This is a genomic window from Microcoleus sp. B5-D4, assembly GCF_036705145.1.
GTDB lineage: Bacteria > Cyanobacteriota > Cyanobacteriia > Cyanobacteriales > Microcoleaceae > Microcoleus.
This window is the reverse complement of sequence record NZ_JAUBTV010000005.1, coordinates 3,473-61,143: the sequence shown is the minus strand read 5'-3', so window position 1 is coordinate 61,143 and position 57,671 is coordinate 3,473. Positions and strand designations below refer to the sequence as shown.

At 46.2% G+C, this 57,671-nt stretch carries 42 protein-coding genes (1 of these 42 cut by a window edge); 17 read left to right on the top strand and 25 right to left on the bottom strand.

Annotated features, from left to right (window positions below):
• From rppA to QUB10_RS03895, 3 genes are all read right to left on the bottom strand, one after another.
• Positions 1-345, bottom strand: the 5' portion of a protein-coding gene (gene rppA, locus QUB10_RS03905; RefSeq protein ID WP_333199721.1) for a two-component system response regulator RppA. Its footprint begins 342 nt before the window's first position; 345 of the gene's 687 nt are visible here — the first part of the coding sequence; it begins with the start codon at positions 343-345; its stop codon lies off the left edge, out of view.
• A gap of 59 nt (positions 346-404) precedes the next feature.
• Positions 405-1,055 carry a glutathione S-transferase family protein gene (locus QUB10_RS03900; RefSeq protein WP_333199719.1) on the bottom strand — a complete coding sequence of 217 codons (651 nt, stop codon included), beginning with the start codon at positions 1,053-1,055 and terminating at the stop codon, positions 405-407.
• A gap of 503 nt (positions 1,056-1,558) precedes the next feature.
• Positions 1,559-1,816: a hypothetical protein gene (locus tag QUB10_RS03895; protein ID WP_333199717.1), complete on the bottom strand. Its 258-nt coding sequence runs from the start codon at positions 1,814-1,816 to the stop codon at positions 1,559-1,561.
• Between the two features lie 198 nt (positions 1,817-2,014).
• Here QUB10_RS03895 and hisG point away from each other — a divergent pair, with 198 nt between their 5' ends.
• On the top strand, positions 2,015-2,659 hold the full coding sequence (gene hisG / locus QUB10_RS03890; protein WP_333053122.1) for an ATP phosphoribosyltransferase: 645 nt from the start codon (positions 2,015-2,017) through the stop codon (positions 2,657-2,659).
• 224 nt (positions 2,660-2,883) lie between these two features.
• Here the strand turns inward: hisG and QUB10_RS03885 are convergent, their stop codons facing one another.
• From QUB10_RS03885 to QUB10_RS03875, 3 genes are all read right to left on the bottom strand, one after another.
• On the bottom strand, positions 2,884-4,350 hold the full coding sequence (locus QUB10_RS03885) for a response regulator (RefSeq protein WP_333199715.1): 1,467 nt from the start codon (positions 4,348-4,350) through the stop codon (positions 2,884-2,886).
• Between the two features lie 226 nt (positions 4,351-4,576).
• Positions 4,577-6,790 (bottom strand): ATP-binding protein, encoded by a 2,214-nt coding sequence (locus QUB10_RS03880; protein ID WP_333199712.1) that lies wholly within the window; start codon positions 6,788-6,790, stop codon positions 4,577-4,579.
• Between the two features lie 866 nt (positions 6,791-7,656).
• Complete coding sequence (locus tag QUB10_RS03875) at positions 7,657-8,370, bottom strand: DUF1997 domain-containing protein (protein WP_333199710.1); 714 nt, start codon at positions 8,368-8,370, stop codon at positions 7,657-7,659.
• 121 nt (positions 8,371-8,491) lie between these two features.
• Between QUB10_RS03875 and QUB10_RS03870 the strand changes: the two genes are divergently transcribed.
• Positions 8,492-9,151 (top strand): NAD(P)H-binding protein, encoded by a 660-nt coding sequence (locus tag QUB10_RS03870; RefSeq protein ID WP_333053110.1) that lies wholly within the window; start codon positions 8,492-8,494, stop codon positions 9,149-9,151.
• A 299-nt stretch (positions 9,152-9,450) separates the two neighbouring features.
• Entirely contained in the window at positions 9,451-10,737 is a 1,287-nt protein-coding gene (locus tag QUB10_RS03865) for a glycoside hydrolase family protein (protein WP_333199708.1), read from the top strand.
• A gap of 244 nt (positions 10,738-10,981) precedes the next feature.
• On the opposite strand, the gene QUB10_RS03860 is transcribed toward QUB10_RS03865, so the two are convergent.
• Positions 10,982-11,422, bottom strand: a complete 441-nt coding sequence (locus tag QUB10_RS03860; protein ID WP_333199706.1) for a hypothetical protein — start codon at positions 11,420-11,422, stop codon at positions 10,982-10,984.
• Between the two features lie 164 nt (positions 11,423-11,586).
• Between QUB10_RS03860 and QUB10_RS03855 the strand changes: the two genes are divergently transcribed.
• A complete protein-coding gene (locus QUB10_RS03855; RefSeq protein ID WP_333199704.1) occupies positions 11,587-12,795 on the top strand; it encodes a hypothetical protein in 1,209 nt (402 codons plus the stop codon).
• A 771-nt stretch (positions 12,796-13,566) separates the two neighbouring features.
• Here QUB10_RS03855 and QUB10_RS03850 read toward each other — a convergent pair.
• Complete coding sequence (locus tag QUB10_RS03850) at positions 13,567-13,815, bottom strand: hypothetical protein (RefSeq protein WP_333108562.1); 249 nt, start codon at positions 13,813-13,815, stop codon at positions 13,567-13,569.
• A 160-nt stretch (positions 13,816-13,975) separates the two neighbouring features.
• The gene (locus tag QUB10_RS03845; RefSeq protein WP_333170930.1) at positions 13,976-14,320 is read right to left on the bottom strand and encodes a Dethiobiotin synthetase; all 345 of its coding nucleotides are present in this window, start codon (positions 14,318-14,320) and stop codon (positions 13,976-13,978) included.
• 207 nt (positions 14,321-14,527) lie between these two features.
• Here QUB10_RS03845 and QUB10_RS03840 point away from each other — a divergent pair, with 207 nt between their 5' ends.
• The gene (locus QUB10_RS03840; RefSeq protein WP_333199702.1) at positions 14,528-16,036 is read left to right on the top strand and encodes an SGNH/GDSL hydrolase family protein; all 1,509 of its coding nucleotides are present in this window, start codon (positions 14,528-14,530) and stop codon (positions 16,034-16,036) included.
• 414 nt (positions 16,037-16,450) lie between these two features.
• On the opposite strand, the gene QUB10_RS03835 is transcribed toward QUB10_RS03840, so the two are convergent.
• From QUB10_RS03835 to QUB10_RS03815, 5 genes are all read right to left on the bottom strand, one after another.
• The gene (locus QUB10_RS03835) at positions 16,451-17,263 is read right to left on the bottom strand and encodes an MlaE family lipid ABC transporter permease subunit (protein ID WP_333199700.1); all 813 of its coding nucleotides are present in this window, start codon (positions 17,261-17,263) and stop codon (positions 16,451-16,453) included.
• Between the two features lie 217 nt (positions 17,264-17,480).
• Positions 17,481-18,515 (bottom strand): patatin-like phospholipase family protein, encoded by a 1,035-nt coding sequence (locus QUB10_RS03830; RefSeq protein ID WP_333199697.1) that lies wholly within the window; start codon positions 18,513-18,515, stop codon positions 17,481-17,483.
• Positions 18,516-18,608: 93 nt separating this feature from the next.
• A complete protein-coding gene (mtnB, locus tag QUB10_RS03825) occupies positions 18,609-19,229 on the bottom strand; it encodes a methylthioribulose 1-phosphate dehydratase (protein WP_333199696.1) in 621 nt (206 codons plus the stop codon).
• Between the two features lie 248 nt (positions 19,230-19,477).
• Entirely contained in the window at positions 19,478-20,146 is a 669-nt protein-coding gene (locus QUB10_RS03820; protein WP_333153956.1) for an HAD-IB family phosphatase, read from the bottom strand.
• A 124-nt stretch (positions 20,147-20,270) separates the two neighbouring features.
• Positions 20,271-21,098 carry a Crp/Fnr family transcriptional regulator gene (locus QUB10_RS03815; RefSeq protein ID WP_333199694.1) on the bottom strand — a complete coding sequence of 276 codons (828 nt, stop codon included), beginning with the start codon at positions 21,096-21,098 and terminating at the stop codon, positions 20,271-20,273.
• Positions 21,099-21,453: 355 nt separating this feature from the next.
• Between QUB10_RS03815 and QUB10_RS03810 the strand changes: the two genes are divergently transcribed.
• The 3 genes from QUB10_RS03810 (at position 21,454) to QUB10_RS03800 (ending at position 25,032) form a co-directional block, all read left to right on the top strand.
• On the top strand, positions 21,454-22,563 hold the full coding sequence (locus QUB10_RS03810) for a DALR anticodon-binding domain-containing protein (protein WP_333199692.1): 1,110 nt from the start codon (positions 21,454-21,456) through the stop codon (positions 22,561-22,563).
• Between the two features lie 658 nt (positions 22,564-23,221).
• On the top strand, positions 23,222-24,751 hold the full coding sequence (locus tag QUB10_RS03805; RefSeq protein WP_333199691.1) for an MFS transporter: 1,530 nt from the start codon (positions 23,222-23,224) through the stop codon (positions 24,749-24,751).
• 152 nt (positions 24,752-24,903) lie between these two features.
• Positions 24,904-25,032 carry a hypothetical protein gene (locus QUB10_RS03800; RefSeq protein WP_333199690.1) on the top strand — a complete coding sequence of 43 codons (129 nt, stop codon included), beginning with the start codon at positions 24,904-24,906 and terminating at the stop codon, positions 25,030-25,032.
• 159 nt (positions 25,033-25,191) lie between these two features.
• On the opposite strand, the gene QUB10_RS03795 is transcribed toward QUB10_RS03800, so the two are convergent.
• The 3 genes from QUB10_RS03795 to QUB10_RS03785 all read right to left on the bottom strand — a co-directional run bounded on the left by QUB10_RS03795 (position 25,192) and on the right by QUB10_RS03785 (position 28,727).
• Positions 25,192-26,352 (bottom strand): ATP-binding protein, encoded by a 1,161-nt coding sequence (locus tag QUB10_RS03795; protein WP_333199689.1) that lies wholly within the window; start codon positions 26,350-26,352, stop codon positions 25,192-25,194.
• Positions 26,349-26,720 carry a response regulator gene (locus QUB10_RS03790; protein WP_333199687.1) on the bottom strand — a complete coding sequence of 124 codons (372 nt, stop codon included), beginning with the start codon at positions 26,718-26,720 and terminating at the stop codon, positions 26,349-26,351. The genes QUB10_RS03795 and QUB10_RS03790 overlap by 4 nt, the downstream gene beginning before the upstream one ends.
• Positions 26,721-27,263: 543 nt before the next feature.
• On the bottom strand, positions 27,264-28,727 hold the full coding sequence (locus QUB10_RS03785) for an ATPase domain-containing protein (RefSeq protein WP_333199685.1): 1,464 nt from the start codon (positions 28,725-28,727) through the stop codon (positions 27,264-27,266).
• A gap of 97 nt (positions 28,728-28,824) precedes the next feature.
• On the opposite strand from QUB10_RS03785, the gene QUB10_RS03780 reads away from it, so the two are divergent.
• The 3 genes from QUB10_RS03780 (at position 28,825) to QUB10_RS03770 (ending at position 32,217) form a co-directional block, all read left to right on the top strand.
• On the top strand, positions 28,825-30,261 hold the full coding sequence (locus QUB10_RS03780) for an FAD-binding oxidoreductase (RefSeq protein ID WP_333199683.1): 1,437 nt from the start codon (positions 28,825-28,827) through the stop codon (positions 30,259-30,261).
• 282 nt (positions 30,262-30,543) lie between these two features.
• Complete coding sequence (locus QUB10_RS03775; RefSeq protein WP_333199681.1) at positions 30,544-31,953, top strand: heterodisulfide reductase-related iron-sulfur binding cluster; 1,410 nt, start codon at positions 30,544-30,546, stop codon at positions 31,951-31,953.
• Between the two features lie 66 nt (positions 31,954-32,019).
• Positions 32,020-32,217 (top strand): hypothetical protein, encoded by a 198-nt coding sequence (locus QUB10_RS03770; RefSeq protein ID WP_333199679.1) that lies wholly within the window; start codon positions 32,020-32,022, stop codon positions 32,215-32,217.
• A 183-nt stretch (positions 32,218-32,400) separates the two neighbouring features.
• Here the strand turns inward: QUB10_RS03770 and QUB10_RS03765 are convergent, their stop codons facing one another.
• Positions 32,401-34,632 carry a beta-propeller domain-containing protein gene (locus QUB10_RS03765; protein ID WP_333199677.1) on the bottom strand — a complete coding sequence of 744 codons (2,232 nt, stop codon included), beginning with the start codon at positions 34,630-34,632 and terminating at the stop codon, positions 32,401-32,403.
• A gap of 23 nt (positions 34,633-34,655) precedes the next feature.
• On the opposite strand from QUB10_RS03765, the gene QUB10_RS03760 reads away from it, so the two are divergent.
• Both QUB10_RS03760 and QUB10_RS03755 read left to right on the top strand, forming a co-directional pair.
• Complete coding sequence (locus QUB10_RS03760; protein ID WP_333199675.1) at positions 34,656-34,841, top strand: hypothetical protein; 186 nt, start codon at positions 34,656-34,658, stop codon at positions 34,839-34,841.
• Positions 34,842-35,480: 639 nt separating this feature from the next.
• Positions 35,481-35,996, top strand: coding sequence for a phycobiliprotein lyase (locus QUB10_RS03755; protein ID WP_333199673.1), 516 nt, complete (start codon positions 35,481-35,483; stop codon positions 35,994-35,996).
• A gap of 128 nt (positions 35,997-36,124) precedes the next feature.
• Here QUB10_RS03755 and QUB10_RS03750 read toward each other — a convergent pair whose 3' ends face one another.
• From QUB10_RS03750 to QUB10_RS03735, 4 genes are all read right to left on the bottom strand, one after another.
• On the bottom strand, positions 36,125-37,021 hold the full coding sequence (locus tag QUB10_RS03750; protein WP_333199671.1) for a hypothetical protein: 897 nt from the start codon (positions 37,019-37,021) through the stop codon (positions 36,125-36,127).
• Between the two features lie 5 nt (positions 37,022-37,026).
• Positions 37,027-39,558, bottom strand: coding sequence for a DUF3769 domain-containing protein (locus tag QUB10_RS03745; protein WP_333199669.1), 2,532 nt, complete (start codon positions 39,556-39,558; stop codon positions 37,027-37,029).
• Between the two features lie 458 nt (positions 39,559-40,016).
• The gene (locus QUB10_RS03740; protein WP_039887172.1) at positions 40,017-40,133 is read right to left on the bottom strand and encodes a photosystem II reaction center protein I; all 117 of its coding nucleotides are present in this window, start codon (positions 40,131-40,133) and stop codon (positions 40,017-40,019) included.
• 78 nt (positions 40,134-40,211) lie between these two features.
• Complete coding sequence (locus QUB10_RS03735; RefSeq protein WP_333199667.1) at positions 40,212-42,182, bottom strand: hypothetical protein; 1,971 nt, start codon at positions 42,180-42,182, stop codon at positions 40,212-40,214.
• Positions 42,183-42,370: 188 nt separating this feature from the next.
• Between QUB10_RS03735 and QUB10_RS03730 the strand changes: the two genes are divergently transcribed.
• Positions 42,371-46,378, top strand: coding sequence for an alpha-mannosidase (locus tag QUB10_RS03730; RefSeq protein ID WP_333199664.1), 4,008 nt, complete (start codon positions 42,371-42,373; stop codon positions 46,376-46,378).
• 15 nt (positions 46,379-46,393) lie between these two features.
• On the opposite strand, the gene QUB10_RS03725 is transcribed toward QUB10_RS03730, so the two are convergent.
• Both QUB10_RS03725 and QUB10_RS03720 read right to left on the bottom strand, forming a co-directional pair.
• The gene (locus QUB10_RS03725) at positions 46,394-46,981 is read right to left on the bottom strand and encodes a cytochrome b (RefSeq protein WP_333199662.1); all 588 of its coding nucleotides are present in this window, start codon (positions 46,979-46,981) and stop codon (positions 46,394-46,396) included.
• 289 nt (positions 46,982-47,270) lie between these two features.
• Positions 47,271-47,465 carry a hypothetical protein gene (locus QUB10_RS03720; RefSeq protein ID WP_333199660.1) on the bottom strand — a complete coding sequence of 65 codons (195 nt, stop codon included), beginning with the start codon at positions 47,463-47,465 and terminating at the stop codon, positions 47,271-47,273.
• 296 nt (positions 47,466-47,761) lie between these two features.
• Between QUB10_RS03720 and QUB10_RS03715 the strand changes: the two genes are divergently transcribed.
• Together QUB10_RS03715 and QUB10_RS03710 are read left to right on the top strand one after the other, a co-directional pair.
• Positions 47,762-51,715, top strand: a complete 3,954-nt coding sequence (locus QUB10_RS03715; RefSeq protein WP_333199658.1) for a PAS domain S-box protein — start codon at positions 47,762-47,764, stop codon at positions 51,713-51,715.
• Between the two features lie 43 nt (positions 51,716-51,758).
• On the top strand, positions 51,759-52,067 hold the full coding sequence (locus QUB10_RS03710) for a hypothetical protein (protein WP_333199656.1): 309 nt from the start codon (positions 51,759-51,761) through the stop codon (positions 52,065-52,067).
• 27 nt (positions 52,068-52,094) lie between these two features.
• Here QUB10_RS03710 and QUB10_RS03705 read toward each other — a convergent pair whose 3' ends face one another.
• Positions 52,095-56,546 (bottom strand): tetratricopeptide repeat protein, encoded by a 4,452-nt coding sequence (locus QUB10_RS03705; protein ID WP_333199654.1) that lies wholly within the window; start codon positions 56,544-56,546, stop codon positions 52,095-52,097.
• 214 nt (positions 56,547-56,760) lie between these two features.
• On the opposite strand from QUB10_RS03705, the gene rpiA reads away from it, so the two are divergent.
• The gene (gene rpiA, locus QUB10_RS03700) at positions 56,761-57,477 is read left to right on the top strand and encodes a ribose-5-phosphate isomerase RpiA (RefSeq protein ID WP_333061722.1); all 717 of its coding nucleotides are present in this window, start codon (positions 56,761-56,763) and stop codon (positions 57,475-57,477) included.
• Positions 57,478-57,671 lie beyond the last annotated feature (194 nt).

The window sequence follows — 57,671 nt, the reverse complement described above, 5'->3', positions numbered from 1 at the left end:
TAATGCGCGGACTCTCGCTAGCAGTTCTCGCAGTTCAAAAGGTTTGACTAAATAGTCGTCTGCACCGGCGTCAAGTCCTTGTACGCGATCGTCTACGGTATCTTTGGCGGTGAGAAATAGCACTGGCGTATTCCGTCCTTGCGATCGCAACTTCTGGCAAATTGCCAGTCCGGTTTGTCTCGGTAGCATCCAATCCAAAATTAGCAAATCGTAATTGCCCTGCATTGCTAAATTGCTGCCACTTGCTCCGTCAAATGCCACATCAACTGTATAACCTTCGCGCGTTAAGACTCGACTCAAAGGGTCAGTTAACTCAACTTCATCATCAACTAAAAGAATCCGCATCCTGATTTCATATTTGAGACTTGAAATTTGATATTTGAGGTTAAGTCAACTGATTTTTCCTAGATTTTAATGTGTGGAATACTTTCCGTTTCGCTGCAAGCTGCTGCTACCCATTCCTGGATGGCCGGCAAGGCAAAAATCGCATCCGCATACGCTTTTGTTACTGAATCTAATTTGACTCCGTAGGTGACAAAACGCATGACAACGGGGGCAAACATAGCGTCAACAATTGTGAATTTTCCGAATAGCATATTGCCACCTATTCCGAATTTTTGACGGCATTCGCGCCAAATGGCAAAGATGCGATCGATCTCTGCTTCTACACCGGCAGTCCTCCCTTCTCCCGGATAGCGGTTGCGGCAGTCCATCGGCATATTGTCGCGCAAATTTTGGAAACCCGCGTGCATTTCGGCGCAGATGGAACGGGCGATCGCCCGTTCCGCTACATCCGCCGGCCACAAATCATTTGCAAAGCGATCGGCAACGTATTCGCAAATTGCTAAAGATTCCCACACTTTCAGATCGCCGTCGATTAAAACTGGCACTTTTCCCGAAGGAGAATAGCGCCGAATTTCCTCATGGGTTGTCGGCCAGTCTAAGGGGATTCTCACCTCGGCAAATTCCAGTCCAGCTTGTTTCATCGCCAGCCAAGCGCGCAGCGACCAAGAGGAATAATTTTTGTTGCCGATTACCAGAGTCAATTTGGTCATAATGTAGCTGTCAGCTATTTCCGATCGCCCGTGCAATTTTAAGTTTTAGAGTTGAATATACAAAAGCGTGACACACAATGGCGATCAGGCGATCGGCCCGTTTTCTGCACCAGCCTCTGCAAGCATTTTACCAAAAAATTGGGTCTAAAGCCCCGTCTTTCTAGGACGAATTTTTATTCTTGGTCGTGATAATATTGTAATGTGGCTAGGGTATTCAACCACATTAAAAACCCAGTCGCCGGAAGGCAACGCACCTTGAAAACTGAAGTTATGGGCTTGAGCGCAGAAAAGCTTGCGCGGGTAAAAACTTCGAGCAACAAGTACGCCTAGAAACCAGTATTTTGGGTTTTGAATTGTACCGTGGGGCACAGGGGAACAAGACTCTGCAATGAGTCGAAAGCTTGAGGACAGAACCATCTTGCGGTAAGCACAGGAAGCTGTACTTATTAAGTGGACTGAATGATACAATAATCTCTGCCCTTCTAGGGCCCAGAGTTGTCAAATTAACAGCCTCCCAGCGTTCCGCGTTTTTCTGCAAACTGCGATCGGGGGGCGCGATCGAACACGCTGGATTTCACATGAGATGAGAAGCCTCCGTCCCTGGGAACCCTAGCCTGGTTAGCGCTAGGTAAAGCTACTGTATAGTCCATTTCCTCCCTCTCTACACCACCGCCTGAGAGGATTTCATCTACTGTAATCTTTTTCAGGGAATCCGGGTCTACACTGTGAAAATTTGCGTCAAATTCTTGATTGTTTTCCATACCGACCGCCCTTGAAAAACGTGACGAAATAAAAACTTACTAAATATAATATATACCCAAACAAAGGATCGAGCAATACCCGAAATTTATTTTTGCCTAGGAACTCTATGTGTTATTCTGAGTTGGGCAAAAGCTGTTTATGCTTGTGCCGCGATCGCCCCCTTGCCAAATTAAGCAATTTAGACTCTAAAAATTGACATGATTACTGTTGCACTTCCCAAAGGCGGACTGCTAGGAGATAGCATTCGACTGTTTAAATCTGTTGGATTAGACTTCAGTGCTTTTCTCGATTCATCTAACAGACAACTTCAAATATATGACCCTACCGGAACAGCAAAAGCTTTGCTAGTCAGGACGCACGACGTGCCGGTTTATGTGGAATACGGTCAAGCGGATTTGGGGATTGCTGGCTATGATGTTTTGCGGGAAAAAAAGCCGAAAGTTGCCAATTTAATTGATTTAAATTTTGGCAAGTGTCGGCTGTCTGTGGCGGTGAAGGAATCTAGTTCTTATCGACGAACTGTGGATTTGCCTCCTCACGGTAGAGTTGCTTCTAAGTTCGTACACTGTGCTAGGGAATATTTTCACAATTTGAATTTGCCGGTGGAAATTGTGCCGCTTTACGGTTCTGTTGAGTTAGGGCCGATTACGGGTATGTCGGAGGCAATTGTGGATTTGGTTTCGACTGGCAAAACTTTGCGAGAAAATGGTTTGGTGGAAATTGATGTTTTGTTTGAAAGTTCGGCTTATTTAATCGGTCATCCTCTGAGTTACCGTTTGAATGCGGGGGGGGTGAATGAGTTGATCGGGAAGTTGAGAGAGCAAGTTTTGACCGCTGTTTGATGGTATAAAATTAGAGTAGACTTATGGCATAAATCTTTCAGTGATAGGGAAAGCACAGACGCAACGCAGATACAATTCACGATAGTTAGCGACTTTTTCCAGAGTTCTAAACTCTTGTAGGAAGTAGGGGTTGGGCTTCTAGCCCGCCCTAAAAGTTAAATCTTTATGAGCTGGTATTTGCCGTAAGAAATAGGACTGAAATCCTCAGTACGAACTGGTTCTATTTAGTTGATTTCTGAGCGCTTACTTACAGGTATAAAACCTAGTTTTTCCTGGCAGCGATTGATATAAAAACTGACGACTGTATCAGCAGGGTTTTGTTCGATTAGTTGCTGAAAATATCCCAAGGCTGCGACAAATCTTTCGGATTGCCATCCTTGAATTCCTTTGTCAAATAAACCCTGGGTAAGCTGCTTTGCCTCCGAGTCGGGACATGAGGCTGCCCAGATTTCGTAGATTTCAATAGCTTCCTGCTTGCCGCGCGGGGTTACTCGATCGATCCAGCGATAGTAATAATTGTGGTGCCCCAAATGGCTGTCAGCAGCAGTCGCCCCAGAAGTACAAATAATACTCTCCTGTGTTTCCACTTCTAAGTCGCACTTTAATAATAGACTTTCTTTTGAGTGGGAGTTGGAACTTATGCCATTGAGAAATTCTCTCGCATGAACAATGGCATTTTCGCTAACAATAATTTGGCAACCGTATATTTTAGTTAAATTTTCTAACCGAGAAGCTGTATTTACCACATCACCAATGACTGTAGAGTCCATGCGGCGATCGGAACCTAAAGTGCCGATCATGCCGATACCTGTGTTAATTCCCGTACCAATATTGACGGGAGATTCTAAATTGTATTTGTGGCGACTGGCATTAAATTCTTGCAAAGTTTCTTGCATTGCTACTGCGGCTTCGATCGCATTCATGGCGTGAGAATTTGGCTTGTCAAATACTGCCATGATTGCATCGCCTAGGTATTTGTCAATAAACCCGCCGTGAGACGTTATGCACTCGTTCATTTTAGTAAAAAAAGCGTTCAACCATTCAAAAGTCTCGCGAGCTTGTTGAGATTCGGCGATCGTAGTAAACCCGCGAATGTCGCAAAATAAAATAGTCAACTCTTCTTCTGTGACATTGCCCAACTGAATAGATTCTATTCCTTGTGGCGCAATTCGTCCGAGAAGTTGCTCTGGCACAAATAGCTGAAATTTTTCTGAAAGATATTCGTTGGCTTCCCAAGCGGCAGCGATTTGGCGTTTGCTTTGCTCTTTTACCTGCTGGTTGAATTGGGAAGATACAGCTTGCGATCGCATTTGACTCAACTGCAAAATATTTTCAACTTTTGCCAGCAACAAACGACTGTTAAAAGGCTTTGTCAAATAATCATCTGCCATCATTTCTAACCCTTTGATGCGAGACATATCATCATCGAGGGCCGTTAAAAAAATTACCGGTACAGTCTGCAATGCCGTATCCTTCCGCAGGATCTCGCACACCTCAAAACCGTTCATCTCCGGCATCATAATATCTAGTAAAATTAAATCCGGTCGAGAGGCGCGGGCAAGCGAGAGCGCTTCATGGCCAGATAGCACTGATACTGTAGCGTATCCTTTGAGGTGCAATAACTCTTCCAGTAAAGTCAGATTAGCTGGCTCGTCATCAACCAACATGATGCAGGGCGACTTGTTTGACATGGAATATGATATAATATATCGAATTTAGCTCGGAAGTGGCGCGTGGGGAAGCTCGAAAACGGGTTAATTGATATATTTCTCCTTACTAAACTCGATATTTTTCCTAGGAACAGGCTTTCGGAGGCAAGTGCGGGCAAGTCATATAGATATTTATCTACTATTGAGTTTAACCTTTGTTGTTATCAATTTTCATAAATGGCAGTGCTGGAACTGCAAATAATTATTGTTAGCCGAGAAAATTACGGACTGTAGCGATCGTCAAATTCAAATCCAGTGGCTTGCTCAAATAAGCAGAAGCGCCAGCTTCCAAACATCGTTCACTGTCACCGGGCATCGCCATCGCCGTCACCGCAATCATCGGTACCGAATCCCAGACAGGATCTGCTTTAACTCGGCGCATCAACTCAAAGCCGTCAACATCCGGCAACTGAATGTCCATCAAAATCAAATCCGGCAGCAACTCCGGGGCAGCAGAGGCGGCGAGAATACGATCGACCATAGCCGAACCATCCGCGAGTATCTCTACCCCGTACCCCTCCAATTCCATCACCTCAGAAATTAACATTTGGTTAAAAGGCTGGTCTTCGACAACCAAAATCCGCTTCCTGGCAATTGGTAAAGCAATCGCAGAACCAGGGACTAACTTAGAATCTAAGGCACAAGAAGCAAAGTTCTCCAACTCTTGACGCATCTCTGTCAAAGGCAGCCAAACGCGGAAAAGACTTCCCCGATCGCAAACAGATTGAAAAGAAACTGTTCCCCCGTGCAATTCTGCCAATCGCTTAGTCAAAGCCAAACCCAAACCTGTACCTTCGTGCCGCCTAGTCAGGGAAGAATCCACCTGTTGAAAAGGTCGAAATAGCAAGTGCCAGCGGTCTTGAGGAATGCCGATGCCGGAGTCTTTCACCTCAAAACAAAAATAAGGAGTGCTGGCATTTACAGGAGAACAATCCGGTCGGTAGTCGCCGTCTATTTCACTGCCGTAGGCCAGACGCCCGCTGAGTTTAACTTGTCCCTGTTCGGGGGTAAATTTGATGGCATTGGAAAGTAAATTAATCACAATTTGTCGCACTCGCCTTTCGTCGAGGAAAACTTTAGTAATACGGTAGTCGAGTTCTAAAGACAAACCGATTCGCTTTTTGTCGGCCCGTGGCTGCATCATTTTCATACAGTCTGTCGCGAGTTCTTGAACGCGAACAGGCTGTAAGTTTAGTTCTACTTTCCCGGCTTCAATTTTAGAAAGATCGAGAATATCGTTGATTAGCTGCAACAAGTGCTGCCCACTTTTTTCGATCAGTTCTACATAGTTCATTTGTCGATCGCTCAACTGTCCGGCCGTTTGCCGCAGCAGCAAGTCAGAAAAGCCGAGAATGCTGTTGAGAGGCGTCCGCAATTCATGGGACATTGAGGCTAAAAACTCGGATTTCAACTGAGAAGAATACTCTAATTCTTCGTTAACTTGGCGCAGGTTCTCTTGTGTCTGAGCCCGCTCGATCGCCGCCCCCAGAGTCCGACAAGCAGCCTCCAGCACTTCTTGGTGGACGGCGGCTTGCAGTTTTTTGATGTTGCGGGACTCCAGCGTCAGCACTCCGATGATCGTGCCGTTGGTAGCTGCGATCGGAAAAATGCCGAGTTGTCCGATTCCCGGATGCCGAAATTCCGGCACGGCATTGGGATGTTGGGCATAATCCTCGACAAGCAAAGGTTTACCAGTTTTCACCACTTCCCACAGCAAACCGATGCCGTAGGGAATGCCTTGGTCGAGCAATTCTTGCATTCCTGCGACTACGGGTTCCCCGTAAGTAGCCAAAAATTGACTAGAAACTTGGTTGCAAATCCCCGACGCTTGCCGATCGTTTCCCTTGCCGTTAATCACCTTGACATCTCCGAAAGCTGCATTCATTGCCTCTACTAAATAGGTGAGGGCAAACTGACCTATTTCTTGCAAACTGTCAGATTTTTGCAGGCGTTCGGTTAAACCTAAAAGAAAGCTCAGCCGCCTTACTTCTGCGTTCAAGCTAGCTTGGGAGTTTCGGTATACCGTAACGTCTCTAAAGGTAAACAGCCGTCCGCCGCTGTTGGTAATCGTGGCGCACACCTCCAAACAAACCCCATTGGATTGCTCGAAATAAAATGATAAACTTTCATCCTGAGATTTTTCGAGTGCTTGCTGAAACTCTTGCCACTGCTGAAGGGACAAGTAACCCCGATCGACAATTTCCGCAAACAGCAAGTGGCACTTCGGTTTTGTTTCCAGCCATTCTGGGGACAGTTGCCAGATTCCGGCCAATTTTTTGTTAAACAAAACTAAGCAGTCAGACGAGTCGAACAGAGCGATCGCATTGTCTACTTGATTGAGAATCAGTTCTTGGTCTGCCCTCAACTGGTGCAAGTCTCTCTCCATTTTCTCTGTGTGTGTAGCTCTTAGTTTCGTTGTCATAACTTTCTAGGGATATGGCAAGAGTTATTTTATAACCCCTTACTTAAGGTGACATAACTTTACGTTTTTTGGCAGTGAGGGCGATCGATCTGCCTTGTGATCTGAGACACTTGCTGGTTTCGGAGGGCGATCGGAACCCGCTTTGAACTGCGTCGGCTACACTGCTTAATCATCAGGCAATAAGGAGGGAAAGCATTATAACAGAAGGAGAATATTTTAATAATAATGCTGTCGAACTTGATGGCATCTGACTTGAAACTATTGTCTCCAACCCTGTGCTAAATTGACCCATAATAAAAACTAATTCCGCTGATAAGAAATCAGCATATAGCAATCCTCGCATCATTTGTGAATTTCTTACGGACTCCCAGCGGGTTCGGAGAGGGTTGGGGGGGGTAAAAAATTTACGACTCCTGCAAGGATTCCTATATGTCAAATGCAATCATCACCTTACCCTTAAATTTTATTAGCAATAACTTGATGATTGGGATTAACTGGTCAAGCAAGTCTGGGATTCAAAAACATAGGCATAAGGCGCGCCCTAAGCACCAGGAGACAGTGATATTAGTTTCAAAAAAGCAACTGTAGGCTTGTGTTACCAACCCATACACAATCAGTTATTCCCAATAATTTAATCTAAAATTGTGCGACTGAGCGCTCACGCCGAAGTCTAAAATCTACAATAATATGAGTTATGACGATCGCACTTATGAGTCATGTGTGCAGCGCACACCCTACAAATGTGAGTTAAGCTAATCCGCATTTAAATTGCAGAGTCAAATAAATCTTTACTCTTGTGGGGCGGGGAGGAGGCCCCGCACTTAACATACAATTTAAATGCAGTGCAGCTTAGGGCGCAAGTCTCGTTAATGTTTCTTAGGATTTTTCGGAAAAGGAATGCCCAAACTTTCGTGAAAAACAACCTGAGTTTTATAAGTCAAGCGCCGGTTAACTTGTTTGATGATTTTTTCCAAAAGCGCATCGCCGGTTTTTTCTATTAAAGGTTGAGACATCGATCGAATAAACTTGGGAAAGCAAACCCCCACAGCCAAATCCAGCTTCCAGGTAGTAATGGTAATCACAGGTGGCAGCTTAGCACGTTCCGACGCAGGCCAATCGGCGGCCAACTCCTGAGACGGTATCTCCACTAGCTTCATTGCCGATCGAAAATCCACCTCATACCCAGGCGAGGTATAATTCGGAACCGGAATAGTCTTAATCAAATAGCAGCCTTCAGCGTCAGGGGGCAGCAACTCTAAACCAATTCTGGCTTCAACGCGGTAGCCGAAAGCCCCAAAACGCCCGATTAATAAATCATAGCCGTTTTCGCCGATCGGCTGGGCCTTCATCGGCGAAGCGCAGTGGCAAAACCAACTCTTGTGGTTGTTCAAATGGTTCCCCACCGTTTCCGCATCCGCGTACATCTCCATGCTGTCTTCAAAATGCGTGTGAAACCAAATCGGCTCAACTTCTTCTCCTGCATCCGCGCTTCCACTTTCGGGGTGTCGGAAACTCGCATCTGGGTAGTTATTTTCGTCAGAAGCTTCAACAGTTTGATATTCAGCGGAATCCTGCTTCATCGTATGCTCTCCTGTTATACACGCCAATCGATCTGGTTGGGGATGTGTTAAGGGAGTTTCCTCCCTACAATTGAGAAATTGATAGTAACAAAACTTACCCTAGTTCAGCATAACTCGACATATGAAAGCATTTGTAGCAGGAGCCACAGGTCAGACAGGTCGCCGCATCGTCGCAGAATTGGTCAAGCGAGGTATTCCCGTGCGCGCCTTAGTCCGAAATCTAGACACAGCTAGACAAATTTTACCACCGGAGGCTGAGTTAGTGACCGGGGATGTATTAAATGCGACTTCTCTGGGCGATGCCATCGGCGATAGTACGGTATTGCTGTGCGCGACAGGGGCGGCCCCTGGTTTTGACCCCACAGCGCCTTACAAGGTGGATTTTGAAGGTACTAAAAATTTGGTGGATGCAGCTAAGGCTAAGGGCATTGAGCATTTTGTGCTTGTGACTTCTCTGTGCGTCTCTCAGTTTTTTCACCCGCTGAATTTGTTCTGGCTGATTTTGGTTTGGAAGAAACAAGCCGAGGAGTATTTGCAAAAAAGCGGCTTGACTTATACGATCGTCCGTCCGGGCGGTCTCAAAAATGAGGATAATTCAGATGCGATCGTCATGACTGGTGCCGACAAAATGTTTGAAAGCAGCATTCCCCGCACTAAGGTAGCCCAAGTGTGCGTGGAGGCGCTGTTTCAGCCGACTTCTCGCAACAAGGTTGTGGAAATTGTGGCGAAGTCGGAGGCTCCGCAAAAGAGTTTTGAGGAGTTGTTTGCCAGTGTGATTTGATTGAATTAGGACGCACGGGTGCCCAGAAACCGGGTTTTTTCACGAAAATACCCGTTGCAGCCAGCAGCCAAGGTAAAAAACCCGGTTTCTTTAGTCCCAGGTAGCGAACAAAGAAACCGGGTTTTTTTACCGAGATTGAGGGTTTTAGGCAAGTTTTTGGTTAAAAAACCCGGTTTCTGGGCATCAGCGCGCAAGTCCCACCAGTACAAACCGCAGGGGAATTGCCAGTTTTCCGATCGCCAAATCTGGCAAAATCTTAATAGTTTTACGATTCGCCCTTAAAATTTCGTTTTCCCAGCATGAAAACTCTCAAGTGGCCAGCTTGGTTCCCCTATCCGATTTCGTGGTTAAGGGCATTTGCTCTCGCTCAGAGTTTTAGTTTTGTCCTTCGCAGGGGCATTCCTTTTGTCAGCGACGATATCGGCTTTCTGACTCTACTGCTGGCGGCTTGGCTGATTCAGTTGCCTGTGTTTTTTGTTTGTCACTTTTTAGCAGTCAAAATCTTAAATCCCTTACTAATTATGCTGCCGGGGCGCTTTCGCGTGGCGCGCAAGTTCAAGCGCCGGCATACGGGTATTCGATCGCACTTGCGAGAAGGCTTGAATGCTGTTGTAGTGATTTTTTTTGCATTTAATCTGTCGCTGTTGGTGCAACTTGCGATTTTTTATTGGCCAGCGCGATCGATCGATCCGGCCCAGTTACTAACAGGAATATCTACTCTGACAAATGTTGCCGTAGCCGGTGAATTAGATTTCTGGCTGATAAAATTGGCGGGGGTTTTATCGAGTCTAACGCTGGTAGCCGCGCCGCTATATCAATACGATTTTCGGGTGCGCCGGATGCGGGTGGCTCGCAAATGGGTCGAAATTTCGGAAATGGAAATGACTTTGCTGGAAGCTGAGAAATTTGGCCGTCGCAAAAGAGGTTTGCTGAGGCGAGCAGAGATTCAAATCCTCGGATTTATACTTTTAATCGGCGCTGTGATTGGCGGCGGTGTTTTTTTGGTTGACAGTTTGCGGGGAAATCAGCAGTTATCGCAGTCGGTAAGCGGGCGGGGAAAATTCCCACCGCTGGCTATGAAAACGGGCGATCCTTACATTCGGGCGCTGATGCGTACTATTTCTGCTAGCGAGTCGAATGTTTCTCGACCTTATCACGTTGTTTACGGTGGCAAATACATATTAGATTTGAGCCGCCATCCTGACTGGTGCGTGAAGATTGTTAATGGCCCGAATCGGGGCAAGTGTACTACGGCAGCGGGCAGGTATCAATTTCTGACTACGACTTGGAAGGAGAAGGCTAAGCGCTATCAGGCGCGTCGTGCTAATTTTTTATTCTGGGAAGATTACAGTTTTGAACCAGAAGATCAGGATGCTGTGGTTTATGCTTGGTTGAGCGATCGCAAGTTTTGGAAAGCGGATATTTCTGAGATGTTGCGGCAGGAAAGATTAACTGAGGTATTGCGGATGCTTTCGGGAACTTGGACGAGTTTGGGATATGGAATTGAGAACAATTCTATGAGTTCTCGTTTGCCGAAAGTCTACCGGGAAATGCTGCGGGAAGAATTGGAAAATGCTGGTTCTTAGGAAGTTAAATGTTGACTGTTGACTGTTGACTGTTGACTGTTAACTGTTAACGAATGTTATTGGTTATTAATAAGCCAAAGCGATTAAGAAATAACCACTAACAAATAACGAATAATTTCATGTCTGGTCGAGCGACCGCGATTTTTGTAGGGGCGGGTTCACCCACAATACCTGCCAATAATTGACAATCTCAAAAACCCGCCCCGACCGGGATATTATGGTTGATCGATCGGACATGATATGATTACTTCAATTTTGGTAAAAATGCTGTCAAACATTTGTACAATTCTAATCCCGGCCCAGCTTGCAGTGGATAAAGCTTGTCGAAATTAATCGGGTTTCCCGGTGCTAATTTCCACTCGGTTTGCTGTGCTGTTTTCGGCGAAATTTCGATCGCTACCGTGATGTTAATAATGTTGTTGTGCTGGGGGATGCCCCGGAAGCAGTAACTTTTGCCCGTGCGTTTGTCGGAATCGCTGCCGATGATGTATCTGTCTTGTTTGCGAAATTGAATTTCTCGAAAAGGTCGATCGAGCACAAAGGAGTCTCGGTAGCGGTAGTCTCCGTCGCGCAAGCTTTGGACAGTCGGTCTAATTTGAGCTATAACTGTTGGTGCTACAAGGGGATGTGGTACAAAAAACATAGCTAAAGAAGATAACTTGTAGCGGCGGGTTATACCAACCATCAGTGCCTAAGACCAATCATCTCATAAATCTGCCCCCGTGCAACCATAAATCGCCATTTACCTCTTTCAAAATACAAGGTACGGATTTCACCAGAGATATTTTAGGTAGCTAATAGTATAGATCAACCCGCCCCCTGGTGATCGCATAAAATATTGTCAAAAACATGAAAAAATCTCAATCTCAGTCTTTCATTCTGTGGCGACAAGTCGGGGGCGTGGCGGCTTTGCAAGGGGCAATTACTCTGAGTTGGATGCTTTACCGACTGTATTTGCCTCAGCTTTTAGCGGGATTTGGTTTTCCGGGACTCGACAGGGGAATCACCATTCTAGAGGATACTTTGGCAATTGCGATCGAACCTTTTTTTGGCTGGCTTTCTGACAAGCAGCGTCACTGGATGGGCACTCGTTTTCCGCTAATTGTTGTCGGCACTATTCTGTCGTCGGTGCTATTTATTGCGATTCCGGCTATTTTTATTTTCGGCAATCCAGTCTCGCCCCTGCGCTGGCTTTTGCTTGTGGTAATAGTAGCTTGGTCGATCGCAATGGCGATGTTTCGATCGCCCGCAGTGTCGCTGTTGGGCCAATATGCAACCCAAACGCAGTTGCCCCAAGCCATGAGTTTATTGGTTCTTGTGGGGGGATTGGTTGGGGCGGCCAGGCCTGTTGCGGGGGATTTTCTTCTGAGTTTGGGCCCAGCTTTTGCCTTCGCTATTGGTTCGTTTGTATTGTTGGGTGCGGTGGCTTTTTTGCGATCGGTTAATCCTGATGCTGCGCTGTCGGAATTGCCACCGGATACTGCAATTTCCGAGAAAGTTTCTATCACAGCGCTGGGGTTAATTGCGGTGACGGGAATGGCTGTTGCTTGGGGAAGTCGGGCGATGGGAGAACGGATTTTGCCCCATGTTTTCCAAACTCAAATCGCGAGTGTTGATAGTAAGTTGTTAATGGCGGGATTTACTTTGGCTTTGGCTTTTGCTTCTTTGCTGGCTGGGGTGATTGCGGTGCGTATGGGCGGCCAGCGTACCCTGTTGGGTGGATTGGTAGCAACGGCTATTTTGCTGTTAGCAATGGTTTTTAGTCAGGGATGGGTGATGGTAGTGGCGACTGTTTTGGCTGTGATTTTTACTAATAGTTTGATTACTACTGGTACGGTTCCTTTTGCTTTGTCTCTGGTTCCTCCGCTGCGGGGAGGATTTGGCGTAGGTTTGTATTTTGGTGGTTTTTCCCTGGGGATGAGTTTATACTCTGTGGTGTTTGTGGCACCAAAGGCGATTCCTGCTGTGACAACGGCGATGGTGGGGGCGATCGCCTTTTTGGTTGCTGCTGTCTGTGTCGTCGTGGGCGATCGGCTTAAACAAACGCGCGCCGTGTAACAAATTAATAAAAGCCGTTAAGCAGTTTAAGTTGATCCCTGCCTATCGTGAATAATTATTGCATGGTTTCATCTCTGTTACCTATCTGAGTAATAATAGAAACATACAGCAAGCCGTGAGAAATTTTACGGGCGCATATTTAGGGATTAATTGACAATACTGCGAGGATACTGATATGTTTTGCCTGACGCGAGAAACAAAAAATTTAGGGCGGGTTGAAACCGGAAATTCCCAACGGCGAGGCTCTTTCACCTCTGCGTCTAAAAGTACCCGTATTCGGCTATCTCGAGTTTACAAAGATGAGGCTCTGGTGTCGGCTGCGCTAGCGGGGCTGCCAGCTCTTTTGGCATCCCTCGAAAGCTTTCGCGAGCAGTAGAACTTGGTATTTTCTATTGCGATATAGCAATCCTTGCAGGAGTCGTAAATTTTTTACCCCACCCCAGCCCTCCCCTTATCAAGGGGAGGGAGTAAGAAATTCACAACCCTCCCCTTATCAAGGGGAGGGAGTAAGAAATTCACAAATGATGCGAGGATTGTTATATATGGCGCGTGGATGTTTGTGATAGCGGCTGCCAACCGAGCAAGGGCTGTTTTGATTGCACCTAAAATTATCCTCGATTTGAGTAGAGTTTTGCTGTGCTGAACTATTGCAAGACTCAGAAACCTGGTTGTTTATACAAAAACATTTTTACAGCCCTTTGTTATGGTATGAAAAATGGTATAAAAACCAGGTTTCTTGGTATCTGTCCGTAAGTCTTGTGTTTACAAAATTTATTTGTCAGTGTCATCGGGTGCGATCGATGCCTCTACCTCTTGGGAGGAACGGCTTAACATAGAGTCGTGCAGGTGTTCGCTGTGCTGCCTTTCTTGAGCCATTAATTCTCTGGCTTTTTCTTCAGCAATTCCCTCCCCATGTGTTTCTAGCTCGTGGGAGGAACGATTGAGCATAGATTCGTGCAAGTGTTCGCTATGCTGCCTTTCTCGTGCAATTAGTTGTCTAGCTTTTTCTTCAGCGTTCATGAGTAGTATCTCCAATTGTTTGTTTGAAGTGATTCTTATATTAAGATGCCACAATTGGAGGGTAAATGTAGCAAGATTAACATAAATTTTTACAAATAATTGTATAAAAAAAATTGAGTTGGCTGGCGGTGGGTATCGGGTTCGGTGCTTGCTGAGCTAATTATTGCCAGACGCCGGAAAAGATATTCTTGACTGCGATCGCAATTCGATTTAAGTCTTCCTTCAGCAGCGGCGGCCAAGAAACTCCTCTGCGAAGTCCTGCTTCAAATTGCTGCAAACCTTCTACTGACAGTAAATGCAGTGCCGAGATTAATTGTCGATCGAGCATTGGAGATTCTTGCAGACTCTCAAACAATATTTTTAAAGCTAATAAAATCGATGTCACCTGTCCGGGTACGGGCGGTTGACCTTGTTTGAGACGCATCAGGAAGGCGTCGGGATTTTTCTTGGTTTCCAGGGCGGTTCCTTGGTCGATCAGAAAACTGCGGGCTGTTTTGTAATCCATTTGACGTGCGATCGATCTCCTGCAATTAATTAGCTGGCATTATATCACTTTTTGGCTTGCTCAATTTGGTAATATATTTCCAGACAGCCTACACTACAGCTACTGGTGAGGTGCGCCCATAAGCACGCTACAGCTAATGATTAGAGGCGTAACATTTATCCCACAGTCGCCTTGAGCGAAGTTAAACGGACAGGAAAAAATAGAACAATGGCAAAACACCCAGGAAATAGCAGAAAATCCAAGATTTATCGCTACTTGTGGCTGCTTTTTTTGTGTCTGAGCTTTCTGTTAGTTCCGCTCATCAAAAAAATAGCTGCCGATACGCCATTCCCCCCACCCGCTCCTATTGCAAATAATGCTACTTTTGGAGCGAGGATTCAAAGGACGATGGGGCTACTTGCTGCTAGCACTCCCACAGACCGCCGCCAAGTGCGTATCCTATTTTACGGTCAATCCATCACAGAACAAGATTGGTGGCAAGAGGTAGTAAAGGATTTGAAACAGCGATTTCCCAATGCAGATTTGATTGTGGAAAATCGGGCACTCGCAGGATTTTCAGCCCCGATTTTAATCCGTCCCAGCGAACACGATTTGTATCCTTTTTATCCAGACTTGCTAATTTTTCACGTCTACGGAGGCGGTGAAGATTACGAAGCCATAATTGCCAATGTCCGCAGCCGCACTGCTAGCGAAATACTCTTGCATTCAGACCACATCGACTGGATGCCGACAGGCAACAGCGACGATCCAAATTCAGTCAGCAGATACGAATGGCACAACACTCATTCTACTAAATGGCTGCCGGAGTTTGCCGATAAATACGGCTGCGAAATCGCCGAAATTCGTGAACCGTGGCGCAGGTATTTGAAAGACAATCGCTTGCAGCCCCAACAGCTATTGAGCGACAGCATTCACCTCAACGATTGGGGAAATTTTCTCCTAGCAGCTCTCATAAAACCGCATCTGCGATACAAGCCAAATTCTCCTCAACCGCAGCAGGATTTAGTGAAAACCTATACAGTTGGCAGGGATGTTAAGTGGCAAGATGGCAAGTTGGTTTTAGAATTTGAAGGAAATAGAATAGATGCGATCGCCGATAAAACCTTCAACGGCAAGGCAATTTCTGCTAAAATTGCGATCGACGGGAAAAAACCCTCAGAATTTCCTGAACTTTACAGCATCACCAGACCTAGCCTTAGCCTTGGCGTCGGTTGGCCAGCAATCATCCAAATATCCAGTCAAAAACCGCTAATCGTCGAAGATTGGAAAGCCATAATTACTGAGATTAACAGCGACGCCAGCAAGTTTAAATTTGACGTTGTAGGTTCTAAAACAGGTTACGACGGCAGCGGTACAAACGACGAAATGTTTGTCTCAAACTCTGGCCGCGTCGTGATTGAACCGAGAAACTGGTGGCTAAAAAATTCTTATGAATACTCTAAAAAACCTACGCCTAAAGGGTTTGAGATTTCCTGGCAGGTGCGACCAATGTTTGTTGATTCATACGTTCCGCCACAAATTGCAGATTCAAGCCGCGAGTATTCTACAACATTGGCTCAGAATTTGAGCAACTCCAAACACACCCTCGAAATCGTCCCCGAAACAGATGGGAAATTTCCTATTGAGGCAATTCGAGTGTATCGCCCTCCTTTCTCCAATCTACCATCTAAAGTTGAGAGTTTTAAACCGCAGATCTCAGCGGATGAACACGGATGAACGCTGATAAAATTGCATCAGCGTTTATTTGCGTTCATCTGCGGTTTAAAAAATCTTCATGTTGATTTTATAGCAATCGCCTTGGCGGCGTAGGGCGTTGATGATTGTTCAAACCCTTAATATTTAAGCATCTGGACGAATAATATCAATTCCGGTTATATCGGAATGATTAAACCACAGAGGGCACAGAGGAAACAGAGAAAGAGAAGAGAGAGATTATAATTCCGATGTCAACGGATTTAATATAACTCCTGACCCCGAATTTCAAAGGTGGTACCCGCCACGTGATTTATCCGTGGAATCAATCCAAAATCGAAAATCAAAAATCCTCAAGCCCCCGCATTTATCTCGCGCAAGTCAATCGAAAATCGAAAATCAAAAATCGATTGACTCCTGCTATAATCGCCAAGATTATCAACTTCTGATAATCCCCAACTCGTAAAACATCAACAGCGATAAAAACAAATCCGCCACAAAAATAAACACCCACGAAGTCACCACCGCAGCCGTTGCAGCTTGACCTACTCCTTTCCCTCCGCCCACCGTCGTCAATCCCCAACCGCAACCGACAAGGGCAATTATTAACCCAAAAATAAAACTCTTAATCGCCACAGTTACTAAATCCCAAGGCCCCAAAGAAGTCCGCACTGATTCCAAAAATACCGACGGTTCCAAATTATAAAAATTAACCGCTACAAATAGCCCGCCCAAAATCCCCACCGCTACCGCAAAAATTGTTAAAATCGGCAGCATGATGCAGCAAGCTATCACCCTCGGCACTACTAAATAATCAACCGGATTTGTTCTCAACATATACAGGGCGTCTATTTGTTCCGTCACCTGCATTTCTCCTATCTCTGCCGCAAAAGCCGAACCGACTTGTCCCGCCACCACGCCCGCCGTTAAAAGTGGTGCTAATTCCCCACAAAATGCCACAGCAAAAGCACCTCCCACCGCCCCTACCGCCCCAAAGTGAACCAATTCTCTGGCTGATTGAAAGGTAAAAATCATGCCGCCAAAAAAGGCTATTAGCAGCACCGAGCGCAAAGAATCCAGACCTACTGTTACTAAATGTTCCATGATTTTGCGGCGGTCAATTTTGCCTTGGATTATGCGTAGCAGCACTTGGCCACCCAGGAACAGCGTCACGAAAAACCGCTGAAACCACCTGTTATTGAAGGTTTCATCTAAAGGTCGATCGTACTTTTCTTGGTATTTCTTAACCAATGACTGACGGCTCGCGATTAATTGCAAACAGGGCGAAGCACTGCTAAATAGAGATTTTCGGCAATCCTACGGCAATTATTGCACGATTTGTCAACATATATTTTCAGTCGGCTTGCCCTGCGGTTGGTGGGTTAGGCGCGGTTTAAGATTTATTTATTGGTGACTTAACTTAATCGTCGCGCCCAACCCACCCTACAATATGACGAAAACTCTAGGACTACTCCGCAAGTAACAAGTCGATAAACTTATCCAACTGTTCATTATTCTTTTCGGCTTGCTTCTTGCCAATTCTCAGCAGGTCTGATATTTTCTCTTCCGAGGCATCATCAATCTGCAGCGGTTGTTCGTGGCTCAAATCGGGAGTAATTCTCAAATATTGATTCGGTCTTTCAACCGCATCATAAATTTGAATTAGTTGATAATTTACAGTTTCCGCAACTCCCGTCATCATGATATTAATCAAAGGCTCAACCCACTCAACTTGACCCCAATTTTTTACTCTTTCGTAGGGGTATTTTTTCTGAGCTTCTCCGGTTCCCAAGGATAAAATTACCATATCTTTTGCTGTCGGGCCTTTGTCGGGGCGGTCGTCAGGAATTCTGAATTTATTTCTAACTTCTGCATAGGCACAAAGTGCGGGATTGTTTGCGAATACTCCCCCGTCAATTAAAGCGTAGCATTCATTGCTAAAAGAGTAGATTTTAGCAACCTCAAAATAAGAGGGAGCTGCCGATGTTGCTCTGGCGATATCTCTAATGAAATAGTCTTCTGCTGGACATTTTTGAGCATCTATTTGATCGAAGAAGTGAGCTTTTCTCCTTTCGATGTCGTAACTGCAAATTAAACAAGGTTTTAGCAGTTCGCTGAGTTTGTAATCGCTAAAATTTTCCCCAAATAATTTTTCTAAGGGTTCCCTGGGATATTTCTCATCTCTCAAACCATCTAGAGATCTGACTTTTTGCCATAATGAAGTCTTAAAAACGTCGCGGCCGCTCTTAATCGAAAAATTAAGAGCATCTTCGGCAGACCACCGAGGTCTGGTGGGATTTTCGCCGTCAGGACACAAATAGATGCAAGTTAAAATTCCTCCCGCACTCGTGCCCGCGATTAAATCAAAATAGTCAGCTATTCTCGCCTCTGGGTTGCCACTTTTTTGTTGCAGCTTTGACTCAACGCTAACTAAAACTTGCGCGGGAATAATTCCTCTAATTCCGCCTCCATCTATCGATAAAATCCTGGTATATTTAGCCATAACTGTTGTCTATTTTGGACGTTTGCTCGTTTCCTAATTTGAAATCCCTAAGCCTCGGAATGCATGCACCGCTCAATCTCTACTCTCAAATCTTCAATCTAAATTTAATTGGCGGGCTGCGATCGTATAGCGAAAAATGTATTCTACAATTTCTACGTAATTGTAGGCAGCGGCTGGCGAGTCTGCCCAGACTGTGATACCGTGATCGCGAATTAATAAAGCGGGTACAGAGGGCGCACAAATGGCAAAGAAGTCGCAAATTTCCTTGGCTATCTTAGGCACTTCTAAATAATTTGTAAAGAGGGGTATCGACACTTGCGGGTTTTCCTCCCACACCCCCAAACCTTTCACCATTTCGATCGCGGGTAAAGGCACTGCATCTCCTGCGGTTAGCCGAGAAACTAAATTTGCTTCAATGGAGTGCACGTGATAGCAAGCTTTAGCGTCTGGAAAACAATTGTAAACGGCTAAATGAATGCTGGTTTCGGCTGAAGGGCGGCTGTCGGCAACAGGTTGCTCAACAATAGCGCCGTCTGAGTTCATTCTGATAAAATCTTGTTCAGTTAACTGCCCTTTCGCGCGGCCACTAGCAGTAATCCAAAAACTGCCATCTGGTAAGCGGGCTGAAAGATTGCCAGCAGTCCCAACCATCCAACCGCGATCGTAAAAATGTTTGGCTGCTGCAATTAAATCCGATCTCAAATCGCCACTCATTGTTTACAAATCCTCAATTTTTAATCTACTTTTTACGTTAATAGGAATTGCGCTGGCCTATCTAAACGTAGGGTGTGCATTGTGCACCTTATATCAAATCCAGTAGCATCGGACTTATATGCACGGGGGCGGGTTTATTATATTGTCTATTATAGGCCATTGTTGCTGGCTCACGGGCCCCTACAAAATTTAACATCATACAATACCGATGCAAACGGAATTTATATTACCTGAGAAAGGCGATAGTTTCAATTCCATTTTTGGGACAAATTTTCCAACACATCAAAAAAATTATCCCATTTAGTATAAGGCTTTTGCTGTTCGTCTAGATACTGGGCAAGCCGATCGCGCGCAAACACCGAGGAAGCCTGCAAAGCCATATTAAAATCCGTCAGGGAATCTCCGATTGCCACCTGTTCCTGGGCCGGGTGCTGGCCCATCACCCGCACCTTAGACACCAATTCCTCATCTCCTTCAAACTCAGAATTGACTTGCAAGCGAGGGCCACTAGCATCCACATCCACAGCATAAATAACGCTCGCCCGGTGTACCAAATCGCCCATTACCGTCTCTACCATAATCCGAAGACCGCCGGAAACGATCGCAAAATCTACCTTTTTTTCGTCCAAAAAATCCAGCAACTCCAACAATCCCGGCCGCATCAGCCTTCCCCTAGAAAATTCCACAATTTCCCCGTAACGTTCCGAGGGAATAGACTCTAATAACTGCCGCACTCCCGATCGCAAACTCAGCCTTCTAGCGTAGATTTCAGGCATCAGTTGAGACGACAATTCGGGTGCGAAATGCTTGAGCATTGCCACAAAAGTTTCTTCAACAGTTATCGTGCCGTCAAAGTCGCAGAATACCACCCGTTGCTGATTGTTCGGGATTGAAGATTTTTGCTTGTCATCGGTCATTGTCAGTCGCACCTTTCGAGAACGGGAAAATTTTACACAATTAATCGTACACTGTCGAGCGATCGAGCGCGACTGCCCAAAACTAATAGTGACGTGCTGTTTGTTGGCAATTTACCGCAGGATTTTATGCAGATTCTTCGAGAGAATCTTCATCATCCAAGGAATCATCCAAGGAATCTTCCAGGGAATCTTCCAGGGAATCTTCCAGGGAATCTTCTACGTCCTGCTTGTGGTTTTTTGTCTTTTGGGGGTTAGACTTAGCCGGCAAACAGATTAAATTATCATCCTCAGTATTAATCAAACCTTTCGATCGCAACTTACCCATCAGTCGTGTCACCGTCACCCGCGTTGAGCCAATTGCGCTGCCAATTTGAGCGTGAGTCAAGGCCCAAGGCAGCCGGTAGCCCCGAACTACATCCGGTTCGTCGTCACTTACGTAAGGTTCGCCGAACTCCTCGATCAACAAAGTGAGAAATCCCAACAGTCGATCAATCGTCCGGCGCTGTCCCAAAGTGCTTAGCCAGAGAAGTTTCCGCTGGTGCTGGTAGCGAAACGCATCCAAAATTTCCCTGCGAAAGTGAGGCCAATTATCCAAGTCGTGCCAGTACATCCACACTACGTGAGTTTGATCGGCATGGGCGTAAGCTTGGAGAGTAAACGGAGACTGAGCAACAAGTTCAAAGGGCTGACCGGCCCCGACGAAGCCCAAAAAAGCTTCTTCTGTAGTTTTGTCAACGGATTTTGACTTCGCTGCTGCCGCGCTAACTTGAGCGCTGCCTACGAGCCGCACAGAACCTTTCTGGACTAAATACAGCAGTCCGGGTCTTGCGGGAATCCGCTCATCTTTGCTAAAAGTCCGGCAGCGGTAGTGTTCCTGGGCCCAGTCGATAATTCGCTGCCAAGTGATAAAAGGTCGATCGATAGTCTCTAGATGTGTGGAAGTTGATTGCATAAGTGAGGCTCTGGGATATATTTGATAGTGAGAAAAACAGCTTTTGCCAGCAGTGCGATACCAAGTGAGACAACCAACCCCCGATCAAGCTTGCACGCTTCTTAACTGTGCTGACTTTTCTTAGTTTTACCGAAAGATTTAATGTAGCAAAAAATACATCAAAATGGTAGAGTTCAGCAAAAAATTTGTCGTAAATTATTGTATAGTTAGCAAACAAATGGCTAGAAAGCCGATTAATTCGAGGTAGCCCTGATCCGGGGAGCTGATCGACTATCTCTGACATCAGCAGTTTAACGTACAAGAACAGTGCAAGTGGTAACAGTCGCTCGTTGCTCTTACGGTAGGATGAGCCGATATGGATACAGCAAATATGGAGCAGTGCCCGGAAGTTACAGTGAAGTGTTTCTTGCTTTCAAGGTTCCAAAGGGCGATCGGCCAGCAAGAGGCACTAGGGAAAATTCCATTAAATCTCATAGGTGGCACCATTCTCAAGAACGGGCAAGATGCCCATTCCACAAGAGATGAATTTTCTTGTGGATCAGGCAAGATGCCTGTTCCTCAACAAGTAATTGAGAATGGTGCAATATTCCCGTTAAATCTTAAATCTTGCACCATTCTCAAGAACGGGCAAGATGCCCATTCCACAAGAGATGAATTTTCTTGTGGAACAGGCAAGATGCCTGTCCCTAAACAAGTAATTGAGAATGGTGCAATATTTCCGTTAAATCGGAGTAAAGATAGCGCGCGGGTGCTGTACATGTCTGCGATCGCCCTGAAATTGGCTAAAACTTGGCAGCAGACACCGCAGACAATCGCTGCACAGTTGGCCGAAACACTCGAACCGCTGTGCTACCCGGATTTCGCCGTTAAAGTGGCGCCGGCGGGAATTATCGAGCTGGAGTTGACTGATGCAGGTTTAGCCGTCTGGTTGCAGCGTTTAGCTCAAACGAACCTCCCAGTTCCAGAATCTAGAATATTATCTCCTGTTGTGTGTGCCGATCGACTGTTTCCCATTCAGTACAGCCACGCGCGCTGCTGTTCCCTGCTGCGAATGGCCCACCGCGATCGGATAATTGCGATCACGCAGCCCGATGTCGCTACAGCGCCGGAAATTTGGTCGCTGGCGAGTCCAAATCCTATCCCTTGGATTGACGAGGGCGATCGACTGCGGTTAGTGCATCCTGCAGAACGCCGTTTAATATCCCAACTCTTAACAGTGCTAGACAATTTATATCCTACTTTTGATGTAAAGAACCGCGAACAACCTGTCAATTATTTCAAATTAGCCAATAGTTTGAGCGAATCATTTCAGATTTTTTACAGCCAGTGCCGAATTTGGGGAGAAGTTAAAATAGAACAGCCAAAGCTCGCCCAAGCTCGATTAGGTTTAATATTAGCAACTCAATCTTTGCTGCGATTTATCCTAGAAGACTTATTGAACGCTCTTGCTCCTTTAGAACTTTGATTAGGTTCTCATTTTTAGCAACATTTATTCATACTAAGAGGTGGGTTTCCGAAAGTTACCTTGACCGAAAGCGTCCAAAATAAAACCCCCCGGATTCATCCGTGGAAAAATAAAAAACCTGTATCCGATGAAACTTGCCCCCCGAATTTATCCGTGTGGTCAATTCTTTAATCTAAAATCTAAAATCTAAAATCGATTGACTTCTTCCATCTGAAAAGCTCTCTGTTTTATTGGGTTCACCCTGAAGAACCCAGTAACCTACTGTCGCATAGGAAATTTATAAAAACTTAGCTATTTATTGATTAATTATTATTATTAATCAATGCAATTAATAATAATTAATCGGTAATTTTGGCATTCTTATTTTTTCTAATTTATTTAAGTAATCTTTCTTTTTACTTGTGAGAGCGATAACTTTTAGCTCAATACGGTTCAGTTAAGCTCGATCCCCCCTACTAGCCATCCTTAAAAAGAGGGATATCAGAACTTACTCAAAGTCCTCCTTCTTAAGGGGGATTTAGGGGGATCTCCGAGGAATAAATAGTTGTAAACCAAGCGTATAGACTTTTAGCTTGCATCTATGGCTGTGCTCCTTAAAATACTTAATCTTATGTTATACAATTAAGCTGCGTAGCAGCTTATCTATTGGCTATCCAGTATGCTCGAAAAACAAGAAGAAGATTACAGCTTAGTAGGAACGAATCCTCTCGATCTTCAGGAAATCCAAGAGGATATAGCCTTACCAGAGACGGTACTTCTGACAAATGGGCATCTAAAACTTTCCAAACCGGAAACTCGATCGAGCCTCAGAGCACTAACTTTGGACGGTGTTTTCGCTACGCTTTTTTACAGCATCATCGGCGGCGCGTTGCTCAGTAATTTCTTGCTCGATTTGGGGGCTGGTCCAGTCGAAATTGGTATGCTCTCCTCCATTCCTCAACTGGTAAATTTGCTCCAACCGTTCGGAGCTTATATAGCAGACCGAACACAGAGCCGCCACTGGTATTCCTTCTGGATTTTCGGAATATCGCGACTGCTGTGGCTGATTCTCGTGCCAGCCCTTTGGTTGGGAGGCTCATTTCATCTGGCCGGACATCAGCTAGTGCAGTTGACATTGGCAATCATCTGGATAACTCAAGTCTTAGAATCTTTAGGTCGTGCTTCCTTCTTGAGCTGGATGGCGGCGTTAGTACCTCAGCGGTTGCGCGGGCGGTATTTTGGCTTTCGCAATAGTGCTGTCAGCTTGACGACTCTCATTGGTGTGCCGTTGCTGGCTCTAGTGGTATCGAACTGGCCCGGTGGAAAGCTCCAAGGTTACAGTGCCATCTTGGTTTTAGGAATTGTGCTTGGCCTCATCAGTCTAGGTTGTCAGTTCTTTATGACCGATGTGAACCCAAAGCTTGTACACACGCATTCAGATACAGGCGAAAAATCATCCACAGGGACAATTTTTAGCTTTCTCAAGGAAGCCAATTTTTTAAAGTTTTTGCTTTACTCTGGTCTATGGAGCTTTGCCGTTAACGTCAGCGCGCCCTTCTTTAATCTTTACTTGCTGGATGACCTAAAGATAGATGTCAGCGTGGTAACGCTCTATAGCAGCTTAGGTGCTGGTGCTAACTTGCTGATGCTGGTTTTTTGGGGGAAGCTGGCTGACCGGGTTGGGAATCGCCCGATTATGCTAGTAGTGGGAGTTTTGGTGGCTCTGACCCCTCTACTCTGGCTAGAAGGGGGAACGGCTCCAATTTTCCTATGGGTGTGGTTCCCGCTGTTGCACATCATCGGTGGTGCAACGTGGGCGGCGATCGACCTGTGCAGTGGTAATCTGATGATGTCGGTGGCACCACTGTTGAATCAGTCGATATACTTTGCGATCGCGGCCGCGGTTCCTGGTGTCACTGGGGCAATGGGAATCACCGTGGGTGGCTTTCTCGCCACTTTGACCAATCTCGGTGGCTTGCCAGGGGTGTTTGCCCTCTCAGCCGTCTTACGACTGGTGGCTCTCCTGACCTTGGTTTTTGTTCACGAGCAGCGTTCTGTGTCTTTGGGTAAGTTTTGGCTGCTCTTGTTGCCAGCTTGGTGGAGAAGAGTGGCAATTGAACCGGGAGACATCAGGTTTCAACCATTAATAGTTGAACAGTTGGACTGTCCACATGAAAGCTCATGCGATCGCTCTTCAACTCTTGATTGATTGTACGGCACAAGAGTCCGAAAATAATTCATAAAAGAGTTTATTAACCATTTTTAAAGTGTTAAAATACTCATCAGATAATCTCAGATGTGACGGTTGTTGGGTCGCTTTTTTTCAGAAATATAAAGTCTGGCTACTCAGATAAGTTTTGAATGGTATCTAATTATTTTTTGGGTGCGTTCAACATTTTTTACGATGCCGATCGAGCTTTGAGGAACGATCGCCAATTCTCCCGCTCGTCGATCGCTCCTGGAACGACGATGCTCAATTTCATCAGTTGACCAGCGACTGTTAATGGTTCTTCAAATTCTGGCGTTGTAAAATAGCGAGAGTGTTCTTAAGTTTTTTGAGGATACATATCAGGGTCAGACTACCACGTATAGCCTCATCCGGGCGTCAAAGTTATCAATGAATATCCCAATATAATGCCTGCATCTAGTTTAAGGCGTTGCAGGCGAGATTTGCTTTTTTCCAGGTTGTGCGATCGGCAGCGTTACTGTAAATGTACTGCCAACCCCTTCTTCACTGTTGACAGTAATTTCGCCACCGTGCAAGTCCACGCATTTTTTAACAATGCTCAGCCCCAGTCCCGTACCGGGAATTCGACCGACATTTTTAGCCCGGTAAAATGAATCAAACAACCGTTCTTGGTCGGCGACAGGTATGCCAATTCCTGCATCCTGTACCGAAAAAATAGCCTCGGCTTCAGTAAGTTTTAATTCAAAGATCACTTCGGTATTTGGGGGAGAATACTTAATAGCATTGGACAGCAAATTGCCCAGAATTCGCCGGAGTAAGCTTACCTCCAAACACGCCATCGCGGCTGGATGGTGATTTACAAAAATCAGCGTTACCCGATCATTTTCCGGTTTCAACTTCAGGCTGTTCTGAAATTCCCCTACCAACTCATTACAAAACTTTGCTAAGTCTATCGGTAGCAAGGAAAACCCGGTTTTTCCTGACTCAACACGCCCCAGCAACAGAACATCATCTAATAACAGATCAATGCCTTTTGCGGCGGCTTGAGTTTTGTCTAACAGTTCTTGTGTTTTCTCATCTGTTAATGTCAACTTGTACTTGGTAAGAAGTTGGGTAGTGCCGATGATGAAATTCAAAGGATTGCGAACATCGTGGGCAATCATGTACAGCAAAGATGTTTTCATCTCGTTGAGTTCTTGGGCTGTTTGCAGAGTGCGATCGAGTTGGTCGTGAGACAATTTGAGAGTTAAAGACAACTGGCGCGATCGCAGCAAAATCTCCACCCGCGCTTGCAATTCTATCTTCTCGATCGGAGCGATAATCAAATCGTCAATACTTTGCCAAATAAATTGCGTTGCCATCCCTACATCCGAGCGGGATGTAATCAAAAGAAAAGGCAAGCATACCGGGTGTTCTGCCTGTTTTTGGGCTGCCACCCATTGCCAGTGGCGTTTCAAGGAAATACCGTCAATTATCCCCAGGTCAAAAGATTGATTAAATGGTAAAAACTCCTCACTATTTTCTGTTGAGTTTGGCAGCAAAACCTCATAGTAAACTGCTAGCCATTCTAATAACAAGCGGCGATTTTCTTTCTGTTCGACAAGCAATAAAATTTGACTCACGCACGTTCTCCTAGCAAGCTGTGAACAATGGATAGCAAATCTCTAACGATCAAAGGTTTTACCAACATATTCCGAGCACCGTGGCAGAGGCTTTCGTGCTGAATGGCAGCGCTTTGTTTGGGCGAGAGTATCAGAAAAGGGATTTGGTGATTTCGCAGTTGTTCGCAGCACTCCCAAATCCGGCGATCGAAACCAGAAATATCTACTAAAGCCATCCCGATCCTAGCAGGCTGACTGATAGCTTGTGCAACATCTTCAAAGTTATAAGCCGCGATCATCTGGTATCCTTCTTTGTTGAGAAACTGTGCTAACAGTTCCAAGTTGCGCTGATTGCGGTCTACGGCTAAAATTATTGAAGTGCCAGTCATTTATCAGCTTCCTGTGAATAGGGGTTATAACCATTTTAGATTTTAGATTTTAGATTTTAGATTTTAGAAGGGGGAGTGACTGATTGGGAGCATCTCATATTTGTAAAAACACTTCTTCTTCCTGCTTCCTTCTGACTCTTTCCTCCTGACTCCTGACTCCTGGCTCCTAACTCCAATTTTGGGCTGGGCTGCTTTCATTGAGATGCTCCCGACTGATTATATATGGGTTGGGAGGTGGCCTAAAGTTGGATTCTTTTTTTATCTGGTATTAGCTTACTTTTCGGCGAGGGATTACATAGGTTTTCAGTTGAGTGAAGTACAGATGCTGGGGTACAGGATACGGCCGCGTGCCCTGTGCCTCTACTGTATTTCAGAGAATTGAAAACTGCTATAAAAGTCGAAAAATACACAAATTTACCAATATATTTAAGTTTTCCAGGACTTAGGCTAGTGGTGAGGTGCGCGGTGCGCCCCTACTGATTAGTAGATTCACGACTGTAAAATTAGCTGCAATTGCCCCAAAACAGCAGCACAAATCCCGATTCAATCTTCCTCCCCTCCCGCCTCAATCCACACCGGCGCCGAACTCAAAATGCCGCGCAGCCCCGCTATCGGTTTGCTGACTTTGATGCCGTAGCGAGTAATCTCGAGTTCTCGCAGACTTCTCTCGAAATTGCTGACTCGTTTTTTAATTACTCCGATCGCCTTGCGGATTTCTGTCCTATTATGGAGTTGGCATTCCAGATAACGTAGAAACAGAAGATTATCCGCCAAATAGCTAATCCCGATCTCGGTCAGCCGAAAATCTCCGCTAATGGCTTCTACCTCATTAATCAAGATAACGGTGACTCCCATATTCTTCAGATACTTACACAAAGCGTGCAAATTGTGCACCAAATCTTGCCCCTGCATCGAAAGCTGATAGCCAGAAATACTGTCAATCATCACAATCTGCGTCTTTTCCTGCTCCACCTGCTGGCGAACCATAGAGGCAAACTGATCCGGCGAGTACAGCAAAGGTTCCACGGGTATCACGGAAAGACTTCCTTGCCCCATCATCGCCCCAACCGGGATGTTAACTGATTCGCAGCGCTGCAGCAGAGTAGAACTTGACTCCTCAAAAATGTAAACTACTGATCGCTCCCCCCTTCCCGCCGCTTCCTTCATAAACTGAACCCCCACCGTCGTTTTACCAACGCCGCTAGGCCCGGTAATCACCGTGACAGTCCCCCGTTCCAGTCCCCCGTGCAGTAGTTCGTCCATTTCTGGAACCCCAGAAGAAATTGCTTCCGCAACAAAATCCTGTTGAAAGTTATCTGGAAGCAGTCGCGGAAATACCTCCATACCAGCCTGAGTCAGGCGCAGCGAATGGCGGCCGCTGCGGAAGTTGGAGCCTCGCAGCTTGGTGACAGACATGGCGCGTCCTTCAGGGCGGAGTTCTAAATAAATTACTCCGTCGCTGATGAATTGCAAATCGTCATCGGGAGCACTTGAAGTGCCTTCTGAGGTGAACACCACCGTCGCCCCCCCTTCGACTAAAAAGCGCAGAAAAGATAGAACTTGTTTGCGGAATTGGAACTCATCCGCAGCTAAGTAGCGAAATTGAGTTATCGCGTCCAAAAACACCCGTTGTGGCTTGACAGCTTGGACTCGTTCGATAATCTTTTGTGTAGTCGGTTCTCGCTCCACCTCCGAGGGCGAGAAAATGTCATAAGTCTGAACTTCTGTAAAAAATTCTGAGGATGGGCTCAAATCCAGGAACGCCATCGCTTCCATATCAAAACCGAGACTTGCGGCATTGGCCCGCAATTGCGCTTCGGGTTCTCCTAAAGTAATAAACAGGGGCGTTTCTCCCAGAGCCACACCAGCAGCCAAAAAGTGAAAGCCGAGTGTAGTCTTGCCAGTACCCGGGCCGCCACGCACCAGATAAGAGCGTTGAGAAATTAGGCCGCCGCCAATCACTTCGTTGAGACCGGTAATTCCCAGAGAAATTCGGTTTTGAGACATTTGTTTCTTCATGTTTTGAATATCGGGCCCGTATTAATATTTAATGGTTTTAGGCAATGTTTTGAGAATTTTTTTTACCGGGCGTCTGATAACCTTCATGAAATCTTTTTCTACCGAAAATTACGTAAGCACACAAGAATTAGAAAGTATTGTCGGGACTGCTGGCATCTGTCGCTGGCAAGATACAGAGCTATTTTGGCAAGAACGGGTAGAAAAAGCAGTTGCCCCCGACACGAAAATAGATTGTACCGTTTACCCCAATACTCAGGAAGAACTGGCGGCTGTCATTGCTTGGGCTGGGCAAAATCGCTGTGCAGTCTTGCCCTGTGGCAGCGGCAGCAAACTTGATTGGGGCGGTTTAGTCAAATTAGACTCCGATCCCCCCCTGCCCAGGGCGGGCACGGGGGCACCGCCCCTACAAAGGGGGGAGCAAGATGTTGTCAAAGTGGGTCTTTTTAAGGGGGATTTAGGGGGATATCCTGGGGCAGGGGGGCTTGTGGCTGTCAGCACTTCGCGCCTCAATCGACTTGTAGAACACGCTGTGGGCGATTTAACCGTGACTGCGGAAGCGGGGATGAAGTTTGCGGATTTGCAACAAATTTTAGCTGCAGCAGGTCAATTTTTGCCGATCGATCCAGCATATTCGCAACAGGCAACTTTGGGCGGCATTGTCGCTACTGCTGATGCGGGTTCCTTGCGGCATCGCTATCGGGGGGTGAGAGATTTGCTATTGGGAATTACCTTTGTGCGATCGGACGGTAAAATTGCCGTAGCCGGGGGTCGAGTTGTTAAAAATGTCGCCGGTTACGACTTGATGAAACTGTTTACTGGTGCTTACGGTACCTTGGGCGTCATTTCTCAAGTAACTTTCCGAGTTTATCCGCTGCCTGAATCATCGGGAACCGTAGTGCTGACAGGGGAAGTTAATGCTTTGTCCCAAACGGCTCAAATCTTATTATCCTCTGCTTTGACACCAAGTGCGATCGATTTGCTGTCACCTGAATTAGTGGCAAAATTAGGCTTAGGAAAGGGCACGGGATTAATCGTCAGATTTCAAAGTATCGCCGAAAGTGTTAAACAACAATCAGCCCGCTTGCTGGAAGTTGGCGAAAAGTTGGGTTTGCAAGGCACTAGCTGCTGCGAAAATGATGAGCATCAGTTATGGCAAAGATTGCCAGAAACTATGTGGGATTCTGGCACAAAGTCGGCAATTATTTGCAAAATAGGAATCAGACCGTCGGAAGCTGTAAGGGCCCTTAACGAATTGCCGGTACAGGACGCTTGGATTCATGCAGGCAGCGGTTTGGGGGTTTTGCGGTTTGAGAATGCGACGGCCCAAACGCTGTTGCAGGTACGCAGAGGGTGCGAAGCGAAAGGCGGTTTTCTGACTGTTTTAGCAGCGCCGACCGACATCAAGCAACAGTTAGATGTTTGGGGCTATACTGGAAGTGCGATCGATTTAATGCGCCGGATTAAACAGCAGTTTGACCCGGAAAATCTTTTGAGTCCCCGTCGTTTTCTCAGCGGTATTTAGTTGAAACTTTGTAGTCAGAAATTCAGTTTCATTGGTGTCAACTTAACGTCTTATGTAGTACCGCTCTACTGTTTGACGATTAGGCTCTAGATCCCCCCGGCGCCAAGGGCGGGCACTCTTGGCACCGCCCCTAGGTCGGGGGGGACAGGAAATGCTCAAAGTCAACCCCTACTCCCCAACAATCAGGGGGATTTAGGGGGATCTAGACTCAGCTAAAAGCAATAATTCTCAAGGGTTTTAGGCGATAGTCACTAGGAACCAAAACAATTAGGTAATATATATATGCAAACTTCAGAAAAATCTCAAGTTCCCAGCGACAATTTAAGACCTGCCAAAGAAAGCAATTTTCTAGCACAAAATCCCCACTTAGAAACCCTCGAAATCCCAGGTTTCGACGCCAACAATCCGCCCGACCCGAAATTAATCGATACTTGCGTACACTGCGGCTTTTGTTTGTCAACTTGTCCGAGTTATCGCGTACTCGGCAAAGAAATGGATTCGCCTAGAGGTCGCATTTATTTAATGGATGCAATCAACGAAGGCGACGCACCATTAAATGAAGCAACCTCGCAGCATTTCGATACTTGTTTGGGCTGTTTGGCCTGCGTTACAACTTGCCCTTCTGGAGTTCAATACGACAAATTAATTTCCGCCACTCGCCACCAAGTTACTAGAAATCAGGAACGCACTTTTTCCGACAATGTAATTCGCACTCTGATTTTTAATCTCTTCCCTTATCCTCACAGATTGCGGCCTTTGCTTGTACCGCTGTTTATTTATCAAAAATTAGGACTGCCAAAACTTGTCCGCAAAACAGGTTTGCTGAAAAAAATATTTCCCCGCTTGGCGGCGATGGAATCAATTTTGCCGAAAGTTACTGTCGATTCTTTCCGGGATAATTTACCAGAGGTAATTCCGGCAATAGGTGAAAAACGCTATCGAGTCGGTGTGATTTTAGGCTGCGTGCAGCGGCTGTTATTTTCGCCAGTTAATGAAGCTACGGTGCGTGTTTTGACGGCTAACGGTTGCGAGGTTGTGGTTCCTAAAAGTCAGGGATGCTGTGCTGCTTTGCCGGAACACCAAGGCCAAGCGGAACAGGCGAAAGCTTTGGCGAGACAAATGATTGATAGCTTTGAAAATACTGGCGTTGATTTTGTGATTATCAACGCTGCGGGCTGCGGCCATACTTTGAAAGAATACGGTCATATTTTAGCAGATGACCCGCAATATCGGGAGAAAGCTGAGAAATTTGCTGCTAATGTTAAGGACGTGCAAGAGTTTTTGGCAAGTGCGGGAATTACGGCAAAACTCAATCCTTTGATTGATGGAGATTTGACAATTGTTTATCAGGATGCTTGTCATTTGTTGCACGGCCAAAAGATTAGTTTGCAGCCGCGTCAGTTGCTACAACAAATCCCTGGGGTGAAGTTAAAAGAACCTGTGGATGCGGCTTTGTGCTGCGGGAGTGCGGGAGTTTACAATATGCTTCAGCCGGAGGTTGCTGATGAATTGGGAGTGCAAAAGGTGGAGAATTTGCTGAATACTGGGGCGGAGTTGATTGCTTCTTCTAATCCGGGTTGTTCTTTGCAAATTAAGAAGCATTTGGAGTTGCAGGGAAAAACAGTTACTTTGATGCACCCAATTGAGCTTTTGGATTATTCGATTCGCGGGGTGAAGTTGCTGAGGAAGTAGTTTTGTAGGGCGGGCGGTGTCTGCCCTATTTTCGATGCGCTCTTTTGTGAATGAGATTTTTTTTTAATGAATTGCAGGAATTCACAGGCGGGCCGCCTGTTCCACAGAGGAGCGGCGGGTGAAGAGTGGCAAATTTATCGCCCTGACGGCGAACCGTTTACAAGTTATGAGGAGGTTTCTCGCAGCTTGGAACAAGCCGAACAGCGGGCTGCTGTACTGGCAGAAAGGCTGCGAGCGATGGCGATTGACCCGGAACAATTGTAAACTAGATTGGGGAAAAGAGCGATCGCACTTTTAAATTTTAGCAAAAGTGCGATCGGCATAACAACTAATGACTAATGACTAATGACTAATGACTAATGACTAATGACTAATGACTAATGACTAACAACTAACAACTAATGACTAATGACTAATGACTAATGACTAATGACTAATGACTAATGACTATTTCCCCTCTTCTAACCTCAAAAAATGCACCTGTCCCGAAGCTTCCGCCACTACGATTGTCACCCCATCCGGTGCAATAGCGCAAGCTTTCAAAGCACTATCTCCGCTGAAACTAGCAATTACTTCTCGACTCAACAAATCCCAAACTTTGAGAGTATTATCGTCCGAAACAGAAATTGCCTTTGTTCCCATAGTCGCCACAGATGTTACCGCATCAGCATGACCTGCCAAAGTAAAAACTTCTTTTCTACTTGACAAATCCCAAACTTTCAAATTGTGTTCCCGCCCGCCAGAAATCGCCCATTTGCCATCCGCCGTAACTGCCACAGCATTCACAAAACTCTCATGACCTTTGAGAGTGAAAAGTAGATTTTTGACGGCTAAATTCCAGAAATTTGCCAAAATATTATTTTCTTTCCGCAAACTCCAAACTTTCAGAGTTTGGTCGCCGGAAGCCGAAATAACCCGCTTGCTGTCGGGAGTAACTGCCACAGCTTTTATCCCGTCCTCATGACCTGAAAAAGTAAAAAGTTCCTCTCCTGTTTCTAGATTCCAAACTTTAATAGTTTTGTCTCCCGAACCGGAAATCGCCATCGTTCCGTCTGGCGTCACTGCCACAGAATTTACCCAGTCTGTGTGACCCGTGAAAGTAAAGATTTCCTTTCCGGTTTCTATATCCCAAAATTTCACAGTTTTGTCGCCGGAACCCGAAACTACTCGCTTGCTATCCGGTGTGATTGCGATCGCTTTTACCCAATCTTTATGTCCCGGAATAGTAAAAATTTCCTGTCCGTTTTGGAGATTCCAGACTTTAATGCTGTTGTCTCCAGAACCGGAAATTGCTTTCGTACCGTCTGCCGTCACTGCTACAGCATTTACCCAGTCATCGTGACCTGCAAATGATAAATTTTCTTTGCCTCTTTCTAAGTGCCAAACTTTGAGAGTTTTGTCAGAGGAACCAGAAACTATCCTCTGGCCGTCGGGGGTAACAGCCACAGCATTCACTGGGGCGATGTGATTGGTAAAAGTGAAAAGTTCTTCTTTTGTTTCCAGATTCCAAACTTTTAGCGTTTTGTCGCCGGAAGCCGAAATTACCCGTTTGCCGTCAGGACTGACTGCCACAGCTTGAACGAAACTGCTGTGTTTTCCTAAAGTGAAAAGTTGCTTTCTTTCTGACAAACTCCAGACTTGAACAGTTCCGTCGTAACTGCCGGAAATTATGAGTTCGCCGTCGGGAGTAACTGCTACACTTTTTACCCAGTCTTCATGACCCGTGAGAGTAAAAAGTTGTTTTCCGGTTTCTAGGTTCCAGACTTTCATGCTGTTGTCGCCTGACCCGGAAATTAACCGTTTGCTATCAGGAGTTACTGCTACGGACTGGACAAAACTGCTGTGACCTTTGAAGTTAAAAGTTACTTCCCTGCTTGTCAAATCCCAAACTTTAATACTGCCATCCCAAGAACCAGAAATTACTCGCTTGCCGTCGGGAGTTACTGCTACTGCTTCTACGGCAAAAGTATCGCCTGCAAAGGTAAATATTTCTTGTCCCGTTTCTAAATCCCAAATTTTAATAGTATTGTCCCAAGAACCGGAAATTACTTTAGTCCCATCGGGCGTGACAGCTACAGCATTGACGTAGGTAAGATGACCTTTGAGGGTGGCAAGTTCTTCTCCTGTTTCTAAGTGCCAAATTTTGAGATTGTGGTCGGAGGAAGCAGAAATTGCCCGCTTGCCGTCGGGGGTGATTGCTACAGCTTGTACCCAGTCTGTATGTCCGGTGAGGGTACGCAGCAATCTCCCGCCGGGAGGGGTAAAGCTGGGCGTTAGCGGTCGCAGCCAGGGGGTTGTTTGGTGTTTTGCCTGTGCTAGCAGTGCTTGAATTTCTGGACTTTCAAAGCACATCAAGCGGGCTATTAGTTGGGTGGCTAGTTGGCTTTTATCTGTGGCTAGAATGTGTGCTGACAGCCGAATTGCTTCTTGGATTAATTTGAGTTGGTCGGCTTTTGGGTCTGAGATAATAATATCGGGATTTGTTGCTAAATCGTAATCTTCTATTAGGGCCTGTACTCCCGATGCTGACAGCTTGGCTTTAATAAAGTTGTAATCTGTTAGTAAGCTGTATAATTTTTCTGAGTCTGAATTCGCTGCTAGCTGACTGGGCACGATTCCCAGGTAGTGCGTCTGTTCTGCAGGCTGCATTTTATCCAGCCCTTGTGTAAACTCGGTCATAAATTTACGGATGTGTTTTTAAAATGTATACGATCGCTAGCTGCACCCTACCGAAAAGCCGATCGACAATCTTTTCTCTTAGACTTAGCATGACATATTTGAATGCTATGTGCTACGGGCTTGCTGTCCTCGGTTTGGTGATGGTTGGAGGAATTGCTGGTTTTTTAGTCGGAGTCTGCTTTGAGAATTTTCAAGCAGTGCGCTTATAATAAATCGCCGTCAATATAATTCAACTCAGCAACGCCCAATTTACCGATAGATCGACAAAAGCTTAGATATATCGTTGCTTTTCTTAACATAGCTGGTATTTGGGCGATGATGGTCGATCGATAAACACTGTCAATCGATTTTAGATTTTAGATTTTAGATTAAAGAATTGAAGCCTTGACCCCACGGATAAATTCGGGGGCTTGTGTATCGGATACAAGTTTTTTATTTCTGGACGGATGAATCACGTGGCGGGTATCCTGGATGCTTTCGGTCAAAGCTAAAAAATTTCAGGTATCGTAATCCTATTTAATGTGCGAAAAAGACTTTTTATAACGAAACATGATGGCGGATGATCTAATTTTCTCTCAAGTCGGCCGCATCAGCGAGGCAGATGTCCTCCTGGTTGGGTTTGCTACCTCAACGGCATCTGCAATCTGCTTTACCCAAAGCTCTCAGAAAGCTTTGCAGGTGCGCCCCCTTCCTCTAAAATATAGAAAAGGACTTGCACTCTTAAACCGGGTTTCTAGACAAAATCATTGGTTTGGCCGCTAGTACGCAGGAAGAAACCGGGTTTCTGACTCCATAGCGCGCAAGTCACGATCGCAAATAAAGCAGTATTGACTTTAGAGACAAATTTCATGGATGTTATCGAGTTTTTCGAGTTAAGTGCAGGCAAATGGTTTTCTCAGCGTACCGTACACAATCTCAATTCTGGGGAATTGCAGGCGGGTAAATCCGACCTCAAAATAGAAATACTGACAGCTAGCGATGCAGCAGTCGTCAAACTTTGCCAACAACACTCGATTAACCCGGCTTCAACTGGGCTAACCAGCGTTCGGATTAGTTGGGACGGTATTCCCGATCGCGACAAAGCTAAACAAATCGGTTCTACAATACTAGCGATCGTACCAAATCCCGACAATCCAAGCGAAGGCAAAGTGTTGCAAGACAAGGGTAATAGTCGCTACGTGATGGGCGATGACGTGCTGACATTGATTACAGAATCAGACACCCTCCATGCGGAAGAAAGGCTGTGGTATCTCATGCCCAATTTGCGGCTGCGGACTAGCGTTGTTAAGCAAGCTAACGGTACCGAACAAGCTTCTTTTTGTTCGGAAATTCGGATGGGAGTAAGTGCCCCAAGTGAAAAATGAAAAATAACTATCTATAGCGGTTCTCAAGCGTGGTGAGGTATGGGGGCGAGTCCTATGCCCACGGAGGCCTATGCCCTATGCCCGCCAGAGCACCTCATGTTACTGATAAAGGCTATAGTTCCCAAAGTTTACACTCTATTTCTGCTTTCTCCCTTCTTTCTTCGGCCTTCTCTGGCAATCGCTTTTAACTTGGTGTGAAAATCAGTGTGTTTGACAACTGGGAATGATTTTGCCACAGGTTTGTCCGCTAATTTTTGCTCGGCTTCGGCTCGATCGGCGAGGGCGGTAACAGCCACATCTTCATATACTACAAATTCTGTATTTTCTTTGGTGCGATCGTCGGCGGCAGGCAATTTTCCTGTTTCCTCGGCATCTGTGTTTGGGACTTCTGCATGAAGTGCCACATCAAGTTGCGCCTCTGAGGGCCCACGCCACTCTAACTCTGCGGCAGTTACTTCCGATTCCTGGTTTGATAAAAGTATATCTTCCTGTGGTAGTTGAGCAGCATTTTCCCCGGTTAAATTTTGAGGAAAATTATTGCATACCAAGCGTTCAAACTCGCGATTGAAATGATAGAGAGGTTGACCTATCCGATGCCACATACTCAATAGCTGTCCCACAGAAACAGCCTTGTAGCGGCCTTGGTAAAGCGCTTCAACCACTGCTAAACGCAGCCAATAGCCGGGATACTTGGTTAGCCATTCACCCGCCAATTTCTCGGCTTTTTTGCCACCTAGGTCAAAACCGTAGTGAACCAGCAGAGCCGCTGCTTGTGCAGATATTGCGGTCACTTCTGTCATGTGTTGTCTGTTGACTGTTGACTGTTGACTGTTTTCTGTTTTCTGTTGACTGTTTTCTGTTTTCTGTTGACTGTTTTCTGTTTTCAGTTGGCGGTTGACTGTTGACTGTTTTCTGTTGACTGTTGACTGTTTTCTGTTGGCGGTTGACTGTTTTCTGTTGGTTCCCAATTCCCAATTACCAATTACCAATTCCCCATGCCCAATGACCAATGCCCAATTAGCCAATTGAATTAATCGGATAAACGCACTCCTCCTTCTACAGTTCGCGCGTCCCCGGAAAAAGGTTGGGGAGTCCCATTCCAGTTGAAGTCGCTAATTCTAAAAGTCAGGCTGCCGACTTGACGCTCAGGATTAAAACGCAAAATGATTGCGTAGCTGCGGCGACTGTATTCTAAAGTGTAATTCGTACTGATTGTTTCCCCGCTTTCTAAATTAATAGCACTTTGAAATCCAACTCGAAAGCCTCCGTAAACTTGCTGGACAAGTCCAAAAGACAGGACTCTCAAATCTACTAAGCGATCGAATAAAAACGGCGATATACCGTCCCGTCCCACCTGGGTATAAGTCACGTTAAACCCAGTGTAATCGAGGAAAGGGCGGGAGAAATGACCGAACTGCCCTTGAATGCCGACGCTGCCAGCGAGGGAATTTTGTCTGTCGCCACTGCTGTAATAAGTACCAACTCCCCGGAGTCCCAAGGCCAGTTGCAAGAAAGGAACCACCGGCGACCGCGTATACCTCAAACCCTGGGTGGGAGTGCGGGGCAGCGGTTCGCCCTCCCACAGGTTGAAGCCGCGACTCAAGGCGAAGCTGACTTGGGAACGGCCCAGATCGACGCGGTTGTTTTCCCGCACTGGTTCGAGCAAGTCTGCTCGATCGGTGTCAGCATTGATAAATTGATACCCAGCTTGGTAGCTGAGATTGAGGCCGGTGCGTCCGAGTGGGATGACTGGGGAAGTGAGGACAGCCCCCAGGCTGCTCTGCACGGTTTGATAGCCCAGAGAACCGTTAAACAGTCGATCGCGATAACTGTATTCTGCAGCCAGAGAGTGAGTGCCGATCAACTGTCGCAGGCGCAAATTGCCCCGAAAGCTGTTTTCCGGCAAATTCGGGAAATCTTCCAAACTCAGAAATATTGCCGATCCATCCAGCCTGGTGCGCGGGCCGAGACTAGCGCCCAACCGCGCTTTGATCCCGTAGCTGTCGGGAGAAAACGGATTACCGCCGTGCTTTTCCACAACCCGCTGCAGGTAAATTTGGGGTGTCAGGGTTAGTCGCACCGGCCCGTTTTGCAACACCTCAAAACCGCACTCGGCATACAAACCGCCGCGGTCGCCTCCGTCGTAGCCAAAGGTCAAACACGGGCCGTTTTGCTGCCGGCTGTCAAACACTTGCCTGCGGGGATACACGGGTATTTTCACCCGGTTGTCGAACACCAAGCGGGGTTTAGTTGTGACCAATTCCTCAGCCGTGGGCGAAATCCTTCTAATCGTCGCCCTCCGGGCCCTGTATTCAAATTCCGGCGGGGAAAACGGGTCGTTAGTAAGCCGAATGTTGGTTGCTACCCTCGCGCCGTCTGGCAGGAGTTCGATGCGTTCTGCTTCAAAGCGGACGCGGTTGACGGCGCCGATAACTTGGGGGGCTGCTAACTGTCCGCCGCCCCCGATGGTAACTGTGGCAGCTCCGGGGGATTTGACTCCGCGCAGGGGCTGCTGGCTGGTAATTCGATCGCTCAGTGGCTGTTCGAGAATCGTCCCCGCACTGATATCTGTCGGCAGTGTGGGGGTGAGTTCGCTACCTGCTGCGGGCAGGAATATTTCGCCGCTGGCTTGTTCGACTGCACCGCTGTTGAGCCCGAGATTGAAGTCCATCCGCTGGCCGCGCACTACTTGTTGGCCGCGGGTATAGGCGACATTGCCGGATGCTACCACTTGGCGGGTGACTAAGTTGACGATCGCCCGATCGGCATCAATCACAGTTTGCCGGAACCGCACAACGACATTACCAACCGCCGTGACAATTTGCTGCTGGTCGTCGAATTCTTGGCTATCGGCCTTAACTTCGATAGTATCGGCCGGAGTGACCGGAAAAGGCACCGTCCGCCCAGAAGGGGCGGTGCGGACTCCCGGCGGCGCGGCGGGTTTAGGTTTCGGTTTTGGCGCAGCGGGAGTTCTGGGTGCGGGGGCAGTTCCTGGTGTGGGAATGTCGAACTGCTGTTGCCCGCTGGGTGCTGGTTCCGGGGCGGGTTCTGGAACGGGAATCTCCGCAGGTTCGGGAGGATTATCTTCTAACTGCCGGCCTTGGGCCTGATACCAACTTTCCTGCTTTCCGACAACATTCCTCTCCTGTTGTTTCTGCGCCTCTGCGGTTCGTTTTCTATTGCGAATGGCAACGGCATTTTCTACCGAACCCAATTGGTAAGCAGTAAACGAGGAATGTTTCGGAGTTTCCGCTGTTTCGGGTTCTCCCACAGGTGCCGGACGCTGAAATCCCAGAACTGCGTCGCCGCTTTCCACTTCCGTTAGGGGGTCGGCGATTTCTGGAGGCTGGCCGGTGGCTGGCGTAGAGCCCAGGAGTGTGGCTGCGGGTTCTGCTGGGGCTGGTGTGGGTTCTGGCTGAACAATATCTGGGCTTGGTTCCGGTATTTCTGCGGGGTTGCTGCGGGTGTCTCCATCGCCGGCCGCGACAGTGAGGGCGACTTTTTTTGGCTTTGCGATGTAGATGATGGCAGAGGGTTCTGGCGGCGGTACCGGATAGGGCATAGTTACAACAGGTAAGTCATCCGATTTTAGATTTTAGATTTTAGATTTTAGATTTTATAGGGTGCAAATTATTGAATATTTTGCATCTAAAAGGCAACTTTTTAGAGATTAATCTGACATCTCAAATTTGCAGTGGCTTTGGCGCGCCTAAAGATGGCTGATTTGAGAACTTGCTTTCGCCACAAGATAACCTCGCTGCTGGTGCGAGGTCAATCGATTTTAGATTTTAGATTTTAGATTTTAGATTGAAGCATGACCCCACGGATAAATACGTTCGGCAAGTTTCATCGGATACAGGTTTTTTATTCCTCCGTCCTGAGTCTGCGAAGGAATGAATCCGGGGGCTTGTATCCTGGATGCTTGATTGTCAAGTTTTGTTCGACTAATTTTTGCGGGTTTACGGGCTGGCTGGGGGGATGCGGTGGCGTGCCCCTCAGCCAGCGGCCGAGATAACTTGTTTATTCCATGTCTCTGCGGTTCGGGTTCCGGGCTGGGTCATTGGACAAAAATCCAAATATGAACAGGGAAACAAAAAATAAAACAACTACATTAACTACGATTTTGAGGGTTAGCACTGTGGGAGTCTCCAAAGATGGCCTAATACTGAGCTGATTTGCTGCTGTTGCCGCAACTTTTTTATCATAAGCTAAAGATTAGTCAATTTTATCTTTGCTTTTGAGGATTTTTGGCAAGTTGATTTTTGCCCAATTCCAGAGTTGCTCGGCGATGTTTTCTAGTCGCAGCATGACTCGATCGAGCCATTCGAGCACTTGTTCTAGGGGGTGCTTAATGTATCCCATCGATTCTGCTTTTGTTTCTAAGTATTCGCCCTCTGGTGGGACGCCTGCGCTGGGATTTTTGGGTTCAGCAGCAGCGCGGGTTGTGGCGGTGTATCTGCTGGTTTGCGCGGTGATTGCTGCTGGGGATTGACCGTTTTGTGCGGTGTTCGGGTTGGTGTTTTTTGGCACTTGGGTTTCCGGCGCGCGCCCTGGGGCTGATTCTGCTGCGAGTGCAGAGCTATTTTTTTGAGTAACTGCTAAATCAGATAAATCAGATGCTGGTTGGGGTAGACTTTTTGAGCTTTTTGTCGTCAGCAAGCTCTGTTTTAGCTGCCCCAGCAGGCGGTGAAGTGCTTCGGGGTAAGGGGATATTGAGACTGCGGTCGATCGACCTTCGGGCAATTCTCCTAATTCTGCAATTTTTTGCTTGACTTTTGGACTGCTTTGTGATATTAAGGGCGCGGAACTTTCGTCTATTAAATGCTGCGGTGCTGGTTCCCCGAATAAGTCTTGCCAGTTGAGCCACGGTCGATCGACCTCTGGGCTTTTTTGCGTGTTTTCTTGCTCTTGTCGCTGTTTCAAATAATACTGAATTGCGACTGATTTCTCAGTATTATCACTGGCTGCCGTTTCTTTGCCCAAAAGGTGGTCTACTGACGACCAAATCATTTGTTCGATGTTTCGAGCGTATTTTTCGAGGATGTCGCGGGCGGAAAAATCTAAATTGCCGTCTGTGCCGGCTGTATTAATTTTTACTCCGGGGGTCTCCGTTGGTGGGGCGGTTGTTTTTAGGGCTGGCGGCAGGGTTAATTCCTCGATGTTGACGGCGGCGCGATCGAGTAATGTAACAAAGGAGAGAGGAGTAGGGGGTCGATCGAACTTGCTGTTAAAATTAGTTTCTAGTTTTGGGGTATTGTGGTCGATCGAATTTGATGCCGCAATTGACTGCTGTGCGGTTTTTGCTTCGATCTGCGCGCGGGCTTTTTGGACTAGGATGGCATTGCGGTCGATCGATTTTTTAACTGCGAGGATTGATTCTCCAAATTGATTTCTTTTCAGGGCAACCGGACTCGTCTGAAGCCAGGCCATCAATTCCCAAAAACGACGCATCGGCGGTAACTGCGCTTTTTTCGCCGCTGACTCCAAACCGAGATTAAATTTTAATTCTTTTTGGGTAATTTCCCGTTGTTCGGGGCCGCAGTTTGCTACTTCCCAAGTTATGCAACCTTCGAGCATTTCCTGCTGTTCGGGTGTCAAAATATCTAATATCTGATTTTCTTTTCCGACCAATACTAAAGTGCGGGCCGGGATAAAACTGGCAATTCCCTCAACTTTCGGCTGGGGTTTTAATTCACTTTTAGCAAGCGGGTGTTCTAAGACGGAAGTGGTTTGATGCTTTGTGATTTGTCCGCTAAAATTGATTGCCGGATGTAAATCGCTAGCAGTATTTCCCTGATTAATTAACAGCGGGAAGCTGGCTACAGTTTTCGCAGTTTGCGACGAGTTTAGTAAATTTTCGGCTAGGTGTAAAATTTCGGCGATCGAACTTTCGTCGGAAGCTTCCCCCTGATACCAATTTTGTGGCAAATCGGGGTTTTCGTCACCGCCAAATTCTTGCAGTTCCGGTAAATCTACTTTTTGACTTGATTCCCGCAACTGTCGCCCTAGCAGTCGGGAACTTTGCACCAGCAAATAAGCTGGATAAAGCAGGATTTGGGTGGCCGTGAGAGTTGCTTCTTTAATTTGACGCCAAGTTCGATCGCAATTGTCAGCGACTTGGCGGGACTGTTTCGATATAAAATTTAATAGTCGGCTTTGGTATGGGCCGTAGTAACCGTTGGACATAAGTTTAATTATTGAATTCAGGGAATTGCTAAATATTGCTGTAAAATCAAAGCGAGCTCTTAATCTCCGCTTCAAACCCTCTGAAACCTTTTTCTTCGCGTCCTAGCGCTAACGCGCCGCTTCGCGTAACGCGTCTTCGCGGTTCAATCCGATCTTTGATTCCTACACAAGTTTGATTTTAGCTAAAAATGAGCGCTTCTGTGTCACCTGCTAGCAACAATATTTCTGCCACTGTCGAAAAGTTGCGCCGCCTCAGTCAAGTGGAGGTTCAGTCTGGTTGGAGGTACTGCGATTCTGACTCGGCTGTCTCTTCGGTAAATATTTGTAACAGCCCTGTTGCCGAACTTAACGGGAAAGGACATATTGCTTGGCCGTCTGGGAAGCAAGTTTTGTATTTGGGCCAGCAATTTGTAATTCCTGACAATTTGCACGGCTATCCTGTGGTTGGTTTGCGGTTGCTGCTGGGCTTGACTTGGTGGGCAGAAGATGCTCAAATTTTTGTGAACGGCGAGTTAGTCGGACGGGGAGATTTATTTGATTTTGCCGATCGAGTTTTGTTGAGTTCGTCGGCTAATCCCGGAGATGAATTTTTAGTTATTTTGCGGTTGGTAAGTCCGGGTCACGATAACGGTGCTTTAGTGCGATCGATTTGTTTGTACGAAGCTGCTGACTCTTCTTGTTTTGATCCGGGTTTTGTGGCTGCCGAATTAGAGATTTTGCAAAATTCGCTTAGTCGAAATTTAGAAATTGAAAATTCCCAATACCTCCCCACCGAAATCATAGCAAATACCCCCAGGTTTGTCAAGGGGGAAATGCTGAAATCTGAGATTGATTTGGCGCTTGGTTTGATTGATTGGTCGGCGGTGTGCGATCGCGAAAAGTTCGATCGCTCGCTGTCGGTTTTGCGGCACAATTTATTGGGATATCTGCGGGCTTTTTTGGGGGATTTAGATGAGGGAACCGCAGAGGCCGCAGAGGCCGCAGAGGGAGGAAGAAGGGAGGGGGTTTTTGAGGTTGGAGAAAATAGCAACGCTACATCTATATATATAGGAGAAATTGGTGAACTGACATCTTTTTCTGGGGATTTAGATGAGGGAACCGCAGAGGGCGCAGAGGGCGCAGAGGGAGGAAGAAGGGAGGAAGTTTCTCAGGTTGGAGACAATAGCAATGCTACATCTATATATATAGGAGAAGGTGGTGAGCTGACATCTTTTTCTGGGGATTTAGATGAGGGAACCGCAGAGGCCGCAGAGGCCGCAGAGGGAGGAAGAAGGGAGGGGGTTTTTGAGGTTGGAGAAAATAGCAACGCTACATCTATATATATAGGAGAAATTGGTGAACTGACATCTTTTTCTGGGGATTTAGATGAGGGAACCGCAGAGGGCGCAGAGGGCGCAGAGGGAGGAAGAAGGGAGGAAGTTTCTCAGGTTGGAGACAATAGCAATGCTACATCTATATATATAGGAGAAAGTGGTGAGCTGACATCTATATATACAGGTAAAATCTATTTGGTGGGTCACGCTCATTTAGACTTGGCTTGGCTGTGGCCTGTCCCGGAAACTTGGGAAGCGGCACAGCGAACTTTTGAGTCGGTATTGAAATTGCAATCGGAGTTTCCCGATTGGATTTTCTGTCATTCTACTCCGGCGCTTTATGCTTGGATGGAAGAACATCGGCCGGACTTATTTGCTGCGGTTAAAAAACAGGTGGCCGTCGGACGTTGGGAAGTTGTCGGCGGGATGTGGGTAGAACCGGATTTAAACTTGATTTCCGCTGAATCAATGGTGCGGCAAGTTTTTTACGGACAGCGTTATGCAAAAGAAAAATTTGGGGAATTGATGCGGGTAGCTTGGCTACCGGATACTTTCGGTTTTGGGTGGCAATTACCTCAGATTTTGCGGCAAGGTGGAGTTGATTATTTTGTGACGCAAAAGTTGCGGTGGAATGATTCAACGGAATTTCCGCACGGTGCGTTTTGGTGGGAAGGGTTGGACGGTACTAAAATATTTAGTATGATGTCTGCTCCAATTGGTGAAAGCATAGAATCTGTGAAAATGGCAAGTTATGCTTTTGACTGGCAAGTTAAGACAGGTTTGCAAGATGCTCTTTGGTTGCCTGGGGTTGGCGACCACGGCGGTGGCCCGACTCGTGATATGTTGGAGGTGGCGAAACGCTGGAAAATGTCGCCTTTTTTCCCCAGGTTGGAGTTTGCGAAAGCGGTTGATTATTTGTCTTTGATTGAGAGTCAGTTTTTACCGGCAGTTGCGACAACTAAGCCCGAAAGCGATGTTCCCGACTCGGACTATCAGGAAAATTTGCGGGCGCTAGAATTTTCAAACTTGTCGGCAATGAAGGATGCAAATCCTCCCATCTCACAACTCAAAACTCTTCCCCGCACTCTCCCGATTTGGAAAGACGAACTTTACTTAGAATTCCACCGGGGTTGCTACACGACTCGCGCCGACCAAAAACGCCAAAACCGCCGCTGCGAAGAATTGCTCTACCAAGCGGAGTTGCTGTCTTCGCTGGCCACTATTTGTACTGGTGCGGTTTATCCGAAATCTGAGTTAGAATCTGCTTGGAAACAAATTTTGTTTAACCAGTTTCACGATATTTTGCCCGGTTCTGCGATCGCCCAAGTTTATGCGGATGCTAATCTAGCCTTTGCCGAGGTCGATCGCACTTGTCGCGAAATCCTGCTACAATCTTTGGATGCCATCTCGGCTCAAATTTCTCTCCCTTCGCCTCCTGGGCCCGACGCTCAACCAATTTTGATTTTCAATACTCTCAATTGGTCGCGCTCTGAGGTTGTCGCTGTAACGCTTCCCGATGTGGCTGATTCAGCTTGGCAAATTTACGATTTTTCCCGACGGCGACTGGCTTCGCAGATTGTCAGGGGCGATCGACCGCAATCGCACTCTACATCGCCATCTACACTGTTATTTTGGGCAAATAATATCCCCGCCGTTGGCTACCAGGTGTTTTGGCTGTGTCGCGAAGACGCTCAAACTGTGGATCATGCGTCCGCGAGTCCAGAAACCGAAAAAAAGACAGAGTTATCGAAACTTACATACGGTATAGCACAAAAAAACACACCTTGTCAAGAAACGCATTTTGCAACCGCACAAATGGTTCTAGAAAATGAATTTATTCGGGCAACAGTAGACGGCAAAACTGGCAATTTATCCAGTATTTGGGATAAAGTAAATAACCGAGAAGTCCTGAATGCAGCAGGCGGCAATCAACTGCAAGCATTTCAAGACAGTGGTCAATATTGGGATGCTTGGAACATTGACCCAAATTATGAAAAACATCAATTACCCGCGCCGACACTCAAAGATATTTGTTGGGTAGAGCAGGGAGAATTACGGCAGAGTTTGCGCGTAGTCCGACAAATTGGTAAATCGGAGTTTTGCCAAGATTATATAGTAGAAATAGGTTCGCCGCTGCTGAAAATCAAGACAGTGGCAGATTGGCAAGAAAAGCACGTTTTAGTAAAAGCAGCCTTTGGGTTAAATGTAGAAGCAGATTTTGCAACTTGCGAAATTCCCGGCGGTGCGATCGATCGCACAACTAAACCGCAAACTCCCGCCGAAAAAGCCAAATGGGAAGTGCCGATTTTGCGCTGGACTGATATCAGCAATGACGGTTTTGGAGTGAGTTTGCTCAATGATTGCAAATACGGCTGCGACCTTCAACCAAATCAAATTCGGCTGACTTTGCTTCGCGGTTCGACTTGGCCGGATGAACAAGCAGATGTAGGAGTTTCGGAATTTACTTATGCAGTCTATCCCCATGCTGGAAATTGGCAAGAAGCCGACACAGTTCGACAGGGGTACGAGTTGAATTTACCACTGCTAGTAAAGGTGTTACCCAAGTTAGAGAAAAATGACCACAAGACTCTGCCCGCAGTTGGCAAGTTTTTGGATTTGTCCGCCAAAAATTTAGTGCTGATGGCATTCAAACAATCGGAAGATGATTCTAATGTGTGGATTTTGCGGTGTTACGAGTGTCACGGTGAAGAGGCGAAGTTGGAATTAAAGAGCGATTTGGATTTGGCGATTAGTCAGCCTGTCGATTTATTAGAACAACTCATAAATTTGCCCCAGAAGTCAGACGATGGGACAAGTTTCACAATATCACCGTGGAAAATAGCCAGTTTTGCAGTCAATTTATCATTACCAATTGAGATATAGTACCCCATCGCAAGTTTATCCAACCTTTTGAGACTTGGCGAACTTAATGCGACAAAAATTTGCCAACCTACGCCAATTAGCTCTCACAACTTTCTTCTGCTCTAAAATATGCAAAATCACGAACGCTAAAAATGTGTACGCCAGCCAAAAATGCAAACTCCTTCCCAGCTCAACCATTGCGGAATTCTGCGGAAACACATCCGGCAAAACAATGCCGAAAAATTTCACATTGTTACTTTTGAAAGAGTTAGAAAAAAAGAAACCACTAACCGGAACTAGCCACATAAAAACGTACAAAGTCGCGTGCAGAGCAAAATTTTTGTACCATTCCTTCGTAAACTTTGGCAGGCGTTTTGTATATTTTTTCCACCATACCCGCAACAGAGTCAAAATCCGCCAAGTCAGCAAAGCCATTGTCAGCACGGCTACGGATTTGTGAAAATCGTACAGGGGGCCTCGAATAAACAATTCTCTCGGCAATTGAGCCATAAACGTACCGGTAATAAACAGCACTAAATAGCAAGCTGACATTACCCAGTGTAAGGACATCAGTTGTTTGAACGCAGAATTAAGTCTGGGTTTCGCAGCGGGTTGGATACTCACTCTTTCTTACCTCCTTAGCGTTTGCTGCACAAGATTAAGTATAAACTATAGGACTAAAGCTCGTGGCCGATTGTGCATTATAAGATTTACTTAACTTAAGTATTATAAATATTTATTAAACAGTCAAATTAAATATATTCACGATCGTCAATCGATTTTAGATTTTAGATTTTAGATTTTAGAGGCGACCCCACGGATAAATGCTCTTTCTTGAGAATTTTCGATTTTCGATTTTGGATTGATTCCACGGATAAATCACGTGGCGGGTACCACATGAAGAAATTCTTGGTCATTCCCAACACAAAACATCGTACTTGGGTCGATCGCCTCCCAAGCAGTTTTCAGGTCGAGTATCCCCAAACCCACTGCACTCATCTGACCCGATAATTGCAATCGCTGCCCTGTTCATCCGCAGCCCCGGCAAATATCCCAAACCCAATCCGAAGTAGGTCAGTCCCAATACTAGGTATTTGAGTGTTATCATATATACTTAAAACTATTGATTGCCGATTTTTTTTATTGTCTAGGATGCTAAAAGTACAGAGTGGGTAATTGCAGCTAAACCTGCTGGCATTGCAACTAGCCGGAAATATCGCCGACAGACGGTCTACCAACTACAAACAAACACAGTGGTTGCATTGGGAAGCGAAAATCAGGGTGCGAGACAAGTGGTAATTTTGTTACAAGTTGTAACTTTTTTCAAACAACAGGTTTAATTTAGTTTCACAAAAAAGTTAAATTCCAGAAAGTAAAATTAATTACAGTCGAGTTAAGCTAAAAGTGTTTGCTAAAAAAAGTAATTCAAGCAACCCCGAAACCAACTATTCTCACTTGATCGACACGGACGGCGAGTTCGCGACAGCAAAACTTTCGTGCAGCCAACAAGTCGAACAAGATTGGTATGGAACTCTCTACGAGAATTTTCCGGGCATTTACTTCGTTCTAGACGCTTTGGGAAGAGTTTTTTCGCTCAATCAATTCGGCGCGTCTCGCCTTGCCTACAAATCACAGGAATTAATTTGTCATTCAATTTTTAACATATTTTACTGCCAAGAGCAAGGCAAAATGCAGGCAGAATTTGCCGGATTAGCCCAGCCGGAAAACGGTACGCCAACTCCAAAAATTGCCTGTTGGGAAGGATGCTTGACTTGCAAAGACGGCAAGATTATTAGGGTAAAAGCAACCGCGCGACCAATGCCGGCGGTAGATTGGAAAATAGAGGAAAATACTAATGGTCGTTCTATTGCCAATTTCCAACGCCCGGCTGTACTGTTAGTTTGCGAAGAAATTAAGGCTGCTTCGCAGTTATCCACGCCGTCCAACCAGAGAGGAAATGGGCGCAGTCCAACTTTAGCGATCGCAAAATTAGCCAAAAGTCAACTTAAAGAACGCAACAATATAGAAGACTTCATCCGCGAAGTAACAGAAACCGCTGTTAGTATTGTCAACTGCGATCGAGCCAGTATTTGGCTGTATGGCGAAGACAAAACGCAGCTTCACTGCATCGACCTTTACGAACAAAATACTAAACTCCATTCTGTACAAATAATCATCACAGCAGCAGACTGTCCGGCATATTTTCAAGCTTTAAAATCGGCAAGTGCGATCGCAACAGTGGCAGCAGAAAATGACCCCAGAACACGAGAACTTGTCGGTCTTTATTTGCTCGATCGGGACACGACTTCCCTGTTAAACGTACCGATTGTGCTAGCAGGTCAAAGGTTGGGAATAGTCAGCGCCGAACGCCAGGGTTCCGACGGTGATTGGACGGAAGAAGAACACGAATTTACCCAAATATTAGCAGATTTTGTATCCTCAAGTTTGTCAGCTAGCGAAAAGTTAAAATTAGAAGCAATGCGGCACGAACAGCAGCAAAACTTGCTGGCCCAATACTACGATCAACTAGAAGAAAGAGTAGAAAGACGCACTGCTGAACTCAAAAAAGCTAACCAAAAACTGCAAAAAGAAATAATTAAAAGAAAACAAGCAGAAGCCGAACTACGCCTGCAGCAACAAGAACAGCAAATTATTTTTGATTCCGTGCCGGCGATGATTTGGCTCAAAGATACCGAAAGTCGCCTGCTGCGAATTAATCAAGCCGCCGCTGCATCCAGAGGTTTGCCTGCCGATCAATTAGAAGGTAAATCTTTTTATGAAATATATCCAGACGAAGCAGAGCAATATTATTTAGAAGATTTGGAAGTAATCAATTCCGGCGTTCCCAAGCAGGGCCAAGTCGAATTGCTACCAACAGTTTCCGGTCAAAAATGCTGGGTGCGGACAGATAAAATACCTTACCGGGATGAAACAGGTAAAGTCGCTGGTGTAATCGTGTTTGCAGTAGATATTACTGATTTAATTAGAGTCGAAAAAGAACTGCGAGAATATCGGGATCGCCTCGCAGAAAAAGTCGAAAAACGTACTGCTATGTACAGGCAAGCCATGACCGCTTTGTACTCGGCAAATACGCAATTGCAACAGTTAATTAACAACAGCTATTCTGCCGGCGAAAATGGCAGCAGCCAGCCAGCAGCGCGCTTGCTCGAATGCGAAGCTTATTTTGAAGCAGTTGCCGTGGCTGACCGCGACACAATTTTGAGCGTCAGCAGCAATTTTGCCCAACTTTTCGGTTACGAACCTGCGGAAATGGCGGGAATGAGCTTGCTGGAACTACTGTCGCCCAAATCCTACAAACAGGCGTCGCAAATGATTTCAGCAGCCAGCAATACAGTCTGTGAAACTATTTTTCTCAAGCGAGATGGAACTGCTTTTCCTGCTGACGTTCGCAGCAAATTCGTATTTTGGGAAGGTCGTTTAGTACAGGTGAAAGCAGTCCGAGACCTCACGGAACGCAAATTGACCGCAGCAGAATTAGAGCGATCGCGCTCTTTGCTGCACGCTACCTTAGAAGCAACGGCAGACGGCATTCTCGCCGTTACTACCGCCGGAGAAATGATTAGTTATAACGAAAAGTTAGTTCAAATGTGGGGAATCTATGAAGAAGTTAGAAACTCAATGGATCGAACGGTGCGGCTGACATTTCTCACCAAGCAAGTTAAAGATCCGAGCGCTTTTTTGCAGAGAGTTAAAGAAATTTATAGCGATGCGGAGTCGGAAGGTTGCGATATTCTAGAATTTAGAGATGGCCGCACTTTTGAGCGCTACACGCAGCCGATTCGAGTTGGACAAAATATTATTGGCAGGGTGTGGCGCTTCCGCGATATTACCTCTCGCGAAAAGGTGACGGCAATGTTGGGAGATTCTCAAAGGCGCTTTCGGGCAATTTTTGATTCTTCTTTCCAATTTGTGAGCTTGTTGAAACCGGACGGGACTCTGCTGGAAGCTAACCAAACTTCTCTGGATTTTGCGGGAATTAAGCTCCGGGATGTTGCCAATAAACCGTTTTGGCTGTTGCCTTGGTGGGGAGATTCTCAGGAAGTTCGCCAACAGTTGCAAGAGGCGATTTCTCGATCAGCAAAAGGTGAATTTGTCCGCTATGAAGTGGAAGTTCAAGGTGTAAATCGGACGGCAACTGTTGATTTTTCTCTCAAATCGGTCGCCGATGAAACTGGCAAAATAGTATTGTTGCTGCCGGAAGGTCGGGACATTACTGAAAGTAAGCAAGCCCAAGTCGCGCTGCGGCAACAAATAGAACGGGAACGCTTGATCGCACAGATTCAATCGCGCATCCGTTCTTCTCTGGATCTCCAAGATATTCTCAACACTACAGTAGCGGAAGTGCGGGAGTTTTTAGTAACTGATCGCGTGCTGGTTTTCCGCTTCCGACCCGACTGGAACGGAGATGTGGTGGTGGAGTCGGTTGCAGAAGGATGGATGCCACTCAAGGGGATGGGAATTGAGGATTGCTGTTTTGCCAATACTTACATCGGACAGTATTTAAAGGGCCGCATTCGCGCCATAGAGGATATTCACACTTCTAATTTGAGCGAGTGTCACGTTAATTTTTTGGAGACTTGTCAGGTGAAGGCAAATTTGGTGGTGCCGATTGTCCAGCAGGGAATTGAACCGAGGGAAGGTAACAGTTCTTGTCAAGTGCCGAAGTTGTGGGGTTTGCTGATTGCCCACCACTGTTCGTCACCCCGCCAGTGGCAGCAGTTTGATGTGGATTTGCTGAGTCAGTTGGGGACTCAAGTGGCGATCGCGATCGAACAATCTTTACTTTACCAGCAGCTAGCTGCTGCCAACCAGCGACTGGACGGGTTGGCGAATTTGGACAGTCTGACTCAACTAGCTAACCGCCGCCGGTTTGACGAGGTGATCAACCGAGAATGGGAGCAGTCGAGCTCTTCGGAACCGCTATCTTTGATTATGTGCGATATTGACTGTTTTAAACTTTACAACGACAATTACGGCCACCAAGCCGGGGATGCTTGTTTGCAGCAAGTGGCGCGGGCGATCGGAGATGCTTGCACAAACGCACCCGCAGAACGCCTTTATTTGGCTGCTAGGTACGGCGGCGAGGAATTTGGGGTAATTTTGCCAAATACAGATGTCGTGGCTGCACAGGCTGTTGCGGAGGGCATCCGCAGCCGGGTCAAAGCTTTGGCAATTCCCCACATTAAGTCTGTTGTCAGTGATTGTGTGACTCTCAGCTTGGGAGTTGCGGCTGTTTCGCAAAGTCAAAATTCCCCGAAAATGCTGATTGAAGCTGCAGATAAGGCACTGTATCGAGCTAAGTCGGGCGGGCGCGATCGAGTGGCTATTAATGAGTAATCAGGTTATTTTAAATTTGAGATTTTAGATTTTGGAATTACTGATGAAGCTGCTGGTTTGGAGCTTGTCTGCTGTGGCATTCTTTTTTGAAACGGGTATTACTAAAAAAGCGATCGCCCTAACTGGCATAAAGTTAGTGCGATCGCGGTACTATGAATCAGCTATTTATCTATCAGACTCGGCGCGGAATTTTTACGCATTTTCACTTATTTTTTTACAAAACTTTACCGTGAGTAGCGTACAAATATCCAAAAACCACGTTTCTCTACCCGATCTCTCTTTTTTATTGAACCGCAGAGGGCACAGAGAGCACAGAGGAAGAGAAAAGAGCAAGGAAGGAGTTCGCAATTGATTGGGGATTGCTATAGCAATTACTCACCTATTTCGCTAACAGTTTTTGAAACACCTCATACATATCCTCAGCCAACTTTTTAGGATTCCACAAAGGTGCGAGATGTTCTGGCTGCTTAGATTTTACTAAATGCTCTTTCACCGCATTTCTGAAACCAGCATCCCGACCAAACTTAACTCCCCACTGCGTGTATTCCTCCCAACTCCACGCCGCACCTACATCAAGATTTGCACTTTTCAGAAAAGCGTAACCCATGCGCGAAAGATATTGGTCGCCGGAGCGAGTTACCACTGGCAAATTCGCCCACAAAGCCTCTAAATTGTGAGTCCCGCCATTGTAAGGATAGGAATCTAAAAGCACGTCGGCTACATAATAAATAGCGCGGTGTTCTTCCTCACTTCTGGTTTGCCCTATAAACTTAATCCGAGCAAAATCTACTCCCTGAATTTCGCATTCTTCGCGGTAAGTGCTGTGAATAACATCGGGGTCGCCTTGACCTTTGCGGATTAACACACTATCTGGTACTTCCTTCAGAATTGTAACTTGAGCTCGTACCATTTCTGGATTGGTTTTTCTCCCTGGCGCAACGCACAAATAAGTCATTTGCTCTAAGCCAATTCCGAGAGCGTTTCTAATCGCCTCTCGATTCACAGGAATGCTTTGCAGTGCGCCAATTGCTACCGAACCAGCAGGCAATCTTACTAACTTTTCTAAGTAATTTTTTTCAACACCAGGGGGGTGAGTGTGTTCGTCGCACAGAAAGTAGTGATTATCTGAAATGTAGGGTGCGTCAAATCCTAGCCAAGAAACGCAGATTCCCGCAGGATATTGATACAGCACTTCGACATTTGTTGGCACTGTCATCGAGTCTAAGTCTATCAATACATCCAAGTTGTCTTGCGCTACTTCGGCGAAGATTTCACCGCCATCAGCAAAGCCGTTTGGATATTTTTTAGGCCAGTAAAACTTGCCCGCCATGTCTTCAAACCGCTGCGTAACCTCATCTCGGTGGAGTTTCCCGGTGACGTAAAGGTGAACGTGGGGGGTGATGTGGCTTAATTCGCGAATTAAAGCTTCGCTGCACCAGCCTACTGAGTGGCGGCGGAAGTGTTTGGAAAGGAAGCCGATTTTTAAAGGACGCTGTTCTTTTGTTTGGTAATTTGCTAGGTTTGTTATGTTAATCTCTTGGCGCTTAGGGACGGCTTTTTGGTAGTATTCTTTGGCAATTAGTCTGTAGAAACTGGCATTTTTTTCGCGATTGTCTCGCAGGTGAGAAACTGCAAACAGGAAGATTTCGTAGAGCAGTTTTAGTTCGATTGTGGTAAAAGTTTCGACCTTTTCGTAGCAGAGTTTTTCGATTTCTTCGAGTTTCTGAATTGCCTGTTTGCTGACACCTGATTGCAGGTAGGAAAAGACGTAGGCTGTAGCTGACATGACTGGGGCGACATCGCCGCAGTTTTCGCAGTATTTGTCGGCTACGCTACGGGCTCCGGCGAGGTTGGTGGAATGGCTTAGCAAGTCGCACAATTGTTGGTAGGCTTCGCTGTATTTGGGGTTGCATTCGATCGCCTTTTCAAAATTGGCGATCGCCTCCAACGGCTTATCTTGCTTTTGAATGTGTCCCATGCGGCAGTAAACCTCTGCCCAATTCGGTTTTAATGCCAAAGCTTGCTGATAGCTGGCTAGAGCTTCTTCGAGCCGCCCCTGCATGGAAAAACAACTGCCGAGGTTAGCGTGAACTTCGGGCCAGTTGGGCTTGATTTTCAGAGTGTTTTGATAATTAGTAATTGCCTCGTCGTACTTGTTTTGCTGTAAAAAAGAATTGGCTATATTGAAGTGCAAAACTTCTAATTGCGGCTTTAAAGCTACAGCTTTCTGATAGTAAGCGATGGCGGCGTCGAGATTGCCTTGTTGCGATCGCGCGCTGCCGATGTTACCGTAGGCTTCGGCCCAATCCGGTTTAATGGCGATCGCTTTTTCGTAGCTTTCGATGGCTTCCTCGCGCTTTCCTTGGCCCAAAAGTCGATTACCTAAGTTAAAGTGGAAGTCTGCACCGACTAGCTGCGGGTTGAGTTCGGATGTTCTTTTAAAACAGGCGATCGCTGCTTCGATGTTACCGTGTTGGTGATATACTTTCCCTAAATTCCAGTGAGCTCCCGCTAAATCTGGACTCAGGGCGATGGCTTGCTGGTAATGGGCGATCGCTTCTTCCAAACGCCCCATTTTGAAATACATACTGCCGATATTGGCGCGCACTTCCGCAAAATTTGGCTGCAATTCTAGGGCTTGAGAATATGAACGAATGGCAGCTTCAATTTTGCCTCCTGCTTGCAAGGCATTGCCTAAAGTGACGTAAGCGTGAATGAAATCTGGTCGAACTTTTATCGCTTGCTGACAAGCTGCGATCGCCTCTTTAATTTTACCTTGAACTAAAAAGTTTTCTGCCAGTTTTTTGTAAGGTTCTACTTCTTGAAAATTGGCAACTTGTCCGCTATCGGGAACATTGAGCGCGGTAACTTGTTCGGAAAGTTCGGCGGGGTTGGTAAACGGAGTATTTAAAGTTTCAGTGGTGGGCGCTGGCGGCAAATTGATGCTCGAAGGCTGCAAGCCGTAGCCTTCATCTTTGTTGACAGATACTGATTGCTGTTCCCCTGATTCTGTTTCTAATTCGATAAAGTTACTGTCGGTAGTTTCCCGCTCTTTTTGTTCTATCAAACTCGATAGTTTCTCAGCAGCGCTGACATCTCCCGGTTGCAGTTGCAGCACTTTTTGATAGCAAGTAATTGCTGCATCTAACTTTCCTTGCTGCTGCAAAACGCTGCCCAGCATCATATTAACCGAAGACAATTGAGGATTAATCGCAAGAGCTTTTTGGTAATGATTCGCCGCCTGTTCCAATTGCCCTAACTTGTAATACATACTGCCCAAATTCGCGCGGGCTTCAGCAAATTCTGGCTGAATTTCTAAAGCTTGCAAGTAAGCTTCAATTGCCGTTTCCAGCTTGCCTTGACTCTGCAAAGCATTGCCTATTGTTAAGTAAGCAGCAGCAAAATTGGGTTGAAATTTAAGAGCGACATTACAAGAGGCGATCGCCTTTTCAAATTCTCCTTGCAAAACATAAACTTCCGCCAACTTTTTATGAACTTCTGCATCTTCGGGATTGAACTCTAAAGCTTTCTGATAGTTCTCGATGGCGCCACCGAGATCACCCTGATCTTTCCGCCAATTTCCCTTTTGAAAATAATCTCTCACTGCCTCTAAACCTACTAAAGAATTCCCGATCATTTGCTCTGCCACTCTTACAGGTTTTACACTAATACTATTCAGCCATTCTACCCACTTTCGGGAACGCACAGACCAAGTACACCCTTGATTTATATATTCTACCTGCTGTCTTAAATGATTTTCAGCAGTGGCGCTGCCCGCACCCGTGTCCTCATTTAAAACTCCGACTATCGCCTCTAAAAACCGCCTTGTATATCCCTCCCAATCTGGTTTACCCGCCCGCTTCCAATTAGTTATCGATGCAAAATTTTCCACCCCTGACATTGAAACTAGACGGGCAAATCCAGCAGTTGTTTCCGGCAAAGCTGCCAATTCACTCGTCACAATCCGGCAACCGCAGGCCATCGCCTCCATCACGGCAATAGATGAGGTTTCTAAATAGGTATTCGGGTAAGCTAAAACCGCGACTGAACGCAGTTGCCGGACGAGTTCGGGTTGCGGTACGGAACCGATGTACTCGACGCCTTCTGTTTCTTGACACTGGCGGTAAAGTTGACCGAAAAAAAGCTTGTTATCATTGTCCTCTATTTGGTGTACTTTCATGCTGGAAAATACTTTTAATCTGGTTCCGGGGACAGCTTGACGAATTTCGGGAAAGACTTTTAACAAAATATCGAGTCCGCGAAATGGAGTGCTGGTGTAAGCTAGAATGGGCGGCCGAGATTTATGAGAGAGGATAGAACTATTATCGGCGAAAATGTTAGCAAAACAAGGTGCGATCGCATTTCTTAAAACACAACTGCGATTAAAGTCAATCCCAAAGCGCCGGTGAAATTGCTCGCGTTGCCAGTCGCTGACAAATACAAAGGCATCGCAAGCATTTATTTCTCGCTGATTATTGAAATCTTGGAGGAATACAAAGCCCGGTTCGTTATGAATCCACAAAATTAACTTAGTTCGGTGTCCCAAAAGCGGCTTGATTTCCAGCGCTTTGCCGACTATATTGACTATAACTAAAAAATCGAGCGATCGCAGCAATTCTAAATTAGATTTGTCCCCCACCCTGCGCCTGCAATCAACGCCGCGCCACATCCCCGACTCGGAAGTATTGTTGAGCAAAAATACCTCGTTTCCCTGTGCAGCCAACGCCTCAGCTAAGTAACAAATAGCCGACTGAGTGCCGCCCAAAGGTTTGCAGTAAGGAGTTTCAATATTGTAATCCCAAGTGTAGGTATCGAGAAATCCGATTTTCATTGTGGCAATTATCCACCGATTTGTGAACTAGATTTTTTTTATTTAACCGCAGAGGACGCAGAGGGCGCAGAGAAAAAAGAGAGAAGTTCCCACTTGAAATAATTTGCGAGTTCCCTCTCTTCTTCTTCTTCCTCTCTGCGTTCTCTGCGCTCTCTGCGGTTAAATAAATCCATAATAAATGGTATAATCTTAAAACTATTAAGGAGTACCGAACATGACTACAGAACAAGATCCCGTAAAATTGATGAAACAGCAAGTCGGCTTTGCTGCAGCCGATCGCGTAAAATCTGGTATGATTGTCGGACTCGGTACCGGGTCAACTACAGCTTATACTATTCAAGCATTGGGCGATCGCATAAAATCAGGTGAACTCAAAGATATCAAGGGAGTGCCCACATCTTTTCAATCAGAAGTGTTAGCCAAACAGTACGGAGTACCGCTGGCAACACTCGATGAAATTGATAGAATTGATGTTGCTATTGACGGCGCTGATGAAGTAGATCCCCACCTCAACTTAATTAAAGGTGGTGGCGCAGCCCACACCCGCGAAAAAGTAGTCGATTACCTCGCCACTCAATTTATTGTAGTAGTTGATAGTTCCAAAATCGTAGATAAATTGGGTTCGACTTTTCGCGTGCCCATCGAAGTTATACCGATGGCATTAACACCAGTGATGCGCGCCATTGAAAAATTGGGTGGCAAACCCGAACTCCGCATGGGCGTGAAAAAAGCAGGCCCCGTAATTACCGATCAAGGTAATATGGTAATTGATGTCAAATTTGATGACATTGCCAACCCCGGAGAAATGGAAAAAAGCTTGAATAACATTCCCGGTGTGTTAGAAAATGGTTTGTTTGTAGACTGTACAGATTTGGTTTTAGTCGGCGAAATCCAAGACGGAAAACCAGTAGTACGCGAAATTTCTAAATAGTCAAAACTGCCCTGGTTTGGTCAAAAACTCTTTGTGGAACAGGCATCTTGCCTGTTCAGGAGAAGGCTGCAAAAACTCTTTGTGGAACAGGCATCTTGCCTGTTCAGCGGAATGCTGCAAAAACTCTTTGTGGAACAGGCATCTTGCCTGTTCAGGAGAAGGCTGCAAAAACTCTTTGTGGAACAGGCATCTTG

What these genes read in the sequence shown, in the direction of transcription:
- QUB10_RS03900 (WP_333199719.1), bottom strand. Translation starts at nt 1,055, where the DNA reads ATGACCAAATTGACTCTGGTAATCGGCAACAAAAATTATTCCTCTTGG.
- QUB10_RS03895 (WP_333199717.1), bottom strand. Translation starts at nt 1,816, where the DNA reads ATGGAAAACAATCAAGAATTTGACGCAAATTTTCACAGTGTAGACCCG.
- hisG (WP_333053122.1), top strand. Translation starts at nt 2,015, where the DNA reads ATGATTACTGTTGCACTTCCCAAAGGCGGACTGCTAGGAGATAGCATT.
- QUB10_RS03885 (WP_333199715.1), bottom strand. Translation starts at nt 4,350, where the DNA reads ATGTCAAACAAGTCGCCCTGCATCATGTTGGTTGATGACGAGCCAGCT.
- QUB10_RS03880 (WP_333199712.1), bottom strand. Translation starts at nt 6,790, where the DNA reads ATGACAACGAAACTAAGAGCTACACACACAGAGAAAATGGAGAGAGAC.
- QUB10_RS03875 (WP_333199710.1), bottom strand. Translation starts at nt 8,370, where the DNA reads ATGAAGCAGGATTCCGCTGAATATCAAACTGTTGAAGCTTCTGACGAA.
- QUB10_RS03870 (WP_333053110.1), top strand. Translation starts at nt 8,492, where the DNA reads ATGAAAGCATTTGTAGCAGGAGCCACAGGTCAGACAGGTCGCCGCATC.
- QUB10_RS03865 (WP_333199708.1), top strand. Translation starts at nt 9,451, where the DNA reads ATGAAAACTCTCAAGTGGCCAGCTTGGTTCCCCTATCCGATTTCGTGG.
- QUB10_RS03860 (WP_333199706.1), bottom strand. Translation starts at nt 11,422, where the DNA reads ATGGTTGGTATAACCCGCCGCTACAAGTTATCTTCTTTAGCTATGTTT.
- QUB10_RS03855 (WP_333199704.1), top strand. Translation starts at nt 11,587, where the DNA reads ATGAAAAAATCTCAATCTCAGTCTTTCATTCTGTGGCGACAAGTCGGG.
- QUB10_RS03850 (WP_333108562.1), bottom strand. Translation starts at nt 13,815, where the DNA reads ATGAACGCTGAAGAAAAAGCTAGACAACTAATTGCACGAGAAAGGCAG.
- QUB10_RS03845 (WP_333170930.1), bottom strand. Translation starts at nt 14,320, where the DNA reads ATGGATTACAAAACAGCCCGCAGTTTTCTGATCGACCAAGGAACCGCC.
- QUB10_RS03840 (WP_333199702.1), top strand. Translation starts at nt 14,528, where the DNA reads ATGGCAAAACACCCAGGAAATAGCAGAAAATCCAAGATTTATCGCTAC.
- QUB10_RS03830 (WP_333199697.1), bottom strand. Translation starts at nt 18,515, where the DNA reads ATGGCTAAATATACCAGGATTTTATCGATAGATGGAGGCGGAATTAGA.
- mtnB (WP_333199696.1), bottom strand. Translation starts at nt 19,229, where the DNA reads ATGAGTGGCGATTTGAGATCGGATTTAATTGCAGCAGCCAAACATTTT.
- QUB10_RS03820 (WP_333153956.1), bottom strand. Translation starts at nt 20,146, where the DNA reads ATGACCGATGACAAGCAAAAATCTTCAATCCCGAACAATCAGCAACGG.
- QUB10_RS03815 (WP_333199694.1), bottom strand. Translation starts at nt 21,098, where the DNA reads ATGCAATCAACTTCCACACATCTAGAGACTATCGATCGACCTTTTATC.
- QUB10_RS03810 (WP_333199692.1), top strand. Translation starts at nt 21,454, where the DNA reads ATGGATACAGCAAATATGGAGCAGTGCCCGGAAGTTACAGTGAAGTGT.
- QUB10_RS03805 (WP_333199691.1), top strand. Translation starts at nt 23,222, where the DNA reads ATGCTCGAAAAACAAGAAGAAGATTACAGCTTAGTAGGAACGAATCCT.
- QUB10_RS03800 (WP_333199690.1), top strand. Translation starts at nt 24,904, where the DNA reads ATGGTATCTAATTATTTTTTGGGTGCGTTCAACATTTTTTACGATGCC.
- QUB10_RS03790 (WP_333199687.1), bottom strand. Translation starts at nt 26,720, where the DNA reads ATGACTGGCACTTCAATAATTTTAGCCGTAGACCGCAATCAGCGCAAC.
- QUB10_RS03785 (WP_333199685.1), bottom strand. Translation starts at nt 28,727, where the DNA reads ATGTCTCAAAACCGAATTTCTCTGGGAATTACCGGTCTCAACGAAGTG.
- QUB10_RS03780 (WP_333199683.1), top strand. Translation starts at nt 28,825, where the DNA reads ATGAAATCTTTTTCTACCGAAAATTACGTAAGCACACAAGAATTAGAA.
- QUB10_RS03775 (WP_333199681.1), top strand. Translation starts at nt 30,544, where the DNA reads ATGCAAACTTCAGAAAAATCTCAAGTTCCCAGCGACAATTTAAGACCT.
- QUB10_RS03770 (WP_333199679.1), top strand. Translation starts at nt 32,020, where the DNA reads ATGAATTGCAGGAATTCACAGGCGGGCCGCCTGTTCCACAGAGGAGCG.
- QUB10_RS03765 (WP_333199677.1), bottom strand. Translation starts at nt 34,632, where the DNA reads ATGACCGAGTTTACACAAGGGCTGGATAAAATGCAGCCTGCAGAACAG.
- QUB10_RS03760 (WP_333199675.1), top strand. Translation starts at nt 34,656, where the DNA reads ATGTATACGATCGCTAGCTGCACCCTACCGAAAAGCCGATCGACAATC.
- QUB10_RS03755 (WP_333199673.1), top strand. Translation starts at nt 35,481, where the DNA reads ATGGATGTTATCGAGTTTTTCGAGTTAAGTGCAGGCAAATGGTTTTCT.
- QUB10_RS03745 (WP_333199669.1), bottom strand. Translation starts at nt 39,558, where the DNA reads ATGCCCTATCCGGTACCGCCGCCAGAACCCTCTGCCATCATCTACATC.
- QUB10_RS03735 (WP_333199667.1), bottom strand. Translation starts at nt 42,182, where the DNA reads ATGTCCAACGGTTACTACGGCCCATACCAAAGCCGACTATTAAATTTT.
- QUB10_RS03730 (WP_333199664.1), top strand. Translation starts at nt 42,371, where the DNA reads ATGAGCGCTTCTGTGTCACCTGCTAGCAACAATATTTCTGCCACTGTC.
- QUB10_RS03720 (WP_333199660.1), bottom strand. Translation starts at nt 47,465, where the DNA reads ATGATAACACTCAAATACCTAGTATTGGGACTGACCTACTTCGGATTG.
- QUB10_RS03710 (WP_333199656.1), top strand. Translation starts at nt 51,759, where the DNA reads ATGAAGCTGCTGGTTTGGAGCTTGTCTGCTGTGGCATTCTTTTTTGAA.
- QUB10_RS03705 (WP_333199654.1), bottom strand. Translation starts at nt 56,546, where the DNA reads ATGAAAATCGGATTTCTCGATACCTACACTTGGGATTACAATATTGAA.
- rpiA (WP_333061722.1), top strand. Translation starts at nt 56,761, where the DNA reads ATGACTACAGAACAAGATCCCGTAAAATTGATGAAACAGCAAGTCGGC.